The organism is Actinomyces oricola (assembly GCF_004104015.1).
Lineage (GTDB): Bacteria > Actinomycetota > Actinomycetes > Actinomycetales > Actinomycetaceae > Actinomyces > Actinomyces oricola.
On sequence record NZ_RYFV01000007.1, the window covers coordinates 57,220 to 107,057 of the forward strand.

41 protein-coding genes (1 of these 41 running past the window's edge) are annotated in these 49,838 nt (G+C 70.0%); 16 read left to right on the top strand and 25 right to left on the bottom strand.

The window, feature by feature from the left end; translation table 11 throughout:
• The 4 genes from EUC46_RS04480 to EUC46_RS04495 all read right to left on the bottom strand — a co-directional run.
• A protein-coding gene (locus EUC46_RS04480) for a zinc-binding dehydrogenase (protein WP_128773027.1) crosses the window boundary here: on the bottom strand, nucleotides 1-848 show its 5' portion. 187 nt of this gene lie to the left of the window's left edge; the window shows 848 of its 1,035 coding nt (coding positions 1-848); its start codon is at nucleotides 846-848; the stop codon falls past the left edge of the window.
• Between the two features lie 213 nt (nucleotides 849-1,061).
• Nucleotides 1,062-3,539, bottom strand: a complete 2,478-nt coding sequence (locus tag EUC46_RS04485; RefSeq protein ID WP_128772993.1) for an ABC transporter permease — start codon at nucleotides 3,537-3,539, stop codon at nucleotides 1,062-1,064.
• The gene (locus tag EUC46_RS04490) at nucleotides 3,536-4,252 is read right to left on the bottom strand and encodes an ABC transporter ATP-binding protein (protein ID WP_128772994.1); all 717 of its coding nucleotides are present in this window, start codon (nucleotides 4,250-4,252) and stop codon (nucleotides 3,536-3,538) included. The genes EUC46_RS04485 and EUC46_RS04490 overlap by 4 nt, the downstream gene beginning before the upstream one ends.
• Before the next feature lie 49 nt (nucleotides 4,253-4,301).
• A complete protein-coding gene (locus EUC46_RS04495; protein WP_128772995.1) occupies nucleotides 4,302-5,039 on the bottom strand; it encodes a TetR/AcrR family transcriptional regulator in 738 nt (245 codons plus the stop codon).
• Nucleotides 5,040-5,136: 97 nt separating this feature from the next.
• Between EUC46_RS04495 and EUC46_RS12930 the strand changes: the two genes are divergently transcribed.
• Nucleotides 5,137-7,044, top strand: a complete 1,908-nt coding sequence (locus tag EUC46_RS12930; RefSeq protein WP_241655389.1) for an ABC transporter ATP-binding protein — start codon at nucleotides 5,137-5,139, stop codon at nucleotides 7,042-7,044.
• Entirely contained in the window at nucleotides 7,041-8,822 is a 1,782-nt protein-coding gene (locus EUC46_RS12935; RefSeq protein ID WP_241655390.1) for an ABC transporter ATP-binding protein, read from the top strand. Before EUC46_RS12930 ends, EUC46_RS12935 begins: the two co-directional genes overlap by 4 nt.
• 50 nt (nucleotides 8,823-8,872) lie before the next feature.
• Here EUC46_RS12935 and EUC46_RS04505 read toward each other — a convergent pair whose 3' ends face one another.
• The 7 genes from EUC46_RS04505 to EUC46_RS04535 all read right to left on the bottom strand — a co-directional run bounded on the left by EUC46_RS04505 (nucleotide 8,873) and on the right by EUC46_RS04535 (nucleotide 20,392).
• The gene (locus tag EUC46_RS04505; protein ID WP_241655391.1) at nucleotides 8,873-10,930 is read right to left on the bottom strand and encodes an ABC transporter permease; all 2,058 of its coding nucleotides are present in this window, start codon (nucleotides 10,928-10,930) and stop codon (nucleotides 8,873-8,875) included.
• Nucleotides 10,931-10,964: 34 nt separating this feature from the next.
• Nucleotides 10,965-11,813 carry a molybdate ABC transporter substrate-binding protein gene (gene modA / locus EUC46_RS04510; RefSeq protein WP_128772996.1) on the bottom strand — a complete coding sequence of 283 codons (849 nt, stop codon included), beginning with the start codon at nucleotides 11,811-11,813 and terminating at the stop codon, nucleotides 10,965-10,967.
• A gap of 202 nt (nucleotides 11,814-12,015) precedes the next feature.
• Complete coding sequence (gene narI / locus EUC46_RS04515) at nucleotides 12,016-12,810, bottom strand: respiratory nitrate reductase subunit gamma (protein WP_128773029.1); 795 nt, start codon at nucleotides 12,808-12,810, stop codon at nucleotides 12,016-12,018.
• 23 nt (nucleotides 12,811-12,833) lie between these two features.
• Entirely contained in the window at nucleotides 12,834-13,592 is a 759-nt protein-coding gene (gene narJ, locus EUC46_RS04520) for a nitrate reductase molybdenum cofactor assembly chaperone (RefSeq protein WP_128772997.1), read from the bottom strand.
• Nucleotides 13,592-15,196, bottom strand: coding sequence for a nitrate reductase subunit beta (narH, locus tag EUC46_RS04525; protein WP_128772998.1), 1,605 nt, complete (start codon nucleotides 15,194-15,196; stop codon nucleotides 13,592-13,594). Before narH ends, narJ begins: the two co-directional genes overlap by 1 nt.
• The gene (locus EUC46_RS04530; protein ID WP_128772999.1) at nucleotides 15,193-18,975 is read right to left on the bottom strand and encodes a nitrate reductase subunit alpha; all 3,783 of its coding nucleotides are present in this window, start codon (nucleotides 18,973-18,975) and stop codon (nucleotides 15,193-15,195) included. Before EUC46_RS04530 ends, narH begins: the two co-directional genes overlap by 4 nt.
• Nucleotides 18,976-19,063: 88 nt before the next feature.
• Nucleotides 19,064-20,392 carry an MFS transporter gene (locus EUC46_RS04535; protein ID WP_128773000.1) on the bottom strand — a complete coding sequence of 443 codons (1,329 nt, stop codon included), beginning with the start codon at nucleotides 20,390-20,392 and terminating at the stop codon, nucleotides 19,064-19,066.
• A 333-nt stretch (nucleotides 20,393-20,725) separates the two neighbouring features.
• Here EUC46_RS04535 and EUC46_RS04540 point away from each other — a divergent pair, with 333 nt between their 5' ends.
• Entirely contained in the window at nucleotides 20,726-21,259 is a 534-nt protein-coding gene (locus EUC46_RS04540; protein ID WP_128773001.1) for a MogA/MoaB family molybdenum cofactor biosynthesis protein, read from the top strand.
• A 222-nt stretch (nucleotides 21,260-21,481) separates the two neighbouring features.
• On the opposite strand, the gene mobA is transcribed toward EUC46_RS04540, so the two are convergent.
• From mobA to EUC46_RS04555, 3 genes are all read right to left on the bottom strand, one after another.
• Nucleotides 21,482-22,177 (bottom strand): molybdenum cofactor guanylyltransferase, encoded by a 696-nt coding sequence (mobA, locus tag EUC46_RS04545; RefSeq protein ID WP_241655392.1) that lies wholly within the window; start codon nucleotides 22,175-22,177, stop codon nucleotides 21,482-21,484.
• A 118-nt stretch (nucleotides 22,178-22,295) separates the two neighbouring features.
• Nucleotides 22,296-22,793 (bottom strand): cyclic pyranopterin monophosphate synthase MoaC, encoded by a 498-nt coding sequence (gene moaC, locus EUC46_RS04550; protein ID WP_128773003.1) that lies wholly within the window; start codon nucleotides 22,791-22,793, stop codon nucleotides 22,296-22,298.
• 1 nt (nucleotide 22,794) lies between these two features.
• Nucleotides 22,795-24,417: a molybdopterin molybdotransferase MoeA gene (locus EUC46_RS04555; protein WP_128773004.1), complete on the bottom strand. Its 1,623-nt coding sequence runs from the start codon at nucleotides 24,415-24,417 to the stop codon at nucleotides 22,795-22,797.
• 224 nt (nucleotides 24,418-24,641) lie between these two features.
• On the opposite strand from EUC46_RS04555, the gene EUC46_RS04560 reads away from it, so the two are divergent.
• Nucleotides 24,642-25,226, top strand: coding sequence for a molybdenum cofactor biosynthesis protein MoaE (locus tag EUC46_RS04560; protein WP_206645894.1), 585 nt, complete (start codon nucleotides 24,642-24,644; stop codon nucleotides 25,224-25,226).
• A 31-nt stretch (nucleotides 25,227-25,257) separates the two neighbouring features.
• On the opposite strand, the gene EUC46_RS04565 is transcribed toward EUC46_RS04560, so the two are convergent.
• From EUC46_RS04565 to EUC46_RS04595, 7 genes are all read right to left on the bottom strand, one after another.
• A complete protein-coding gene (locus EUC46_RS04565; protein WP_128773005.1) occupies nucleotides 25,258-25,548 on the bottom strand; it encodes a MoaD/ThiS family protein in 291 nt (96 codons plus the stop codon).
• A 64-nt stretch (nucleotides 25,549-25,612) separates the two neighbouring features.
• On the bottom strand, nucleotides 25,613-26,689 hold the full coding sequence (moaA, locus tag EUC46_RS04570) for a GTP 3',8-cyclase MoaA (protein WP_128773006.1): 1,077 nt from the start codon (nucleotides 26,687-26,689) through the stop codon (nucleotides 25,613-25,615).
• 364 nt (nucleotides 26,690-27,053) lie between these two features.
• On the bottom strand, nucleotides 27,054-27,764 hold the full coding sequence (locus EUC46_RS04575) for a helix-turn-helix transcriptional regulator (RefSeq protein ID WP_128773007.1): 711 nt from the start codon (nucleotides 27,762-27,764) through the stop codon (nucleotides 27,054-27,056).
• A 131-nt stretch (nucleotides 27,765-27,895) separates the two neighbouring features.
• Nucleotides 27,896-29,143 (bottom strand): ribosome small subunit-dependent GTPase A, encoded by a 1,248-nt coding sequence (gene rsgA / locus EUC46_RS04580; protein ID WP_128773008.1) that lies wholly within the window; start codon nucleotides 29,141-29,143, stop codon nucleotides 27,896-27,898.
• Complete coding sequence (locus EUC46_RS04585) at nucleotides 29,130-30,614, bottom strand: 3-phosphoshikimate 1-carboxyvinyltransferase (RefSeq protein WP_128773009.1); 1,485 nt, start codon at nucleotides 30,612-30,614, stop codon at nucleotides 29,130-29,132. The genes rsgA and EUC46_RS04585 overlap by 14 nt, the downstream gene beginning before the upstream one ends.
• Nucleotides 30,615-30,707: 93 nt before the next feature.
• Nucleotides 30,708-32,939, bottom strand: a complete 2,232-nt coding sequence (locus EUC46_RS04590) for an NADP-dependent isocitrate dehydrogenase (protein ID WP_128773010.1) — start codon at nucleotides 32,937-32,939, stop codon at nucleotides 30,708-30,710.
• 144 nt (nucleotides 32,940-33,083) lie between these two features.
• Nucleotides 33,084-33,587 carry a DoxX family membrane protein gene (locus EUC46_RS04595; protein WP_128773011.1) on the bottom strand — a complete coding sequence of 168 codons (504 nt, stop codon included), beginning with the start codon at nucleotides 33,585-33,587 and terminating at the stop codon, nucleotides 33,084-33,086.
• A 312-nt stretch (nucleotides 33,588-33,899) separates the two neighbouring features.
• On the opposite strand from EUC46_RS04595, the gene EUC46_RS04600 reads away from it, so the two are divergent.
• From EUC46_RS04600 to EUC46_RS13420, 3 genes are all read left to right on the top strand, one after another.
• A complete protein-coding gene (locus EUC46_RS04600) occupies nucleotides 33,900-34,592 on the top strand; it encodes a sigma-70 family RNA polymerase sigma factor (protein ID WP_241655394.1) in 693 nt (230 codons plus the stop codon).
• Complete coding sequence (gene rsrA / locus EUC46_RS04605; RefSeq protein ID WP_128773012.1) at nucleotides 34,589-34,921, top strand: mycothiol system anti-sigma-R factor; 333 nt, start codon at nucleotides 34,589-34,591, stop codon at nucleotides 34,919-34,921. The genes EUC46_RS04600 and rsrA overlap by 4 nt, the downstream gene beginning before the upstream one ends.
• A gap of 176 nt (nucleotides 34,922-35,097) precedes the next feature.
• Nucleotides 35,098-35,172, top strand: coding sequence for a 50S ribosomal protein bL37 (locus tag EUC46_RS13420; RefSeq protein ID WP_390884266.1), 75 nt, complete (start codon nucleotides 35,098-35,100; stop codon nucleotides 35,170-35,172).
• A gap of 236 nt (nucleotides 35,173-35,408) precedes the next feature.
• On the opposite strand, the gene EUC46_RS04610 is transcribed toward EUC46_RS13420, so the two are convergent.
• Nucleotides 35,409-35,999 carry a GDSL-type esterase/lipase family protein gene (locus EUC46_RS04610; protein ID WP_128773032.1) on the bottom strand — a complete coding sequence of 197 codons (591 nt, stop codon included), beginning with the start codon at nucleotides 35,997-35,999 and terminating at the stop codon, nucleotides 35,409-35,411.
• A gap of 137 nt (nucleotides 36,000-36,136) precedes the next feature.
• A complete protein-coding gene (locus EUC46_RS04615; RefSeq protein ID WP_421701280.1) occupies nucleotides 36,137-39,976 on the bottom strand; it encodes a multifunctional oxoglutarate decarboxylase/oxoglutarate dehydrogenase thiamine pyrophosphate-binding subunit/dihydrolipoyllysine-residue succinyltransferase subunit in 3,840 nt (1,279 codons plus the stop codon).
• Nucleotides 39,977-40,354: 378 nt separating this feature from the next.
• On the opposite strand from EUC46_RS04615, the gene EUC46_RS04620 reads away from it, so the two are divergent.
• The 4 genes from EUC46_RS04620 to EUC46_RS04635 all read left to right on the top strand — a co-directional run bounded on the left by EUC46_RS04620 (nucleotide 40,355) and on the right by EUC46_RS04635 (nucleotide 45,203).
• Nucleotides 40,355-41,677, top strand: a complete 1,323-nt coding sequence (locus EUC46_RS04620; RefSeq protein WP_206645895.1) for a hemolysin family protein — start codon at nucleotides 40,355-40,357, stop codon at nucleotides 41,675-41,677.
• Nucleotides 41,674-42,750 (top strand): hemolysin family protein, encoded by a 1,077-nt coding sequence (locus EUC46_RS04625; protein WP_128773014.1) that lies wholly within the window; start codon nucleotides 41,674-41,676, stop codon nucleotides 42,748-42,750. The genes EUC46_RS04620 and EUC46_RS04625 overlap by 4 nt, the downstream gene beginning before the upstream one ends.
• A gap of 220 nt (nucleotides 42,751-42,970) precedes the next feature.
• A complete protein-coding gene (locus tag EUC46_RS12675) occupies nucleotides 42,971-44,392 on the top strand; it encodes a M23 family metallopeptidase (RefSeq protein WP_241655395.1) in 1,422 nt (473 codons plus the stop codon).
• Between the two features lie 64 nt (nucleotides 44,393-44,456).
• Nucleotides 44,457-45,203 carry a glycerophosphodiester phosphodiesterase family protein gene (locus EUC46_RS04635; protein ID WP_241655396.1) on the top strand — a complete coding sequence of 249 codons (747 nt, stop codon included), beginning with the start codon at nucleotides 44,457-44,459 and terminating at the stop codon, nucleotides 45,201-45,203.
• Between the two features lie 544 nt (nucleotides 45,204-45,747).
• Here EUC46_RS04635 and EUC46_RS13425 read toward each other — a convergent pair.
• On the bottom strand, nucleotides 45,748-46,179 hold the full coding sequence (locus tag EUC46_RS13425) for a DUF488 family protein (protein WP_206645896.1): 432 nt from the start codon (nucleotides 46,177-46,179) through the stop codon (nucleotides 45,748-45,750).
• A 174-nt stretch (nucleotides 46,180-46,353) separates the two neighbouring features.
• Here EUC46_RS13425 and EUC46_RS04650 point away from each other — a divergent pair, with 174 nt between their 5' ends.
• Entirely contained in the window at nucleotides 46,354-46,599 is a 246-nt protein-coding gene (locus tag EUC46_RS04650) for a hypothetical protein (RefSeq protein ID WP_128773015.1), read from the top strand.
• 135 nt (nucleotides 46,600-46,734) lie between these two features.
• The gene (locus tag EUC46_RS04655) at nucleotides 46,735-46,944 is read left to right on the top strand and encodes a hypothetical protein (RefSeq protein ID WP_128773016.1); all 210 of its coding nucleotides are present in this window, start codon (nucleotides 46,735-46,737) and stop codon (nucleotides 46,942-46,944) included.
• A gap of 17 nt (nucleotides 46,945-46,961) precedes the next feature.
• Here the strand turns inward: EUC46_RS04655 and EUC46_RS04660 are convergent, their stop codons facing one another.
• Nucleotides 46,962-47,804 carry an SDR family oxidoreductase gene (locus EUC46_RS04660; protein ID WP_128773017.1) on the bottom strand — a complete coding sequence of 281 codons (843 nt, stop codon included), beginning with the start codon at nucleotides 47,802-47,804 and terminating at the stop codon, nucleotides 46,962-46,964.
• Nucleotides 47,805-47,900: 96 nt separating this feature from the next.
• Between EUC46_RS04660 and EUC46_RS04665 the strand changes: the two genes are divergently transcribed.
• Genes EUC46_RS04665 through EUC46_RS04675 form a run of 3 tightly spaced genes read left to right on the top strand, consistent with a single transcriptional unit; the run spans nucleotide 47,901 to nucleotide 49,689 of the window.
• Nucleotides 47,901-48,569, top strand: a complete 669-nt coding sequence (locus EUC46_RS04665) for a TetR/AcrR family transcriptional regulator (protein WP_164918749.1) — start codon at nucleotides 47,901-47,903, stop codon at nucleotides 48,567-48,569.
• A gap of 12 nt (nucleotides 48,570-48,581) precedes the next feature.
• A complete protein-coding gene (locus EUC46_RS04670) occupies nucleotides 48,582-49,430 on the top strand; it encodes an aldo/keto reductase (protein ID WP_128773019.1) in 849 nt (282 codons plus the stop codon).
• Nucleotide 49,431: 1 nt separating this feature from the next.
• A complete protein-coding gene (locus EUC46_RS04675; RefSeq protein ID WP_128773020.1) occupies nucleotides 49,432-49,689 on the top strand; it encodes an SDR family oxidoreductase in 258 nt (85 codons plus the stop codon).
• Nucleotides 49,690-49,838 lie beyond the last annotated feature (149 nt).

Below are 49,838 nucleotides of genomic sequence, written 5' to 3' on the forward strand. Positions count from 1 at the left end.
ATCTCGGCGAAGAACAGGGACTGGCCCTCCAGGGTCACGCCGTGGGAGACCCCCACATAGCCCACGTGCCCGCCGGGGCGGCAGCTGGCAATGGCCTGATCCATGGAGAGCTGATTGCCCACGGCCTCCACCACGCCGTGGGCGCCGTAGCCGCCGGTGAGCTCCTTGACCTTGGCGGCGCCCTCGTCACCGCGCTCGGGGATAACGACGTCGGCGCCGAACTCCCGGGCCAGGGCCGCCCGGTCGGCGTAGCGGGAGAAGGCGATGACCCTCTCGGCCCCCAGCGCTTTGGCGGCCAGGACCGCGCACAGCCCGACGGCGCCGTCGCCGACCACGGCAATGGTCCTGCCCGGGGCGGCGCCGGCGGCCACGGCCCCGAACCAGCCGGTGCCCAGCACGTCGGAGGCGGCCAGAAGGGAGGCGATGACCTCGGGGTCCTCCGGCTTGCCGCCGGGCACCACGACGAGCGTGCCGTCGGCCTGGGGCACGCGGGTGTACTGGGCCTGGGTATCGGCCATGAAGCCGCCGTTGGCGCAGCGCGACTGGTAGCCCGCCTCACAGATCTCGCAGGTGTTGTCCGAAATGCAGAAGGAACCGACGACGAAGTCTCCGGGCTCAACGCTGGTGACCGCCTCGCCGACCTCGACGACAGTGCCCACATACTCGTGGCCCATGGGGCGGCCTCCGGCGGGGAAGTCGGCGTCAATGCCCCGGTAGGGCCACAAGTCGGAGCCGCAGATGCAGGCGGCCTCCAGACGGAGAACGGCATCGGTGGGGTCTACGACGCGGGGGACCTGGCGGTCTTCGACGCGCACATCCCCGGGTCCGTGCATGACGACGCCGCGCATGGTGGCGGGCGGGGTGAGGGTGGTGCTCACGGGTCTTCCTCTCATCACAATCCGTTGATATGTGGAGCCTACGCGCGCTCCGCGGGGGGCTTCCAGGTACTGGCAGGGCCCCCTGGCGCGTGTTCTCGGCGCGCTGATTCATCCAGGTTCACTCAGATTCACCGGGATTCACCGGGAGGCGTCCCGCCTCGCCGCGGTGCCGCCCCGACGGGCCTACTCCTGGACTCGCAGGGCCGTGACCAGAGGAACCCGCCTAATGTGGAGCACGTGGAGCGCGGCCACCAGCAGGTAGACGCCCAGGGCAATAGCCACTTCCTCCACCAGCATTCTTGCGGGGACCTCGAGGACGAAGTTCACCTCATAATGCATGAACGCCCACTCCAGGACCCACCGCAGCGTGTGGATAATGAGCGCCTGAGAGGCCAGCAGTGAGGCGACCACGGTGAGGGTAATGGTGCGCAGGTACAGGGCGTTAATCTCCCGGTCGCGGTAGCCCAGGATCTTGAGCTGGGAGATGGTGCGTGCCCCGCGCTCAATCGTGGTTTTGGTCAGCAGGTAGATCATAATGAAGAAGACCAGGATGGATACCGCGGCCAAGGACCGGGCGACCGGGGCGAAGGACGCGACCGCCTGCGCCGCCACGGAATCCATATCGCTGCGTGAGATGGCTCTGATCACTGAGCCCTCCGGCAGGGACAGGGGGGCCGGGGAGAAGTAGCCGTTGAAGTCCTGGGGGTCCCGTTCTAGAAGGGCGTTGAGCCCCGAGCGGGACATGTAGGCGCGCGTGTCGGTGTCCTCGCCCCTGACCCCCGCCACCGTCAGAGAGTAGGACTCGGAGCTGTAGGGGTCGGTGAACACGATCGTCTCGCCCGGGCTGATCCCGGTCTTGGTGGCCAATCCTGCTCCAAGCACCACCTGGTCCTGGGGGACGTCCAGGTCCGGGAGGTAGCGGCCGGCCGGATCCACGCCGAGCACCTGCACGTCCATGGGGCCGAACTCCCATTTGCGTTCGGTCTGAAGGAAGGTCGTCGCAATGGGCTCGGCTTGTTCGGCGACGGCCGGCGCAGTGTCGGTGTCCGCGAGCACCACAGGGGTGGACAGGACGTAGACGTGCTCGGCGGGCAGCGCCCGGCCCAGTGACGCTGAGAAGTTCTCCACCACGGGTAGGAGCGCCAGCCCGGCCAGGAGCAGAAAACTGGACAGGGTAATGCCCAGGAACAAGGTGATGAAGGAGGGCAGGCCCCGCAGCAGCAGGCGCAGGCGGAAACGCGTGGTGAAGGGCAGGCCCGCCGGCAGGCGGGAGCCGTGATCGGTGCGGTGCCGCAGACGCGCCAGAATCCCGGCTTGTGGCTTTTCGCGGCGCAGGAACTCCAGGGGCGTGCGGCGCATGGCCCAGGCCAGGCCAATGAGGGTGAGGCCTTCCAGGAGCCCCAGCGGCAGGAGCGTGGTCAGGAGGAAGGCCCGCAGCGAGAAATGACTCTCGAAGGGCGGCAGGGAGTAGGTGTTGTAGTACAGATTGCGCATGGGCGCGCTCAGGAGGGTGTAGCCCAGGGCATTGCCGGCGGCGGCGGAGAGCACCCCCACCACGGTGGGCAGGGTCAGGTAGTGGCGCAGCAGCTCGCTGCGGCGCCAGCCCGACGCCAAGAGCGTTCCAATGACCGCGCTTTCGGCCTCAATGGTGGCCGAGGTGATCACCACGAAGACGAAGGACATAATGACGATGATGACCACCATTAAGGTCTCAACGAAAACCGAGTCGTGCTTGAAGTCGTCGGTGGCGTAGGTGATCCCCTGGTTCTCCTCGGCATCAATGAGCGAGGTCACGGTGGCTCCGGAGGTGATCAGGCGCAGTGCCGTCTCCTTCTCGACGGCCTCGCGCTCGGCGCGGGTCAGGACGCCGTCGCCATTAGTCAGGCCCGCCCCGTCCAGGCCAGTGCCCGGAGCGCTGTCGCCCGCCAGGTCGGCGCCCAGGCGCAGGGAGTAGGTGTTGGTGTTCTCCACCCCCGCCACGCCCGTCAGTCGGTCCCATCCCGGGGGTGAGAGCACGCCCACGGTGAAGGTCAGGGCGTTGACGGTCGGGTCCTGGTTGGTTTTGAACAGCGCCGTGTAGTCGGGCAGGGTAATAATGCCGACGAGCGTGTAACTCACTCCCGCCAACTCGACCTGGTCGGAGAGTTCCAGGCCGCGGCGGTGGCAGAAGGTGGCGTCCAGGGCCACCTCCTGCTGCCCGGTGGGCATGCGCCCGGCATGGAGGGCGGCGAGGTTGAGGTCCTGGCGGGGCAGGTGGAGCCGGGCCGTTATCTCCTTTGTCTCCTCTGTCTCCTCGGCGGCTCCCCGGCCCGCCGCCGCGGCCCCGGTGGTCGCGGGGGCGTCCGAGGAGTCCCCGGGAGCCGCGGGCAGGGTCAGCGGCACGTCCCGGGAGGTGTTCTCGACGACCTGCCAGCCCAGGTCCTCCATGGAATCGACCTGGTCCGCCGACAGGGGCGCGGTCAACGTCAGGCGGGCGTCCTCCACCGCGTAAGCGTCATCGCGGGCGTCCATAATCCGGTCCAGGGACATGGTGGTCGACAGGTATCCGGCACCGACCCCGGTGGTGGCCACCAGCATAATGGCGATGCCCAGGTACTTGCCCGCGCCGGCCCTCAGCTGGCGGGCCAGGCGGTGGGTCAGGGGGGAGGCCACGGCGCTCACCACTCCAGGTCGGCGGCCGCGACCGTGTGGTCGTTGACGCTGCGCTCCACAATGCGTCCGTCGCGCAGGCGTATGGCCTGATGGGCCATGGCTCCAATGGCTTCATTGTGGGTGACGATCACGGTGGTGCAGCCGTAGGTGCGGTTGACGTGCTCCAGCACGCCCAGGACCTCCCGGGAGGTTTCGTAGTCCAGGGCACCGGTGGGCTCATCGCACAGGAGCAGACTGGGTCTTTTGACCAGTGCCCTCCCAATGGCGCAGCGCTGCTGCTGGCCGCCGGAGACCTGGCGGGGGAACTTCTGCCGGTGCTCCCACAGCCCCAGGGCGCGCAGAAGGTCATTGACGTCGAGGGGGTCGGGGGTCAGGTGGGCGCAGACCTCAATGTTCTCGCGCACGGTGAGGTCAGGCAGGAGGTTGTAGAACTGGAAGACGAAACCGAGCTGGCGGCGCCGGTAGTCCACCAGGCGGGCCTCCGGAAGAGCGGTGACCTCGGTGGTTCTCACAGTGATGGTGCCCGAGTCGGCCGCCTCCAGGCCTCCCAGGAGATTGAGGAAGGTGGACTTCCCCGAGCCCGAGGGGCCCAGGAGCGCGCAGATCTCCCCCAGTTCCAGCTCCAGGTTGACCTTGTTGACAACAGTGACGCGGGCCGAGCCCTGACCATAGCTCTTGGTCAGGTCTTTGATGGAAACATGGGGGGTGCCGGAGGACCGCATACGGACTTCTTCCACGGTGGTAAGGAGGGGGCGGTTATGTTAGGTGAGCCTAATCTGTGCTGGCGTCTCCCGCCAGGAGCTGCCGCTGGGCGTTGATTCCGGCGACAATGATGTTGATCTTGCTGTCCAGCCAGTCCGGTACCGACTGGACTGGCCACGCCGGAGGCGTCCCGGGCGCCGCGGGGTTGAAGCCGCTGTGGCCCGGAGAGCCCCCGGCGGGGACCGGGTCCAGGGCGGCCCCCGCCCAGGGGCAGGGCCCGGGGGTCGAGGGTGCGGCGGCGGGGTCGATCCCCTTCCGCCCCTTCCGCGAGGAGGCGCCCTTGAGGGCCTCGGCCATGGTGTGGGAGCCCAGCACCGTGTCGCCGACGAAGTCCAGGGCCAGAAGCGCCGCGGCGCGGTCGAGCCCACCGGACTCCAAGCTCCTGAGGGCGGCGCGGACCGCCGGAGTGAAGGACTGGTGCGCCCAGGGGACGGTCAGGAGGGTCTGGGCCAGGCCCGGATTGTCCTCCAGGAGGGCCCACAGTCTATCCGCGCAGGTGCGCAGGACCTGCGGCCAGGCCCCGGTGAGGTCACCGAGGTCGATCTGGGCGGCCAGACGGTCCAGGCAGGCGCGCAGCAGATCGTCGCGCGAGGAGATGGTCCGATACAGGGCGGGCGTCCCTACGCCCAGGTCCCGGGCAACACGCGCCAGCGTGAACGTGCCCACGCCAATGCGCAGCGCGGCGTCCACCGCATCGTCCCGGGTGAACCCGGGCTTGGGCCCGGAGGGGCGGAAGGCGCGTCTCATGGACCCACGGTAGCGGCTAGGCAGACCACAACCTCTGTAGTAAGGTCAGCCTCACTCAATACTGAATGATGTTCATAGTTGCTGACGAGGTGTGTGTATGGCTGTGCTTGAAGCGAACGCCCCTGATTCGCGCGCTGCCGGGGGACCGGCCGCCCCGAAGGATCCCGGCACCCAGAACGCCGACCACGAGCACGAGGAGAACAAGCGCAAGGCCGCCCAGGGGCAAGCCGCCATTAAGCGCCTCGGGGCCCCCGTGCACCGAAGGATGCTCATTGCCCAGGGGCTGGTCCTGATCTCCGGCGTCTTGTCCATCGCCCCCTATGTGGCCCTGGTCCAGCTCGGCGACCTCCTCCTGGAGGCTCACCGCGCCCACGCGGCGCCCGAGGCCGGGCGGGTCTGGCACATTGTCATGATGCTGGTCGGCGCCTATTCCACCCGACTCATGCTGCACTTCGTGGCCCTGCTCATCACGCACGTGGCCGACCTCGTCCTGCGCGACAAACTGCGCCGCGACATTGTCGCCCGGCTCGCCGGAGCCCCCCTGTCCTGGTTCACCGCCTCAACCTCGGGGCTGGTGCGCAAGGCCGTCCAAGATGACACCACCGCCGTTCACACCGTCATCGCCCATGGGCCCGTCGACCGGCTCAACGCCGTGGTCACCCCTGTGGCCCTGCTCGCCTACGCCTTCTGGGTCGATTGGCGCCTGGGCCTGCTGTCGGTGTCCACCATTGTGCTGTACATGGCGACCTACACGCTGAATCTGCGCGGCATGAACGCGAAAACCGTGGAGATGGACCGCAAGCTCGGCACCGTCTCCTCGACAATGGTCGAGTTCGTCTCCGGCATCTCAGTGGTCAAGGCCTTCGGCCGCACAGGCCGCGCCCACGCCGCCTACCTCGCGGCCGCCGACGATTTCTCCCGCTTCTACTGGAACTGGGCGCGGCCCCTGATCACCATAAGCTCCCTGGCCCTCGTCTGGGTGTCCGTTCCCGTGCTCCTCCTGGTCAACCTCGGCGGCGGGTACCTGCTCATCAGCGCCGGAGTGGTCACCCTGCCCCAGGTCCTGGCCACCACCCTCATCGCCCTGGTCCTGCCGAACACGGTCATGACCGTGGCCCTGGTGGCCTGGGCCTACCAGATGGCCGGGGCCGCGGCCCTGCGCCTGTGCAAGATCGTGGACACCCCCGTCCTGCCCGCCGCGATTCACCCGCGCTCGCCCCAGGGGGCCCGGGTCGAGATCGACTCCGTCAGCTACTCCTATGGCGACATCCTGGCCGTCGACGACGTGACTCTCACCCTGGAGCCCGGCACCGTCACCGCCCTACTCGGCCCCTCGGGCTCAGGTAAATCCACCCTGGCCTCCCTCATCGCCCGCTTCGCCGACCCGGATCGCGGAAGCGTGCGCATAGGCGGAGTGGACCTGCGCAAAATGGACCAGGGCACCCTGTACGGGACCATCTCCTTCGTGCTCCAAGACCCCCAGCTTCTGAGCGCCACAGTCCGCGAGAACATTGCCCTGGGGCGCCCCAACGCAACCCTGGAGGAGATCAGGGCCGCCGCCCGCATCGCCCGCATTGACGACGCCGTCATGGCGCTTCCCCAGGGCTACGACACCGTCATTGGTGCGGGAGCCTCCCTGTCCGGTGGGGAGTCCCAACGCGTGGCCATTGCCCGCGCAGTGCTGCTGGATACCCCCGTGCTCCTCATGGACGAGGCGACCGCCATGGCGGACCCCGAGTCCGAGGATGAGATCCAGCAGGCGCTGTCCGCCCTGGTACGGGGGCGCACAGTCCTCGTCATCGCCCACCGGCCCGCCGCGATTCGCGGCGCGGACCGCATTGTGGTCATGGACCGCGGCCGCCTGGTCGCCTCCGGCACCCACGAGGAGCTGGTGGGCGAACCCCACTACCAGGCCCTGCTGCGTCAGGGCCGCATTAACGACGGCGCTGAGGCACCCGGCACTGGGGCGCCCGGCACTGACCGAGCCGAGGAGGAGCAACGATGAGCACCACCGCCCAGACGACCGCCGGGGGGCGGCGCCTGTCCCTGCTGCGGCGCTATAAGCGCCTCATGGGGCCACCGGCGTGGCGACGGATGCTGACCGGCCTGATTCTGGGGGCCATCGCCGGCGCCTTCACCGGGCTCGCCCTGGTAGTGCTGCTGCCCGCCTCCGTCGCCCTGGCCTCCGGGCAGCCCTGCTGGGGGCTGGACCTGGGGGGCTGGATGGTGGTCCTGGCCGCCTGCACCGTGATCACCACCGTGTGCGACTTCTACGGCCAGCGGGTGGTCATGCTGGGGGCCCTGGGATTCATGCACGACGTCCACCACGCCATTGGCGGCCGAGTGGCCCGGGTGCCACTGCGCTGGTTCACCGCGGAGTCTGCCGGGACCATGTCCCGGGCGGTCACCCAGGAGATGGTCCACCTGGCGGAGTCCGTGGCCCACTTTCAGTTCCGGCTGTTCTCGCAGGTGGCCGGCTGCGCCGTCATCTGGGCCGCCTCCTGGGCCTGGGACTGGCGCCTGGGGCTTCTGCTCACCATAGCCGCCCCACTGCTGGCCCTCTTCCTGCGCTGGTCGCGCAGCCTGGTCAATCACGGCAAGTCGCTCATCGAGCCCGCCGAGCAGGCGCTGGCCGCCCGCGTTGTCGAGTTCGCCCGCTGCCAGGGCGCTCTGCGCTCCTGCCACGCGGGCTCCGACTACCGCCAGCTCACCGACGCCTTTAATGCCAGTGCCCGCGCCTCGCACCGCGCCCTGTGGTGGGAGTCCGCCGGCAACCTCCTGTCCGGGGTGTTCACCCAGATCATTATTGTCGCCATGATCGTCCTGACCGCGGCCCTGTCCCTCTCCGGGGCGCTGGAGCCCCTGCCGGCCATTGCCACCATTGGCATGTGCCTGCGCTTCACCACCATGCTGGAGGACATTGGCGCCCTGTCCCTGGGCATGGAAGAGCGCCGTCAGATGATGAACCACCTCGACACGGTCATGGACGCCGAACTCCTGCCCACCCCCGAGGCCTCCGCCCCCCTGAGCCGGCCGGGCGCCGTCGAGCTCGACGACGTCGTCTTCGGGTACCGCCCGGGGGTGCCGGTGCTGCGCGGCGTGTCCCTGTCAGTGCCCGCGCGGTCCATGTGCGCCATTGTCGGCCCCTCGGGATGCGGCAAGACCACTATTGCCAGGCTCGTCGCCCGCTTCTGGGACGTCGGGGCCGGTGCGGTGCGTGTAAGCGGGGCGGACGTGCGCGAGTTGCGCACCGAGGACCTCATGGACCAGCTCTCCATGGTCTTCCAGGACGTCTACCTCTTCGACGACACCCTGGAGGCCAATATCCGTATTGGGGACGTCAACGCCACCGACGAGCAGGTGCGCCGTGCCGCCGACCTGGCCGGTGTCACCGAGATCGTCAACCGCCTCCCCGAGGGATGGAACACCCGCGTCGGGGAAGGGGGTCGGGCTCTGTCCGGCGGCGAGCGCCAGCGCATCTCCATTGCCCGGGCCCTGCTCAAGCGCGCCCCCATTGTCCTGCTCGACGAAGTCACCAGCGCCCTGGACGCGGAGAACGAGGCCAATATTGTCGCCGCCATGAGGGAGCTGCGGCGCACCTCCACGCTTATCGTCATCGCCCACAAGCTGGAGACCATTGCGGCCGCCGACCAGGTTGTGGTCCTGGGCGCCGAGGGGCGCGTGGCCCAGCGGGGCCGGCACGCCGACCTGGTCGAGATCCCCGGCCCCTACCGCGATTTCTGGGAGTGCCGCAGCCGCGCCCAGGGCTGGGCGCTGGTCTGAGGCCGGGCGCTCACGCCTCGACGACGTCGTGGCCACTGGGCCCGGCCCGCTCAAGGGCGAGCGATCAGGCGCACTTGCGTCGCCTTAATGACGGCGCGCAACTCCCGGCCCGCCCGTACCCCGAGTTCGGCGGCCGCCGCCGGGGTGATGAGCGCCCGCAGGTGCTGGCCGTCCCCGAGGGCCAGCACCACCGACACCAGGCCATTGGCGCTGGTGGTCTCCACCACGCGCGCCTCCAGAGTGTTGCGGGGACTGCCCGGTCCGGCCCGCTCGTAGAGCGCAACCGCGGCCGGGGCCAGCAGCGCGACTGCTTGCGCCCCCGGTGACAGTTCTTGGACAGGGGCCGCCATGAGGCGGGTCCCGTCGCCCAGGACCAGGGCGGGAGCGGCGGGGGAACCGTCCAGGGTCCCATGGAGCATGGTGGTGCCGGTCAGCTCGGCGGTGAAGGGGGAGACCGGGGTGGACAGCACCTGGGCCGCCGGGCCGGACTCCACCACCCTCCCGTCATCCAGGACAGCGACATCATCGGCCAGGGCCGCCACATCGGCCACGTCATGGGTGACGAGCATCACCGTCAGCCCCTCCTGGGCGGCCCGGTGCGCAACCAGGGCCCGCATCCGCTGACGGGCGGTGACGTCCAGGGCGGCCATGGGTTCGTCAAGCACCAGGACGCTCGGGGATGTCGCCAGCGCCCGGGCCAGGGCCACGCGGGCGCCCTGTCCGCCCGAGAGCGCCGAGCCGGGCCGGCGGGCCAGATGGGAGGCGCCCACGGCCTCCAACTCACGGCGGGCGCGCGCCCGCGCCCGCCGGCGCCCCGCCCCCTGGCAGCGGGGCCCGAAAGCAACATTGTCCATGACGGACATGTGGTCGAAGATCCCGGGGCTCTGCGAGAGCAGGGCCACGGAGCGCCGGCCCGCGGGCACGAAGACGCCCGGCCCATCGAGAACCCGCCCGCCCACGCGCACCTGACCGCCCTCGGCGTCCAGGAGCCCGGCCAGGACCGCGCAGACGGTGGACTTCCCCGAGCCGTTAGGGCCGATCAGCGCCAGAGTGCGTCCGGCGGCCACCGTCAACTCCACGGCCACACCGCGCTCCCGGGAGTTGAAGGACAGGTGCACCTCCTGGCCCCGGGCCCCCCCGGTGGCATCGGCGGCCGTGCCCAGCGGCGGGGCCCACGCCGCGCCGTCGGGCTCATGGGCGGGGTGGGCCTGCGCGCCATCGCCCACGGCGGCCGATTCGGGGGCGCCGGCATTGCCGCCGGCCCGGTCGGCGCGGCGCACCAGTGCGCCCCAGTCGACGGTGGTGGCGCCCACCACCAGGAAGGACAGGGCAATGAGCACCACCGCCAGCGCCAGGGAGATGGCGGTGTCATTCTCCCGCTGCAGGTAGATGGCCAGCGGCATGGTGCGGGTGACCCCCTCCCGGGAGCCGGCGAAGGCGATGGTCGCCCCGAACTCGCCCAGGGCGCGCCCCAGGGCCAGCGCGGTGCCCCGCGCCAGCGCCGGTCCCACCAGCGGCAGGGTGATGCGCGTGAGCACTCTCCACGGCCCGGCCCCCAGGGTCCGGGCAATGGTTTCGCAGCGGGTGTCCCGGCTGCGCAGCGCCGCCTCCAAGGTGACCACCAGATAGGGCATGGACACGAAGACCTGGGCGATGACCACAGCGGCGGTCGAGAAGGCGATGGAGATGCCCCAGGCGTCCAAATGCGCCCCGAGAACCCCTTTCTTACCCAGTGTGGACAGCAGGGCAATACCGGCCACGACCGGGGGCATGGTCATGGGTAGGACGGCCAGAATCCGCCCCACGCGCACTCCGGGCCACTGCCGGGCCAGCAGCAGGGCCAAGGGGACGCCCAGAGCCACGCAGATGACGGTGGATACCAGGCAGGTGCGCAGGGACAGTCCCAGGGCCAGGCGGGCGGAGTCGGAGGCCAGGAGCCTCGGCAGCTCGCCCCAGGCGACTCGGGTGCCCAGGCCGGCGATGGGCACGACAATGGCGCAGGCCCCCACAAGAGCCAAGACCACCACGGGCACGGGCAGGGGGGCGTGAGCAACCCGCGAGCGCCTGGAGGCGCCGGCGGGCCGCCGCGAGGCGGGCGCGGTACTCACTCGCAGGTCTACCGCAACTAGCCGTGAGCCGGCATCACTGGCCGGTGGGGGAGGCGGTGGTGCTCGGAGTCGCCCCGGCGCCTGGAGCACCGAAGCCGTGGGTGTCGAGGATGGCCCGGCCCTTGTCACTGAGGATGTAGTCAATGAAGGCTTGGGCGGCGGCGGTGTTCTGCGCACCCGAGGTGATAGCGATCGGGTAGTGGTTGATGACGCCGCCATTGGGGATGGAGATCTCCTCCACGCCGGTGGCTGCGGCGGCGTCGGTGGTGTAGACGATCCCGGCGTCGGCCTCACCGGATTCGACTTTGCCGCGCACGTCGGTGACCTTCTGCTCCTCTGAGACGGGGTTCAGGGTCACGCCCAGGGCGGTGGCGAGCTTTTCAGTGGCCTCGCCGCAGGGGACTTCCGGGGCGCAGATGACCAGGTCGGCGCCATCGAGGGAGGAGTCCAGGCCGGTGATGCCGGCCGGGTTGCCCTTGGGGACAATGAGCGTGAGCGTGTTGGTGGCGAATTCGGTCTGCTCGCCCACCAGGGACTGGTTGGCGGCGTCGGTCATGGTGGAGTTGTTGGCGGTGGCCAGCACATCAGCGGCGTCACCGTTGGCCAGAGCGGTGACAAGGTCCTGGGAGCCCAGGAAGTTGAAGGTGATGGTCAGATCCGGGTTGTCCTCTTTGACGCCCTGAGCGATCTCCTCGAAGGCCCCCTGGAGGGAGGCGGCGGCGAAGACAGTGAGCTCCCCGGAGACCGGCCCAGCGGCCGACGCCGAGGAACCGGCCTCGGCGGTGCTTGAGCCGGATGTGGAGGAGGTGCCTGAGCAGGCAGCCAGGGAGAAGAGCGGGACGAGGGCGATGGCGGCCAGTAATCTCCGCTGTCGCGTGAGCATGATGAGATCTCCTTGTCGGTTCGCAGGCGTTTGCGAGGCCGGGGCGCGGCTTCGGGTCAGCAGGCGCACCGGCCCCCCGGGAGTTTCCGCTGCCCGGCGACGACCCCGCCGTCGGGCAACGGCTCCACCATTGACGATACCGAGCCCACGCGCCGCCTGTGCCCGTATCGCCCCAGTTCGCCGAGGAGAATGAGGAGTGCGCTTAGGCTCCTGCCGATGGCGACACGTCATCGATTCCCAGGTTCCCGGTGCCCTGGGTGCGCACTGGTTCCCAGCCGCGGCGCGGGCGCGCCGTTGCCGTGGCCGACGGCCGGGAGCGGTAGACGACGTAGGGCCGGGTCACGTAGCCCACGGGGGCCGAGACGGCGTGCACCAGGCGGGTGAAGGGCCAGATGGCCAACAGCAGCAGGCCGGCCACAATGTGCAGCTTGAAGGCCAGGGGCACCTGCGTCATGAGCGCGGGATCCGGTCGGAGGGTGAACAGTGAGCGGAACCAGGGGCTAATGGTCACGCGATAGTCGTAGCCGTGGCCCTCGGCGCCCAGGAGCTGGGTGCTCACAGTCGCCCAGGCGCCCAGGGCGATGGGTACCAGCAGTAGGGCGTACATGATCTTGTCGTTGCGCGTGGTGGCCAGGCGCACCGACTTGACCACGATGCGCCGATAGAGCAGGCCCGCCAGCCCCACAATGGTCATGGTCGCCGCCACCAGCCCCAGGGACACCGCCCCCAGGTGGTACATGTGCTCGGTGACCCCCACCGCCTCGGTCCAGGTATTGGGGATGAGCAGGCCGACGACGTGCCCGCCGGCCACCATGAGGATGCCCAGGTGGAACAGGGGCGAGGCCCAGCGCAGGATCCGAGACTCGTTCCACTGCGACGAGCGGCTCGTCCACCCGAACTGGTCGGTGCGCCAGCGCCACACCAGCCCCGCCACCAGCAGCAGGAAGCAGGCGTAGGGCAGGGCCACCCACACGAAGAGCTGTTCGAAGGTGCTCATAACGCTCATAGCGCTCATAACGCTCATAACAGGGCCTCCTGTGCGATTGGGGCGGCAATGGCGGCGGGCCGGCGCCCGGCCGGGGCCGGCGCGGTCTGACCATGAGCGGCGGGCACGGTGGGGAAGGGGAGGACGTCGGTGACGCCGACGAGCTCGGTGGGCGGCCCGGCCGCCACCAGGGCCCGGATGCGCTCGGCCATGGCCGCGTCAATGGCCGGCAGGGTCATGGAGACCACCTGGACCAGATGGGTGTAGGGGGAGGAGGCGTCCACCAGGGCGCTGCGCAGCACTTCAATGCCCTCCCGGTGGCTGGCCAGCAGGGCCTGGGCGACCTCCTCCCCGCTGCGGGCGGACAGCTCCAGGACCACCGGAAGGTAGTCGGGCAGCTCCTCAGCGGCCAACTCCCAGCCCGCGGCCGCCAGGGTCTGCTTGAAAGCCAGCAGGGCGGCACCCCGCTGCCTGGTGTCCCCCACCGCGTAGTAGCTCAGGTACAGGCAGCAGCGCCGCTGCCTGTCGAAGACATCGACGTAGTGCTCGGCCATGGCCCGGGCCCCCCGCCGGCGGGCGACCGAAATGAACTCCTCCAGGGGCCCGGCCACCGGGGCGGGCAGGCCCTCCAGTACCGCGGCGACGGCCCCCAGGCGCTGGTCGAAGCCCCCGTCCTCATCGGGATAGTCCAGGAGCAGGGAGGCGCACATGTGCACCACCGCCCGCTGCTCGGTGCTGAGTTCAACCGGTTGGGGCGGGTCCAGAGGGCGCGGGGTGCGCACGAAGGAGACCATTAGCGCCCTCCGCTTACGCGGCCCGCACCGACCAGGTCGGGGCCCGGGGCCGGCACGGGCTCGCGGCGCACGCTCGGTAGCGGCAGCGCCACCGGGGCGCCCGGCGTGGGCGGGCCGGAGGCCTCGCGGTGGCAGGCGGAGGGCGCTCCCTCGCCCAGGAGAGTGCGCACGTCCTCGCCCATAGCGGCCATCCCGCGGGGGATCTCCGGTTTCGCGGTGGGGATGACGTAGCGGTCGTCGAACTTGGCGATGGCCAGAAGGCGGTACATGCTCTCCACCTGCTCCCCGCTCATGCCCACGGCGCCGGCGATCTCAGGGGAGGGCGGGCGCCCCAGGCGCACCTCGCGCATGTGGCAGCGCATGGCGGCCAGGCGCCGCAGCACCAGCTCGACGGTGTCGGTGTCCCCGGCGGTGAACAGTCCGGCCAGATACTCCAGGGGGATGCGCATCTCTGAGACGGCGGTCAGCAGCACCTTGTGGTCCTCGCCGTCGAGCCCCGCGGCCACGGCCTCATCCACAATGGGGGACAGCGGCGGGATGTACCAGACCATGGGCATGGTGCGGTACTCCGGGTGCAGCGGAAGAGCCACCTCATAGGTGGAGATGAGGTCCCACACCGGGGAGGCCTGGGCGGCCTCGACCCAGGTGGCCGGCACGCCCTCGGCCCGGGCGGCGGAGACGACCCGCGGGTCGTAGGGATCCAGAAGGATCTCGCGTTGGGCCCGGTAGAGGTCTTGGGGGTCCTCAATGGCGGCCGCCTGGGAGACGCGGTCGGCGTCGTAGAGCAGGACCCCCAGGTAGCGCAGTCGCCCCACGCAGGTCTCGGAGCACACCGTGGGCTCGCCCACCTCCAGACGCGGGTAGCACAGGGTGCACTTCTCAGCCTTACCCGTGTGGTGGTTGAAGTAGACCTTCTTGTAGGGGCAGGCCGACACGCACATGCGCCAACCGCGGCAGGCATCCTGGTCCACCAGGACAATGCCGTCCTCAGTGCGCTTATACATGGCACCGCTGGGGCAGGCCGATACGCAGGTGGGGTTGAGGCAGTGCTCGCATATGCGCGGCAGGTAGAACATGAAGGCCTGGTCGATCTCAGTGGTGACCTTGCGGCTCATGGCGGTTAGGACGGGATCGTCCTGCAGGGTCCGCGTGGAGCCGCCCAGGTCGTCATCCCAGTTGGGCCCCCACTCAATGGTGGGCATGTACTCGCCGGTGAGTTGGCTCTTGGCGCGCGCCACCGGCAGGGCGGGGGAGTCCTTGGGGGCGGAGAGAAGACGGTCATACTCGTAGGTCCACGGCTCGTAATAATCCTGGACACCGGGCATATCCGGGTTGGCGAAGATCTGGGCCAGGCGCCGCAGGCGCCCTCCCGAACGAGGGCGCAGCCGCCCGCCGGGGGTGCGCTCCCAGCCGCCCCTCCAACGGTTCTGATCCTCCCAGGTGCGCGGGTAGCCCACGCCGGGTCGGGTCTCGACATTGTTGAACCACATGTACTCGGTGCCCTCGCGGTTCGTCCACGCCTGCTTGCACGTCACCGAGCAGGTGTGGCAGCCAATGCACTTGTCGAGGTTCATTACCATGGCGATTTGGGCCATGACCTTCATGAGAACGTCACCTCCTGGTTGCTGCGGCGGCGAATGAGAGTGACCTCGTCGCGGTTATTGCCGGTGGGCCCCACATAGTTGAAGGCGTAGGACAGCTGCGCGTATCCGCCGGCGAAGTGGGTGGGTTTCAGGACAATGCGGGTCAGGGAGTTATGGGTGCCGCCGCGCCGCCCGCTGCGCTCCGTCAGCGGGGTGTTCATGGTGCGCTCCTGGGCGTGGTGCATGAAGACCATGCCCTCGGGGATGCGGTGGGAGACCACGGCCCTGGCCGCCACAATGCCATTGCGGTTGTAGGCCTCGACCCACTCGTTGTCCTTGACCCCGATCTTGTCGGCGTCGGCGGGGCTCATCCAGATGGTTTGGCCGCCCCGCCCCAGGGTGAGCATGTGCAGATTGTCGTAGTACTGGGAGTGGATGGCCCACTTGTTGTGCGCCGTAATGTAGCGGACCGCCACCTCGGCGGTGCCCTCCTGGGAGGTGCCCACCATCCCGGGGGGAGCCTCCCCGTACAGGGCGTGCAGGTCCAGCGGGGGCCGGTACAGGGGCAGGGCCTCACCCAGGTCCCGCATCCAGTCGTGGTCCAGGTAGTAGTGCATGCGCCCGGTCAGCGTGTGCCACGGCTTGGCGTGCTCCACATTGACCACGAAGGCCGAATAGCGCCTGCCGCCGTGCTCCGACCCCGACCACTCCGGGGTGGTGATGACCGGCTGCGGCTTGACCTGGGTGTCGGCGAAGGTGACCTGCTTACCGGCCTCCTCCTCACTGAGCTCGACCAAGGGGGTGCCGGTGCGCGCCGACAGGGTCGCCCAGCCGGTGGTGGCCAGGCGCCCGTTGGTGGCGCCCGACAGGTGCATGACGGTGTCACCGGCCCTAATGGGAGTGTTGCACAGGGGCCGCCCCCGGGCCGCCCCGGCGCCGGTGCCGTGGGCGCGGGCCAGCCTCTCAATCTCCTTGTCGGGTTTCAGCATGATCCCCTTAGCGGGGATGCCCGCCTTGTCGACCAGCGGGCCGACGGCGTCGAACTTATTGCGGATCTGGGTGTAGTCCCGCTCCACGGGCACCAGTTTGGGCATTGTCACCCCCGGGATCCACCCCTGGGGCAGCCCGGAGACGTCCCCATGGGCCATGGTCATGGCGTCGGGGGTGTCATGGGTCAGCGGGGCGGCCACAATGTCGGTCTGGGTGCCCAGGTACTTCGGCGCCCATTGGGAGACCATGGCCGCGAGCTGCTGGTAGATCTCGAAGTCGCTGCGGGCCTCCCACGGCGGATCAATGGCCGCGTTGAAGGAATGGATGAAGGGGTGCATGTCCGTGGTGGACAGGTCGTACTTCTCGTACCAGGTGGCGGCGGGCAGCACAATGTCGGAGTGCAGCGTGGTGGAGGTGTTGCGGAAGTCCGCGGTCCACATGAGGTCGAGCTTGCCCTTGGGCGCCTCCCGCCGCCAGGTCATGGACGCCGGACGCGCCTCGGGGGGAGCCTCGGCGGCATTGACGTCGTTGTCCGCGCCCACCATGTGGCGCAGGAAGAACTCCGTGCCCTTCGCCGAGCTGCCCAACAGATTAGTGCGCCAGGAGGCCAGGATCCGCGGGAAGTTCTCGGGGGCGTCAGGGTCCTCGCAGGCGAAACGCAGGGTGCCCGCCTCCAGTTCGCGCACCACGTAGTCCGCGGGGTCCGCCCCCGCCTCCTTGGCCTGCTGGCCCAGCAGCAGCGGATTGCGGTTGAAGGTCGGGTAGGACGGCGTCCATCCCCGCTTCATCGCCTCCACCATGGTGTCGGTGGTCGTCTTGCCGGCCATGGTGCCCGGGCCCAGGGGGGAGGCCAGGCGCTCGGCCCTGGTGGTGTCGTAGCGCCACTGGTCGGTGGTGATGTACCAAAAGCCGGTGGAAATCATCTGGCGGGCGGGGCGGTGCCAATCCAGGGCGAAGGCGAACTGGGCCCAGCCGGCAATGGGGCGGACCTTCTCCTGACCCACGTAGTGCGCCCAGCCGCCGCCGTTAATGCCCTGAGTGCCGCACATGGAGGTCAGCGCCAGGATTGTCCGGTAGAGCTGGTCGGCGTGGTAGTAGTGGTTAATGCCCGCCCCCATAATGATCTGGGAGCGCCCCTGGGACTCCAAGGCATTGGTGGCGAAATCGCGGGCCACCCGGATCATGGCCGGGCCGCTCACCCCGGTAATCTCACTGGCCCACCCCGGCGTGCCGGGCACCGTGGCGTCCTGATAGTTCTCCGGCCACTGGCCGGGCAGGCCGGGTCGCGCCACCGCGTACTGGGCCAGGAGCAGGTCGTAGACGGTGGTGACCAGGCGGCCGTCGGCCAGGCGCACGGCGGGGACACCGCGGAGCACCACCCCGGCGCCCACCGAGCCCCCCGCAGGAGTGCTGGAGGCGGGAAGGTCGAATCGCGGCAGGAGGACCTCGGCGGCTTCAACGGCGCCACCGCCCTGCCCCACCTCCTCCATGCTCATGACCGGGTCCACGCCCTCCATGAGCAGATTCCACCGGCCCTCGCCCTCCGGGGTGAAACGATCCGCCAGCGTGCCGCCCGGGTCGACCGGGCCGCGCTCGCGGTCCCACACCAGGGGGCGGAAGTCGTTCCTGGGCAGGCCCTCGGCCACGCCGTCGACCTGTGAGGCGGTCAGGAAGCGGCCCGGCACCAGGCCGTCCCCGGTGGGTGAGGGCTCCAAAGCGATGAGGAAGGGGGAGTCGGTGTGGCGGCGCATGTAGTCCAGGAAGTAGGGCTCGCCTCTAGCCACATGGAACTCGGTGAGGATGACGTGGCCCATGGCCTGGGCCAGGGCCCCGTCGGTGCCGGGGGCGACGCGCAGCCACTGGTCGGCGAACTTGGTGTTGTCGGCGAAGTCGGGGGATACCGCCACCACCTTCTGCCCGTGGTAGCGGGCCTCGGTCATGAAGTGGGCGTCCGGGGTGCGGGTCAGGGGCAGGTTCGAGCCCCACATAATGAGGTATTGGGCGTTGTACCAGTCGCCGGCCTCGGGCACGTCGGTCTGGTCGCCGAAGACCTGCGGGGAGGCCGGGGGCAGATCGGCGTACCAGTCGTAGAAGGAGAGCATGGTGCCGCCAATGAGCTCGTGGAAGCGGGCCCCGGCGCCATAGGAGATCATGGACATGGCCGGGATGACGGAGAATCCGGCGCAGCGGTCCGGGCCCCAGGTGCGAATAGTGTGCACGTAGGCGGCGGCAATGATCTCCATGGCCTCGTCCCAGCCCACGCGCACCATGCCGCCCTTGCCGCGGGCTGACTTATAGGCGCGGCTTGTGGCTTCGTCCCCGGTGACCTGCGCCCAGGCGGCTACGGCGTCGCCGTCGGCGCGCTTCTTGGCGGCGCGGAACGCGTCCAGGAGAACCGAGCGCACATAGGGGTAGCGGATGCGCGTGGGGGAGTAGGTGTACCAGGAGAAGGCGGCGCCGCGCGGGCAGCCGCGGGGCTCGTACTCGGGCATATCCGGCCCCGTGGTGGGGTAATCGGTGATCTGCTTCTCCCAGGTGATAATGCCGTCGGTGACATACACCTCCCAGGCGCACGAGCCGGTGCAGTTCACCCCGTGGGTGGAGTGGACCATTCTGTCGTGGCTCCAGCGGTGCCGGTAGAAGGTGTCGGCCTCGCGCCCGCCGGACAGGAACAGACGACGGGCATCCTGGCTGGGGGTGCCCCGGCGCAGGTAGGAGCCCAGGGCGAACAGTCCCGGCACGTTCTCCACCGGGCCCGCGGAGGCCGGGATGATCGGGCGGTCGGCGGGCTGGGGGCCTGAAGCGGTCATCGATGGTCCTTAGTGGTCCTTCTGGGGTCGGGTGGGTTGTGGGGTATAGGGCTTCTGGGGTCCGCCATAGGGGGCGTTGGCGCGCTCGTCACCCGGGGCGGGCGGCGCCGGGCCGGGCGTAGCGCAGCCAGCAGATAACGGCGCACAGCAGGCAGAAGAGTGCCGAGGCGTAGAAGAAAAGTGAGGCGGGTATGGCTGAGAGGGCCACGCCAACTAGGAATGGTCCTAGGGATGCCACCGCGGCGGTGAAGCCGATGGCTCCGCCGGCCTGGCGCTTGGGCATAATCATGGGCATTTGTTTGAAGGTGGCGGCGTTGCCGACTCCCGCGAAGAAGAACATGGCCAGCAGACCGGCCAGGAAGATCTTGAAGTCGCCCGGTTCATTGGCGGTGGCCAGGCTCCACCCGCAAAAACCCAGGGTTGTAGCCATGCCCAGGGCCGAGACGAAGGTCCAAATGGCGCCACCGAAGCGGTCGCACAACGGGCCCCAGGCGAAGCGCAGTACCGATCCGATCAAGGCCCCCAGGAACGCGTAACTGGCGCCCTTGGGCAGATCCGCTTCGGCGAAGGAGGAGGCCAGGGGGGAGGAGGCCCCGAAATTGTTGTTAATGATCAGGGCGGTCTGAGCGGCGAAGCCCGAGAAAATACCGAAGGTCATAATGTAGAGCACCGTCATCAGCCAGGTATCGGGGTTGGAGAAGATGTCCAACTGCTGACGGACATTGGCCTTGAGCGGCACGTCCTTGAGGTATCGGAAGGACAGGGCGGCGGCGATGAGGCTCCACGGCAGGAAGAAGACCGTGGCGTTGACCACCATGGGCGCGTCCGGGGCGTGGGGCTCGATCCAGGTCAGGCCGAACAGGCTGGTGGACATGAGGAAGGGTGCGGCCAACTGGATAATGCTCATGCCCATGTTGCCGAGCCCGCCTTGAAGCCCCAGGGCGGTGCCGGTCAGGCGCTTGGGGAAGAAGAAGCCCGTGGAGGGCATGTACCCCGAGAAGGTGGCGGCCCCGATCCCGCAGGTGAAGGCCAGGGCCAACAGCACCCCGAAGGAGGTTTCGTGGTTCTGCACCGCGAAGAACCATCCCAGCATTGGCAGGACGAACAGCAGTGAGGACCAGCCGATCATGCGCCTGGTGCCAATGGTGGCGGGCAGGAACATGTAGACCAGGCGCAGCAGCCCGCAGGACAGGCCCGGCATGGAGGTGAGCCAGTACAACTGGCCCTTGGACAGGTCGAATCCGATCTCATTGAGCCTGGGCGCAATGGCGCTGGGCAGGAACCACACGGTGAAGCCGAGCATGAGGGAGTAGGTGGTGATGGCCAGGGTGCGCCAGGCGATCGAGGCCGACCAGGTTTCAGGCTTCTCAGGGTTCCATCCGACCAGGATCCGGCCGGAGGTGTCGAGCGTGGTCATGGTCCTCCTGAGTGTGGTGCTGTGAGGATTTGGCCGATGCCTGTGCGCGGGCGAACGGCTCCTTTGCGCGCCCTCCCGCTGCCCCCATGATGGGGCACGCGCCGCGCCTCTCCTACCGGGCCCTAGATTCCCTTGGTATGGCGGGGATTCCCGACCCTGGTTTGTTACGGGTCGAGACGTATTATGCAAGTGTGGTGTGACATTAACAACACGTTGGCCTGTGCTCGGGTGGAAGCGCCCCCGGTGGGGCGGCTGCCGGGCCCTGTCCTCAGGGTTCTCAGGGTTCTCAGGGTTCTTCGCCGGGAGCGCGCCGTCCGCCGGTACTGTGAGGCCATGAGTGAGCCGCCAATCGTCCAAAAGGGGCTCCAGCCCCTGGCCGAGCCCGTCAAGGGCGCTGTTATTACCGTCTCGGACCGCTGCGCAAGTGGTGAGCGCGAGGATCTTTCCGGGCCGCTGGCCCAGCGCCTGCTGGGCCAGCACGACGTCGTTGTGGCCGGCGTGCAACTGGTGCCCGACGGCGTCGAGTCGGTGCGCGCAGCCATTGAGCAGGCCCTGGTCGAGGGCGCCCGCGTCATTGTGACCACCGGGGGCACTGGCGTGACCCCGCACGACCTCACCCCGGAGGGCACCGCCCCTCTGCTGGAGAGCCGGCTAGAGGGTATAGAGGCGCAGATCCGCGCTCATGGCCTGACCAAGACCCCACTGGCCGGCCTGTCCCGGGGACTGGTGGGCGTGACCGGCCGCGGGGCTCATGACGCCCTGGTCGTCAACGCTCCCGGCTCACGCGGCGGCGTCAAGGACACTGTGGCCGTCATTGGCCCATTGGTGCCCCACGTCCTGGAACAACTCGGCGGCGGCGACCACTGACCCGGCTGACTCGGCGCCCCCACCACGGGCCGACGCCGAGGTCACCGCCCGCCGCCGCGCCCCGGCTGCGGGTCCGCCGCAGGCGGTGCGGCTGGGCGGGGTGATAACGCCACCCCGATCCGCCCCGGCCGCGAGTCCGCGAATCGCTCCCGGTCGGCGCCGCTTAAGGGCGCCAGGCGCAGCGGGCCGCCCCCGCCATCGACCCGGACCGGGCCCCTGCCCTCAGGGGCGCCAGGCGCGTATGGACTCCCAGGTGTCCAGATCCTGCACCGCCGCGGCCCGTGAGCCGAGGTCTACCGCCTGCACCTCCAGCCCCGCCAGCGCCCGGCGCACCGCCACGTCCCGCAGCACCCGGCCACCAGGGGCGACGGCGCGATTCAGCGCCCCGGTCCGGTAGATCCCCAGCAGGTACTGGCGGTGAGATTCGTCCTGCGCGCAGGCGCCTTCCAGCTCCGAAACGGACAATATGCGGGCCAGCAGGCTGGGCAGGGCCTGCCAGCACTGCGGGGCGTCGCAGGTCAGCACCGCCGTCAGGGCGGCCGGCCGGCCGCCGGCGGCCGCAGCCAGGCGTGCCAACTCGACCAGCCCGGCCCCAATTCCGGCCACCGGTCCGCCCAGAGGAGGGTCCTCCAAGGCCCGCCCCGCCCACGCGGGCAGGCGGACCTGGGCAGGAGCCACCACCACGGTGCGCCCCGGGCCTATCCTGCTGCCGCGCAGGCTGCGCACCCCGGCCAGCACATGGTCGATCATCCGGGCCCCGGCCACGACCACATCCGGCTTGGAGACTCCACCGAGGCGCCGCCCCGTGCCCCCGGCCAGCACAAGAACATCCAGCGGCTCCTGGCCGGGGCGCCCGAACTGCGGGCCGTCGGCCGACTCCGCGTTAGCGGGGGCCCGCCGGGCCCCGACCGGCCCCACCGCCCGACAGTGCCTCCCCTCCTCCGCCGGCTCCGGCGGGTTCTCCGCGGGCGATGGGCCCTCCGGCGGGTCCCCGGCGGGTTGCGGGGCCCCGGCCGGCCCGGCCCCTCCTGGCGGCTCAGTGGTCATGGCCGCCGCGCACCCAATCGCCCGAACGCCCCCCGGACTTGGCGGTGACCTGGGCGTGGGCCAGCGCCACGTCGCGGTCCACGCCCTTCACCATGTCCACGACGGCCAGGCCCGCCACAGTCGCGGCCGTCAACGCCTCCATCTCCACACCGGTGCGGTCGACGGTGCGCACCGTGGCCTCAATGCGCACACCGCCCTCAACGACCTCCAGGTCCACGCGGCAACCGTGCACCCCAATGACATGGGCCAAGGGCAGCAGTTCAGGAACCCTCTTGGCGGCGGCTATCCCGGCGATTCGGGCCACGGCCAGCACATCGCCCTTGGGGATGGTGCCCTCGCGCAGGGCGGTCACCACCTGCGGGGAGCAGGTCACCAGCGCCTGGGCGCCCGCGGTGCGCACAGTTGGGGTCTTGGCGCTCACGTCCACCATGCGGGCGGCGCCGGCGTCGTCGAGGTGCGTCAGGCGAACCGGGACGGGGGCAGCCATGTCAGGACTCCTTGCGGGCCGGCGGAACGGAGTCCCCCGCGGCGCCGGGGCCCGGCGGTGCCGGGGCGCCCCCTGCACCAGGGCGGAGACTGGGCCGACGGCCCGCGGCGGCCCGCGGCGCTGGGGGCGACGGTTGTGAGACGGGCTCCTCAAGAGGGAGGGCGGCGCCCGGGGCGGCGGGATGCGACAGGGCGACGAGGGCGACCTCGTCGCCGACCTCCACGCGCTCAATGCGGGCGTCGACCACTGCCAGCGCCTGGGCTCCCGGCAGGGAGGCCACCAGGTGGGAGCCCGAGCCCAGGCGGTGGGAAGGAGCGACCCACAACTCCCCGGAGGCATCCTGCGCGCCCGCACCCGGGCCAGGATCCTGCGGGGCGGGGACCAGGCGCACCGGAATGTGCTGGCGGCGACCCGGTGAGGTCCGCCAGGGCACGGCGGCCCGGGCCCGTACTGGCAGCGCCGTGCCCACGCGCCCGGGCCGGGTGCGGCCGACGGCGGTGCCGTCGTGGCCGGACAGGCGGGCCAGCGCGGGGGCGACAATAGTGGTGAAGGAAACCAGGACACTGACCGGGTTACCGGGAAGGGCGATGAGTGGGACCCGCCGCCCCGCCCGGTCGCGGACCCAGCCGTGCCCCTGGGGCTTACCCGGCTGCATGGCGACCTTGGCGAAGTCCAGTCGGAGGTCCGCCCCGGCCTCCTCTTCTTCCGATTCTTCCGGCCCGCCGGCGTGGGGCGCCTCCCGGCCGCCCCCACCGCCGGGGGCGGCCGGGCCCGTGGGGGCGGCCGGGCCATCCTGCCTCCGCGGGGCGGCGCCCAGCATTTTGAGCGGATCGAAGGCCCCGGCCGAGACTCCGCCACTGGTCACCACCAGGTCCGCGTGGCACGCCGCGGCAGTGAGAACCCGGGTGAGCTCGGCGGTGGTGTCGCCGCTGCGGGTCACGCTCACGGGCTCAGCGCCGTGCTCACGGGACAGGCCCGCCAGGAGCAGCCCATTGGAGTCCGGGATGGTGCCTGCTGCCGGCTCGGAGCCGGCATCAATCAGCTCGGCCCCGGTGGACACCACGGCCACCCTCACCCGGGGGATGGCCCGCACCGTGCCTCGACCCACCGAGGCCAGGGCCGAGACGGCGGCCGCGCCGAGCACGGTGCCGGCCCCCAGCACCGGGTCGCCGATGGCCACGTCCTCCGCCCGGCGCCTTACGTTGAGGCCCACGGTCGGAGCCGCCAAGATGCGGATCCGGGCGGGCAGGGGGCGGGGGCCGGGGGCCTGGTCGGTGTCCTCGACCTTGACCACCGCATCGGCGCCCGGGGGCAGCATGGCGCCGGTCATAATCCGTTGGGCGGTTCCGGGGGCCAACGGTGCGGGCTCGGCCCCCGCTGGGACGTCGCCGGCCACGGGCAGAGCCACCGGCGCCTGCGGGCAGGCGGAGGCGGCGTCCTGGGCGCGCAGGGCGTAGCCGTCCATGGCCGAGTTCGTCCACGGGGGCACCGGCACCGCGGCGGTCACGTCCTCGGCCAGAACCAGGCCGTGGGCGCGGGCCAGGGGCACCTCGACCGGTTTCAGGGGCGTGAGCGCGGCCAAGACCTGGGCGACGTAGTCCTCCAACGGAAGCATGAGGGGCATAAGGCGTTCTCCTGGGCCGGCGGCGGGCGAGGGGCGCACAGCGGCCGGGGCTGTGCATGGATCCCATCATGCCTCCACTCGGGTAGCCAGTCTCACAGTTCGGGCGGCGCCGCGGCGGTGTAGCGTCATTGGCCCGGCACCCGGCGGCTGTCCCGGCGCTCTCCGGCGCCCGGCCACGGGCCGACGACGCCCAGTCACCAATCCGCCTGATAGGAGACGCGCCCATGAGCAGCCGCCCCGCCGAGCAGGCCAGCGCCCGGGCAGGCGTGCAGGCCGGTGCCCTACGGGCCGAGCGGCGGGCGCCCGGGTGGGGTAGCACGTCCGCGCAGGGCACCCCGGTTAGCGCCCCGACCCGGATTGTGCGCGCCGGGATCTGCCAGGACCCCGTGAGTGTTCATGAGCTGGCCGCCCTGGTTCGGGACCGGGCCGCGGGCGCCGTCGTCACCTTCGAGGGCGCGGTACGCGACCACGACGGCGGGCGGGGCGTGACCGGGATCGGCTACACCGCCCACCCCAGTGCCAGTGAGGTCCTTTCACAAATCGCCACCGAGGTGGCTGCCCGCCGCGGGCTGCGGGCCCTGGGGGTTGTCCACCGGGTCGGGGACCTTCAGGTGGGGGATACGGCGCTGGCGGTGGCGGTCAGCGCCGACCACCGGGCTGAGGCGTTTGCGGCCGCCGGCGACCTGGTCGAGGAGGTTAAGAAGCGCCTGCCGGTGTGGAAGCGCCAGTTCTTCGCCGACGGCTCCGCCCAGTGGACCCACGCCCGCACCGGGGCCGACACCCCCGCCCGCACTGACGCGGCGGAATAAGAACCGGGACAGGAATGGCGGCTGCGGTCGCTCACCCGCCGGCGAAGGGCGGCAGGATGTCGACGGCGTCGCCGTCCTTGAGGGGCGTCAACGAGTCCGCCGGTGTGGACAGGGCATTGACCAGGAAACTGGAGATGCCGACTATGCGGGCCATCTCCAGGCTTCGTCCGGCCAGTTGCTCGCGCAGGGCCGCCAGGGTAGTACCCGCCGGCAGCTCAAGGCGCTCACCGGCGGTATCGGCGGCCTCCGCCGCTGCCGCGAAGTAGCGCACCTCGACGGCGATGGGCGACTCAATGGACTCACTAGTGGTTGAGGGGCTCATGGGGCTCCTGTTCTAATGTTCTGAGAGGCGGGCGGTGGGCGGGGGTGGCGCGGACCGGGCCCGCTCAGCCGCCAATAGCGGACATGGTGCGGCCGGGCCTGGCGAAGCCCGTGTCCCGGGCAGTCGGGTTGTCGGTGCCGTGGGCCCGGGGCTTGTTCCAGGTGGCGCGCGCCCAGATGGCGGCAATCTCCTCATCGGTGGCGCCCGCGCGCAGGGGTGTGCGCAGGTCGGTCTCGGTGGAGGAGAACAGGCAGGTCATGAGGCGGCCATCGGCGGTAATGCGGCTGCGGTCGCAGTCGGCGCAGAAGGGGGCGCTCACTGAGGCAATGATCCCCACGCTCCCACCGGGGTGCTTCTGCCCGGCAGCCACCCGCCACAGGGTCGCCGGCCGGCGGTCCGGGCGCCCCACGGCTGAGAGCGCAAAACCGGCGCCCCGCAGGATGCGGAGAATCTCTGCGGCGCTGACGACGTCGTCAGCCCGCCAGGCCCGGTCCGGCCCCAGCGGCATGTGTTCAATGAAACGCAGCTGCCAGCCGCGGCGCAGGCACTCGGTCAAAAGTGCCGGCGCCTGCTCGCCCAGGTTCTCGGGAAGGGCCACGGCATTGACCTTAATGGGGGACAGGCCCGCCTCCTGGGCCGCCCGGGCACCGGCCAGGACGTCATGGAGACGGTCGCGGCGGGTAATGCGCGCATAAGTGGCGCGATCCAGGGAGTCCACGGAGACATTGACTCGATCCAGGCCCGCCCCCCGCAGGGCGGCGGCCCGCTTGTCCAGGCCCAGGCCGTTGGTGGTGACGCCAATATCCGGCTTGGCCCCGGTGGCGCGGGTGCGCAGGGCCGCAATGCCGGTAATGATGTCCTCTAAGTCGCGGCGCAGCAGCGGCTCACCACCGGTGAGGCGGATTCTCTCAATGCCCAGCTGCTCGACGCCAATGCGCGCCAGACGCACGATCTCCTCGACGCTCAACAGCTTGGGGGAGGCCAGCCAGTCCAGGCCCTGGGCCGGCATGCAGTAGGTGCAGCGCAGGTTGCAGCGGTCGGTCACCGACAGGCGCAGGTCCTTGGCGGTGCGGCCATGGCGGTCAATGAGGGCGGTGGGCGGCAGGACGCCGGCCGGCGCGGTGCGGTGCACGGGTTCCATCAGATGTCTTGCCGGCCCGGGAAGGGCCGGCTGTGCGCCGCCGATGCGCTCGCCCGGCGCTTGTGGCGGGCGGCAGTGCCGGCCGGCCGTGTCCTTGGGCTCCTCGATCCGCGCCAAGGTGCGTGTGGGGACATCGTCGCGCAATCTGGGCCCTCATTCGTGGAGGCGGGTGTTGGCCGGGTGCAATGGCTGCGAAGGACCATGGCGTCCGCCGGGTCGCGGGCCGGCCCATGGCCACACTATGACAATTATGACGATTATGACGGTACGTTCTGTATGAAAGGAATGCGGACGAGGACCGCGGACGCTGCATGACGTCCCTCCACAACCGGTCTCCTGGCCGAAGCGGGCCCCGAGCAGGCCTCTAGCCGGGCAGGAGAATGCGGCAACCCGGGGTCAGTGCCGCCGTTGAGGCCGCCTCGCGGGTGTCCTGATTGTCGCCGGCCGAGGGACGGATCACGGTAATGCCCTCATGCTTGGACACCGCCCGCAGGAATCCCTCGTGCATGAGGCACACCAGGGGGTCGGGGCCCCTGCCGTCCATGATCATGGGGCACGAGCGCAGCACAATCTCATTGTCGAGCAGTTCCGGGCTGAAACCCATGAGGGCTAGAGACGGCAGAAGGGCCTCGGCGACGCCCCCGGTGGTGGAGTTCTTGGCCATGGCCGCCGGCGGCGTCATCTCCGCCCAGCGCCGCCCGATCTCCAGGGCGGTGCTCCGGGCCTGCTCGCCGTCACCGAGGGTGGCGGCAATGGCGTCCAGGAGAGTCAGGTAGGAGGCCAGGACCAGGGTGGGGTCCGGCGCGGTCGGGGAATAGAGGAGCGCGGGCCGACCGCGTTTGCCGGTGGGGCGGGGTGCGGAGCGTACGAAACCAGCGTCGACCAGGGAGTCGAGGTGCTCACGCACGGTGTTGTGATGGAGGTTGAGGGCCTTGGACACCTCGGTGGCAGTCAGGGGCTCAGCGGCCGCCTCGACCGTCTCTAGGACCCGGCGGCGAGCGGCGGACAGGTTGGTCCTGGCTGACAGATCACTCCAGGTGGGGCGGGGCAGATTCGCCCTGGCGACATCGGACATGCGTGCAGCCTATCGGTGTAGATGTCATCAGTGGGGGATTCTGGGATGATGTGCTACACAGTGCGACCGCCCGCCCGCCTCCCGCTTCGCCGCTGCGCGGACGCCGGCCGGCCACTGATCCGGGGCGCGGCTCAGCGGTTGAGTGTGGGATCCTCGGCCTCCAGGGCGGGCGCCAGGAGCCGGCGAAAAGACTCCACTCGGGCGCGCCGGTCCTGGGCCCCACTGTCAGTCCGGGGCCCGGGCGGGGCGCCCGGCGGGCCGGGCGCCTTCCCGGCCGGGCCCGACCCGGCCGGCGGCCCCGGGGCGCCCAGAGGATCCGACTCGGCGGCCCACTGGTCCAGGGCGCAGTCAATGACCCCCTCTTCGTGCGTACAGCCGCGTGGGCAGTACTGGGCAACGTCGCTCAGATCCGGGAAGCCGCGCAGCACGTCGGCGCTGGAGACGTGGGCGACCCCGAAGGAGCGCACCCCGGGGGTGTCAATGACCCAGCCGCCGTCGGGCAACTCCAGGGCCTGGAGACTGGTGGAGGTGTGGCGGCCCCGGCCGGTGACCTCATTGACCCTCCCGGTGGCGCGCCGCGCCCCCGGGACCAGGGCGTTAATGAGGGTGGACTTGCCGACCCCCGAATGGCCGACGAGTACGGAGGTGCGGCCGGCCAGGGCCTGACGCACCTTCTCAACACCAGTGTCCGACCGGGCCCGGGCCCGGTCGGGGGCGTCGCCCGGCCCCGGGGTGCTGCCCGCGGTGCAGCGGGCGGTACCGGCGCCCTCCCCGGATGACTCCGGCTCGAGGTCCGGTTCGAGGCGGGTGGCCAGGGAGCGCACCCCCAAGGGCTCGTAGAGGCTGAGCAGGGGCCCGGTGTCGGCCAAGTCGGACTTGGTGAGGACCAGCAGCGGTTCCATGCCGGCGTCGTAGGCGGCCACCAGGTAGCGGTCGATCATGCGGGGCCGCGGCCGGGGCTCTGCCACGGAGGTGACAATGACGAGCAGGTCGGCGTTGGCCACCACGGGCTTCTCCGTGCCGGCACCGTCCCCGTCTTCGGCGCTGCGGCGCAGCAGGGTGCGGCGTTCGTGGACGCGGACCATGCGCGCCAGGGTGCCTTTGCGCCCGCTCACGTCCCCCACGACGCCGACCCTGTCCCCCACGACCACTTTCCCCCTCCCCAGTTCCCGGGCCTTCATGGCGGTGACCTCACCGCTGCCGTCCTCAGTCAGGGAGGGGTCCTCCAGGCGGATGCGGTAGTGGCCGCGGTCAATGCGGGTAACGACTCCGGTGACGGCGTCGGCGTGCTTGGGGCGCTGCTTGGTGCGTGGGCGCGAGCCCCTGCCGGGGCGCACCCGCACGCGCGGGTCGTCGGTGCCGGTGTCACGACGCGCCATGAACACCCCCGGGGGCCGGCGCGGCGGCGCGCCCCACGGTGGGGTCGCAGCTCTGGGCCGGTCCCTCCACCACGTCCTGCCACATGCGGGTGAAACCGGGCAGGGTCTTGGAGGTGCAGGCCACGTCGGTGACCTTCACGCCGGCCACGCTCAGGCCGATCAGTGCCGCGAAAGCCGCCATGCGGTGGTCGGCGTAGGTGTTGAGGGTCGCTGGGTGCAGGGGGGCGGGGGTGATCTGAAGACCGTCCGGGAGCTCCCGCGCCGACCCGCCCAGGCGGTTGATCTCGGTCACCAGGGCCGCCAGCCGGTTGGTTTCGTGGCCGCGCAGATGGGCGATGCCGGTCAGGCGCGAGGCATGCCCCTGAGCGCCGGCCAGGGCGGCCAGGGCCGCCAGGACGGGAACGAGTTCTCCAGTAGCCGACAAGTCCGCCTCAATACCCCGCAGCCGCCCGGTGCCCTGGGCCTGGAGGGACAGTGAGCCGTCCGGCTCCCGTACCTCCTGGACCTCCCCGCCCAGGAGGGGCAGAAGGCGGCGCCAGGCGTCGCCGGCCTGGGTGGTGCGCTCGGGCCAGTGCCCCACCCGCACCCGTCCCCCGGCGATGAGGGCGGCAGCCAGGAAGGTGCCGGCGTTGGACAGGTCCGGTTCAATGGCGACCTCACCGCCACGCGGTCGGCCGGGATGAACGCGCCAGGTCCGCCCCCCGGCTGGGGCGCCCGTGGCGGGGGTCTCCACGCGCACGCCCCGGTCGCGCAGCGCCCGCACCGTCATGGTCACGTGCGGCAAGGAGGGCACTGGGCCGGTCGCGGTGACCTCCAGGCCCCCGGGCAGGAGGGGGCCGAGGAGCAGGAGGGCGGAGAGGAACTGGGAGGAGCTGGAGGCGTCCACTGCCACCCGGTGCGGCTCGTCGGGGCGTGCGCGGGTCGTGCCCCCCGGGGCGGTGCTTGTGGGGGCGGCGCATGGGGGGGCGTGAAAAAGTGGCGGTGCGTTCTCGCCGGGGCCGACCGTGACCGGCAGGTGCCCGGGCTCACCGAGGCAGGTGACGTGCGCCCCCAGGGCCGACAGGGCGTCCAGAAGGGGGGCCAGGGGGCGGGTGCGGGCGGCCTGGTCGCCATCAAAGGTCACCGGGGCGTCGGCGAGGAGGGCCAGGGGCGGGAGGAAGCGCATAACAGTGCCCGCCAGACCGCAGTCGATCCGGCCGCCTCCGGTCAGGGGCGTGGGGGCGGGCTGAATGCGCAGGCGGGTGCCTGCCGGGTCCAGTGCGGTGGCGTCCGCGCCCAACTGGCGCAGGGCGGTGATCATGAGGTCGGTGTCGCGTGAGCGCAGGACACCGGTGAGTGTGGTTGGGGTGCCCGCCACCGCGGCCAGGAGCAGGGCCCGGGCGGTCAGGGATTTTGACCCCGGCAGCTCCACGACGGCGTCAAGGGGCCCGGGGGCGGGTGGGGCGGACCAGGGCCGGGAGGCGGGCGGCATGCCCTGAGCCTAACGGGCCCGATGTCGGGGCTCAGGGCGCGCAACTCGCGTGGCGCGGGCGCTCATTGAGCGGCCCCACCCCGAAGGGGCGGTTCAGAGCGCGTCAATAATCGCGTTGAGCGTCCCGCTCGGCCGCATAACCGCGTCGGCCTTGACAGCATTGGGCCGGTAGTAGCCGCCAATATCCGTCGCAGTGCCCTGGACCGCCAGCAGCTCGGCCTGGATGGTGTCATTGGCGGCCGCCAATCGCTCGGCCACCGGCGCGAAGAACCCCGCCAAACCGGCATCGGCCGACTGCGCCGCCAAGGCCCGTGCCCAGTACAGCGCCAGCCAGGCGTGCGAACCGCGGTTGTCCACCGCGCCCAGGCGACGAGCAGGGGAGCGGTTCTCCTCCAATACGGCGGCGGTGGCGGCATCGAGGGCATCGGCCAGGACAGTGGCCCGAGTGTTCCCACTGACCCGGGCCACATGCCGCAGAGCCTCGGCCAGGGCCAGAAACTCCCCCAGGGAGTCCCAGCGCAGATAGTTCTCCTCCAGCAGTTGGCGCACGTGCTTGGGGGCCGAGCCGCCGGCGCCGGTCTCATACAGGCCGCCCCCGTTCATGAGCGGCACCACCGAGAGCATCTTGGCGCTGGTACCCACCTCGAGAATGGGGAAAAGATCGGTGTTGTAATCCCGCAGGACATTGCCGGTCACTGAGATGGTGTCTTCACCGGCCCGGGCCCGCTCCAGGGACAGGCGGGTGGCGGACACCGGGTCCAGGACGCGGATGTCCAGGCCCGTGGTGTTCTCCCGAGCCAGGTAGCGCTCTACCAGGGAGATCATGACGGCGTCGTGGCCGCGGGTGGGATCCAGCCAGAAGACCGCCGGCGCCCCAGTGGCTCGCGCCCGGGTGACCGCCAGGTGCACCCAGTCACGGATGGGGGCGTCCTGGGTGGTGCAGGCCCGCCAAATGTCCCCGGCCCGGACCTGATGGGACAATAGGACGGCGCCCGGCTCAGCTCCCGCACCCGAAACCACGGCCACCTCCACGGTGCCGGCGGCGGGAATGAGGAAGGTCTTGTCGTGGCTGCCGTACTCCTCCGCCTTACGGGCCATGAGGCCCACATTGGGTACCGAGCCCATGGTGCGCGGGTCCAGGGCCCCATGGATCTTGCAGTCCTCGATGACGGCCTCATAGACACCGGCGTAGGAGGAGTCGGGGATGACGGCCAGGGTGTCATCGGTGCGGCCGTCGGGCCCCCATAGTTTGCCGCCGCCGCGGATCATCGCCGGCATGGAGGCGTCGATAATGACGTCGCTGGGCACATGCAGATTGGTGATGCCGCGCGAGGAGTCCACCATGGACAGGCGCGGCCCGTCGGCCAGGTCCGCCTCAATGGCGGTACGAACCTGCTCGCCCTCGGGCAGGGCGTCCAGGCCCGCCAGGATGGAGGCCAGCCCGTCCTCAGCGCGCAGGCCCGCGGCCTCCAGCACCGGCCCGAAGCGCTCAAAGGTTGTGGGCAGGGCGGCGCGGACGGCGTGCCCGAAGATGAGGGGGTCCGAGACCTTCATCATGGTGGCCTTGAGGTGGATCGACAGCAGGACGTCCTCAGCCTTGGCGGCGGCGACCTGTTCGGCCAGGAAGGCATCCAGGGCGGCGGCGCTCATAAAGGTGGCGTCCACAATCTCCCCGGCGGTCACCGGCAGATGCTCGCGCAGGACCACTGTCCGGCCGTCGTCGTCCCGCCGCAGGCGAATCTGGAGGACGCCGGCCCGCGGCACCACCGCGCTGCGCTCATTGTGGCGGAAGTCCCCACTGTCCATCGTGGCCACGCGGGTGCGCGACGTCGGGCTCCATGCGCCCATGGAGTGCGGGTGGGAACGGGCGTAGGCCTTGACGACTTCAGGGGCGCGGCGGTCGGAGTTGCCCTCGCGCAGGACCGGGTTGACGGCGCTGCCCTTGACGGCGTCGTACCTGGTGCGGGCTTCGCGCTCAGCGTCGGTGGCCGGGGAATCCGGGTAGTCGGGCAGGTCCGCGCCCTGAGACTGGAGTTCGGCGATAGCCGCCTTGAGCTGGGGCAGGGAGGCGGAGATATTCGGCAACTTGACAATAGTGGCCGACGGCGACTGGGTGAGCTCGCCCAGACCGGCCAGGTCATCGCGGGCCAGGCCGAAGGCCGCCAGGATGCGGCCGGCCAGGGAAATATCCGCCGTGCCCACGCTTACGCCCGCAGCGCGCGTAAAACCCTGGACGATGGGCAGGAAGGAGCGGGTCGCCAGCATGGGCGCCTCATCGGTCCAGGTGTAGACGACCTCGGGCTGGACGGTGGTCTGCTCGGTCACGGACGGTCTCCCTCATGCTCGACTCAAGGGCCCCGGGGATGGGACGACGCGAGACTATCGCGCGCCTGTGACAAGAGCATGTGGCGCCTCAGCCCGCCAGGCCGTGACCGCCCGGGAGGGTGCCGCCGGCCCTCGTGCGGCGCCTCAGTCCGCCAGGCCGTGACGCTCCAGAACGGCGGCCTGGGCGGCGGCGATCGCCGCGCGCTGCTGCTTGCGGGCCCGCAGGCGCCAGGCCAGGGACGGGCGGCCCTCACGGTCCACGGCCGCCAGCAGCAGGCCGGCGCCCACCGCCCCGCCGCGCGCCAGCCCCGAGACGGCCTCGCGGCGCTCAGTCTTTCCGCGCGCGGCCCACACCGGATAGTTGACCACGGTCAGGGGCAGGTTGAGGGCGGCGAGCACAACGGCGCAGGTGCGCGGGGCCCGCCCCGTCGCCAGGCCCAGGCCCGCCGCAACACTCATGGCCCCGGTCAATCGGGTGAGCAGGACGGCGTCCGAGGCCAGCACCGGCGGCAGGCCGGCCCGCTCCAGCAAAGGGGCCACCTTCTCGAACTTCTCCACATGCCGCCGAGGGCGCACGATGGCGTCGACGCCGTCAACGACGAAGCTGGAGGCGAGCATGGGGCGGGCGACGGCGCGAAGGAGGTCCATGCCCCTATCCTCGCGCAGCTTCGCCACTCGGGCCAGGATTCCCGCCGACGATTCCCCGGGGCCGGGCGAGTTCGCCCCGGGGCACCATCCTGGCCCCGGAACCCCTGGGCCGCGGCCCAGAGGCATTGAGACATTAGGACGCCGTATTCGGCGGCCACCATTTGTGCCGGGCCGCTGGAGCGCAGCCGACACGCGGTGGGAACAAGCCGGGGGCCGTCGTCGTTGGCCGAGGTGATGACACCCAGCGCTACCTCTTTCGCTATCGCCGTGGCCGTGCCGGCGGGGCCCGACCGAGGGCTAGGCTCGTTGTTGATGATGGACACCGATCATGTTGACCCCGCCGTTGACGACACCCCTTCCGGGCACCATGACCACCATGACATTGACGACATTGACCCCGAGAGCCTCGACCGCGCTCCGGCTGACGAGGATGAGGCGGCGCGCGCCGCGCGCTTCGAGGCCGATGCCCTGCCCTACCTCGACCAGCTCTACGGCGCCGCCCTGCGCATGACGCGCAACCGCTCCGACGCCGAGGACCTCGTCCAGGAGGTTTACGCCAAGGCCTTCGCCTCCTTCCACCAGTACCGTCCGGGCACCAACCTCAAGGCCTGGCTGTACCGCATCCTGACCAACACCTTCATTAACCTCTACCGCAAGAAGCAGCGCGAGCCCCTTCAATCCGACGCCGACACTGTCGAGGACTGGCAGCTCCACCGCGCAGCCTCCCACGACTCGGTGGGGCTGCCCTCAGCCGAGGCGCTGGCCCTGGACCTACTGCCCGACCAGGAGATCAAGGCGGCCTTCAACGAGTTGAGCGAGGACCGGCGCCTGGCGGTCTACCTCGCCGACGTCGAGGGTTTCTCCTACAAGGAGATTGCCGAGATCATGGACACCCCCATAGGAACGGTCATGTCCCGACTCCACCGCGGCCGCCGCCAACTGCGCGGCCTTCTGGCCGACCACGCCCGCCAACTCGGCTACGCCGGCCCTAAGGAGGGGAGATGACGGTCAAGAAGGACCCGAACTGCTCCTGCGCCGAGGCCCGCGCCCACCTTGAGGCGTTCCTGGACCACGAGTGCGAGGACGACCTGTACGCGCGTCTGGCGCAGCACGTCGCCACCTGCGACCACTGTTCCAAGATTGCCGACGCTGAGACCCACCTGCGCCAGATCCTGCGCTCGCGCTGCGCCGAACAGGCCCCGCCCGAGCTGCGGGCCCGGGTGCTGGGGCGGCTGTCGGTCATGCGGGCCTCCTCCACCGTCACCGCCGTGACCGTCTCAGGGCGCACCACCACTACGGTGCGCACCGCCACGGTGCGCTACAGCCGCAACTGAGCCCGGGATCGGGGCCGTGATCCGTGATCAAGGCTGCGTCGGGCGCGGCGACGGCGGTGTGCTGACAACCACCATGAAGGCGCGCGGCGCCTGGTGGCCCTGGAGCGGACGCGTGTGCGAAGATGGCACCTGTTCCGTGCCCCCTCGTGGGGCGAGTCGAGACACGAGGAGGCAATATGAGCAAACGCGGTCGTAAGCGTCGTGCGCGTGCCAAGAACAAGGCGAACCACGGCAAGCGCCCCAACGCCTGAGACACGGCACCGAGCGACTTCAGAACTGAGAGCGGCGGGCGACCACCATGCGGTGGTCGCCCGCCGTCGCCCGCATCGGTCACCGTGGCCATTGGCGCCGTCGGGCCCCGACCCGGACGGCCGGGCCGGCGACTGAGCCCGGGAGCGGCCGCAACTGGGCCCGGGGGAGTGGGCCGGGCGGCCCGGGACCCAGTTCTCGTTGATCCACTTCTCTTCCACCCGGAGCCCAGTCCCCTTCAGCTCGGGGCGGATACCCCCAGCCACTCGTACCAGCCTCGGTGCATGACCAGCCACGCCAGCAGCCCGTAGCCCGCCTGTGCCGGATGGCGGCCGCCGGCTGCGGAGACGTCAGTGTTCCACTGCTCATGGTTGCGCAGGGGTTCGAAGGCCTCCACATAGGGCACGCCTCGGCGGTGGCACACCTCGGCCGCGGCGCGCGACAGGGCGGCCGTGCCCTCCGCATCTGCGCTCGGCAGTGGGGGCGGGCCCAGGACGAAGCACTCGCGGCGCTCCCCCAATGCCTTGTCCAGGATATTGGCGATCGCCAGGCGCGAGCGCGCCGCCGAGACTCCGACGACAACGTCGGCCACCCCCAGCCCGATCACCAGGCGGTTCTTGCCATTGCTCGTTGAGCGCAGGGCCACCTCAGACAGCCAGCGCTCAGCGAGCTGGGCGGTGGTCTCCCCGGGCACGGCCAAGGCGGACCACAAGATCCCCAACTCATGGGGGGTGCGGGCCATGACCCGGCCTGTCCACCCCAGGGCCCGCGGGTCCCCGTAACCGGCGACAAGCTCATCCCCAATGAAGTGCAGCCTGTCCCTGTCCACGTCCACCCGGACCTCCTTGTGCTCTGACCTTCTACGATTCCGACGCTACCGCGCCCGGATATGACGCGACGGGATGCACTCCCAGTGTTTTCTCAGATTCCTTGAAGCTCACACTGTTATTGCCCCTATTGCCCCGTTCAAGCGCGGGAGAAAGCCCTCTGAATCACGGCGGCCTGCTGGTGCCGGTGGGCGCCGGCAGTGCCGACGGCGGGGGCCGCCGCCTCCGGCCGGGCCACCAGGTGAGGCAGGGCGCCACCGGTGAGCTCCGCCGGCAGGTGCAGGGCCAGGTAGGGCCACATGCCCTGATTGGCGGGCTCGTCCTGGACCCACACCAACTCGGCCCCGGTAAAGGGCGCCAGTGCCTCTGCCAGGGCCCGGCCGTCCAGGGGGTAGAGCTGCTCCAGGCGAACAATGGCCGTGGCGGTTTCCCCGCGCCTGGTGCGCTCCGCCAGCAGATCGTAGTAGACCCGCCCCGAGCACAGCAGTACTCGGTCCGCACCGGCGGCCAGAACCGCCGAATCCGCCTCGCCGAGCACCGGCTCGAAGGACCCGGAGGTGAACTCCTCCACCGGCGAGGCGGCCGCTTTGAGCCGCAGCAGCTGCTTGGGGGTGAAGACGATCAGTGGACGGCGCGGGCGGACATAGGCCTGCTCGCGCAGCAAATGGAAATAGTTGGCCGGCGTCGAGGGCTGGGCCACCCGCATATTGTCCTGGGCGCACATTTGCATATAGCGCTCGATCCTGGCCGAGGAGTGGTCCGGGCCCTGCCCCTCCATGCCGTGGGGCAGGAGCATGACCAGTCCGGAGCGCTGCCCCCACTTCTGGGAGGCGCTGGTGACATACTCGTCAATAATGGGCTGGGCTCCATTGGCGAAATCCCCGAACTGCGCCTCCCACATGGTCAGGCCCTCGGGCCGTTCGACCGCGTAACCGTACTCGAAGGCCAGGGCCGCGTATTCACTGAGCAACGAGTCGTAGATTTCCAAGGAGGGCTGGTCGGGGGTGAGGAAGTCCAGTGGCGTCCACTCCGCCCCCGAGTCGTGGTCGTGCAAGACGGCGTGGCGCTGGGCGAAGGTGGCCCGGCGCGTGTCCTCGCCGGCCAGTCGCACCGGCACGCCCTCCATGAGCAGTGAACCCAGCGCAATGAGCTCGCCGAAAGCCCAGTCGATACCGCCCTCCCGGCTGGCCCGCTGCCGCTTGGCCAGCATGGTCCTGAGCTTGGGGTGGACGTTGAACGCCCGGGGCCAGGTCACCTGGGAGTCGCCAATGCGCTCAACGACACCGCGTGGGACCGCCGAGGTCCAGCCCAGCATCATGCCGGCGCCCGCCGCCTGGGAGGAGGGCAGATCCAGGCTGGAGCGGGGCACGCCCACCTTGGTGGGGTCCGCCAAGGACGCCATCCAGGGAGCGTCCCCATCGTGGTCCGCGGCCGGCCGAGGGCCCGGAGCCGGCTGCCCGCGGGTCTCGGCGAAGATCCGCTCCAGCTCGCCCTGGTAGGCGGCGGCAATCTCCTTGGCATCGGCGCTGGTAATGTCCCCGCGGCCCACTAGGTCGGCGGTGTACACCTCACGCGTGGAGGGCAGGGAGTCAATGAGCCGGTACATGACCGGCTGAGTCATGGAGGGGTCGTCGCCCTCGTTGTGCCCGCGGCGTCGGTAACAGACGAGGTCGATAATGACGTCCTTGTGGAATGCCGCCCGATACTCGTAGGCCTGGTGGGCGGCGCGCGCCACCATCTCCGGGTCGTCGGCGTTAATGTGAAAAATCGGCACCTGCAGGCCCTTGGCCAGGTCGGTGGCATAGGTGGTTGAGCGGGCCGAGGCCGCCCCGGTGGTGAAACCGATCTGGTTATTGACAATAATGTGGATGGTGCCGCCGGTGCGGTAGCCGGGCAGCTGACTCATATTGAGGGTTTCATAGACCACCCCCTGCCCGGCGAAGGCGGCGTCCCCGTGGACGAGCACCGGCATGACCGTATAGCCCTTCTCCCCCAGGCCAATGCGGTCCTGCTTGGCGCGCACAATGCCCTCCACCACGCCGTCAACCGTCTCTAAATGGGAGGGGTTGGCGGCCAGCGACACGCGCGTGGTCACCGAGTCGGTGCCGGTGTAAACGCCCTCGGTGCCCAAATGGTATTTCACATCCCCGGTGCCGGCGCCCTCAATGACGCCATTGCCGTCGAATTCATCGAAAACCTGCCCGTAGGATTTCCCGGCGATATTGGTCAGCACATTGAGGCGCCCGCGGTGCGCCATGCCGATCACGACCTCGTCCAGGCCGTCGTGGGCGCAGGCGTCCAAGAGGCGGTCCAATAGAACAATGAGGGACTCCCCGCCCTCCAGGCTGAAGCGCTTCTGGCCCACGTACTTGGTTTGCAGGAAGGTTTCAAAGGCCTCAGCCTGCTCCAGCATGGTCAGGATGCGGCGACGCTCGTGGGCCTGGATCGGGGTCCACTCGCGCTCCAGGCGTTCCTGCCACCACAGGCGTTGGGCCGGGTCCTGGATGTGCATGTACTCAATGCCGATCGTGCGGCAATAGGCTTGGCGCAAGCGCTCCAGGATGGTGCGCAGTGTGGCGCGCTCGGCGCCCCCGAGGCCGCCGGTGGGGAAGACCCGGTCCAGATCCCACAGGCTCAGGCCGTAGCTGGTCAGGTCCAGGTCGGGGTGGCGGCGCAGGCGGTAGGTCAAGGGGTCGGTGTCAGCCGCCAGGTGGCCGCGCTGGCGGAAGGCGTGGATGAGTTCGGCTACGCGGGCCGGCTTGTCCGTCTCCAACTCGGGGTTGTAGGTGGCGTCGCGCGCCCAGCGCACCGGCTCGTGGGGGATGCGCAGCGATTCGAAGGCGCGCTCCCAGAAGCCGTCCAGCCCCAGGAGCTTGCGTTCGATCAGGCGCAGGAACTCCCCGCTGGTAGCCCCCTGGATGACGCGGTGGTCGTAGGTGGAGGTCAAGGTGACCACCTTGCCAATGCCCTGGCGGGCCAGGGTTTCCTCACTGGCCCCGGCAAAGGCCGCCGGGTAGGCCATGGAGCCCACTCCAACAATGACGCCCTGGCCGGGCATGAGGCGCGGCACCGAGTGCAAGGTGCCGATCATGCCCGGGTTGGTCAGGGTCGCCGTGGTGCCTCGGAAGTCCTCGACCTCCAGACGGCCCTGGCGGGTCTTGCGCACCAGCTCCTCGTAGGCGGACACGAATCCGGCCAGGTCCCGCAGGTCCGCGAGCTTAATCGAGGGCACCAGCAGGCGGCGCTCCCCCGAGGAGGTGGGCACGTCCACGGCCAGGCCCAGGGCGACGTGCGCCGGCTCATGCAGGACCGGGTGCCCCTCGGCGTTCAGGCGATAGGACACGTTCATGGCGGGCATGGCGGCTAGTGCCTCGACCACCGCCCAGCCAATGAGGTGGGTGAAGGAGACTTTGCCGCCGTGGGTGTGAGCCAGGTGCTCATTAATAATGGTGCGGTTCTCAATGAGCACTTTCGCGGGGATGGATCGTGCGGAAGTCGCCGTCGGTATGGACAGGGACTCCTCCATGTTCTTGGCGGTGCGGGCGGCCGCACCCCGCAGGCGGGTGTCGTTGTTAGGGCAGGAGTCGCCCTCCAGGGGGTGCGCCTGGTGGTGGGCCACGCGTTGGGCGTAGGGGGAGGTCGGCGGGGTGGCATCCGCTGGAGGTGCCGGCGGCAGGTCGGAGCGGGTGACGTCCTGCACCATGGTGGCTCGGCGGCGCGGGGCGGGCCCCTCGGAGGCGGTGGCGGCAATGGTTGCGCGACCGGTGCGCGGGGCGGTCGAGGGGGGCGGGGAGTTCTCTGGGTCCTCGGTCCCAATCGCGGCGCTCCAGGGGGCGGCGGCGCGCGGTGGCGGGGCGGGCGCACGGCCGGTGGCGGGGCGGGGCGCGCCCTTGGTGGAGCGGCTTTCAAAGAGCTCCCGCCACGGGGGTGACACGGAGGTGGGGTCGGCGGCCCAGGCCTGCCGCATTTCCTCCACCATCCACTCGTTGGCCCCGAATCCTGCGGTGTCGTGGTCCTGCTCCGGCACGGCGCCTCTTTCCTCACTCAAAGGCTGTGGACTCCGGCCGGGCCCAGACCCCGACCCGTTCGGGGCGATGGGGCCCACCGGGCCTGCTGTGTCCCACGACATCCTACGGGCGCGGGTGTTAAAACGATAGTTGAACATGGGACTAAAGGCGCAGTTCCAGGTGTGCCGCGTGTCGGGGTCGGCTCTGGGGCCCCTGGCGCCGCAGGGCGGTGATAGCGTGCGAAGCACTATGCGCCGACATCCCCGGCGGGCCCTCAGGCGACGTGCCCGCTCCCTTGCTGACCGTGTTCTCCCTGGCCCCGGGTCGGGCATCCCCGGAGGTGGGGCTGCGTGACCGACTGGCTCATGATCGCCCTGGGCGTGGTGCTCACCGCGGGCACCGCCCTCTTCGTCGCCGGGGAGTTCTCCCTGGTGGCCCTGGACCCCGCCACCGTCGAGACCCGCGCCGCCGGCGGGGAGCGGCGCGCCGAGACCGTCCTCAAGGCCCTGGGGCGCCTGTCCCTCCTCCTGTCCGGAGCCCAGGTCGGCATTACCCTGACCACCATCCTGCTGGGCTACACCATGCAGGACGCCCTCGCCACCCTCCTGGGGTCATTCATGAGCACCTGGATGGCGCAGTCCGTGGCAACCGGCGCCGCCGTCGTCATCGCTCTAGTGGTTGTCAACGCCTTCTCCATGGTGGTTGGCGAGCTCATCCCCAAGAACGCCACCTTGGCCGACCCTATGCGCGCCGCCGGCTACGTGGCCCCCTTCCTCATGGCCTTCACCGCCGTCCTCAAGCCCGTCATCGTGGTCCTCAACAACACCGCCAACCTTGTGCTGCACCGCATGGGCATTGAGCCCGCCGAGGAGATTAGCGGCACCCGCAGCGCCAGTGAGCTGGCGGCCCTGGTGCGGCACAGCGCGCAGGAGGGCACCCTCGACCGCTCGACGGCGACGCTCCTGACCCGCTCCATTGGGGTGGGGGAGTTAACGGCCGTCGACGTCATGACCGACCGCGGCCGCCTCCACACCCTGCCTGAGGAGGCCAACGCCGCGGATGTGGTCGCCCTGGCCCACGCCACCGGCCACTCGCGTTTCCCCCTCCTGGGCGAGGATTCCGACGACGTGCTGGGCATTGTCCACCTGCGCCGCGCTATCGCGGTCCCCTTTGAGAAACGCCCGGAGGTTCCAGCCTCGTCCTCCTCCCTCATGACGCCCGCGCCGCGCGTGCCCGAGACCATGCCCCTGGCCGCCCTTCTGGTGGAGTTGCGCGGCCAGGGGTCCCAAATGGCTCTCGTGGTCGATGAGTACGGGGGCACCGCCGGGGTGGTGACCCTGGAGGACGCCATTGAGGAGATCGTGGGCGACGTCGCTGACGAGCACGACCGCCGCCGCGCCGGCGCCCACATGGACTCCGACGGCGACTGGATCGTGCCCGGGTGGATGCGCCCCGACGAGCTGGCCGCCCGTGCCGGCGTCCATGTGCCCGACGACGGCCCCTACGAGACCCTCGCCGGCCTGGTCATGACCGAGCTCGGCCGCATTCCCGCCGTCGGCGACCGCGTGCGCACCCCCCGCGCCTGGCTCGCCGTTGAGGCCATGGACGGGCGGCGGGTTACCCGCCTGCGGGTGGGCGCCCTTGAATCCGAGGACCAGGAGGGGCGGCAATGAGCACTCCCGTCGCCCTGCTGGTCGCTGTCATGCTGCTCGCAGGCAACGCCTTCTTCGTGGCCGCTGAGTTCGCCGTCACTTCCTCGCGCCGCGCCGCCCTGGAGCCCCTGGCCGAGGCCGGGGACCGGCGCGCCGCCACCGCCCTGTGGGCTCTCCAACACGTCTCCCGCATGCTGGCCACCGCCCAGCTGGGCGTGACTCTGTGCTCCACGGGTCTGGGCGTTGTCGCCGAACCGGCCATCGCCCATGCCCTGACCGGCCCGCTGGAGAGCGTGGGTGTTGGGCATGCCGGCGCCCACACCATTGCCGTCCTCGTCGCTCTGGTGATCGTGGTCTACATCCATGTGGTGGCCGGTGAGATGGTGCCCAAGAACATTGCCATCTCCACGCCCGAGAACGCCGTGCGCTGGCTCGCCCCGTCCTTGGTCTTCATTTCACGATTGCTGGGCCCGGTCATTACCGCCCTCAACGCTCTCGCCAATGGCGCCCTGCACCTCATGGGCGTTGAAACCCGGGACGAGGTCTCGGCGACCTACACGGTCGAGGAGGTCGCCTCCATTGTGGAGCGCTCCACCGCCGAGGGCGTCTTGGAGGACGACTCGGGCCTGCTGAGCGGGGCCATTGAATTCTCCGAGGAGACCGCCGGCAGCGTCATGGTGCCCTTGAACGGCCTGGTCACCCTGCCCGCCGACTGCACTCCCGAGGACGTCGAACACGCGGTCGCCTCGACCGGCTATTCTCGTTTCCCCCTGACCGCCCCCGGCTCTAAGGCTCACGCTCCCACTATTACCGGTTACCTCCACCTCAAGGACGTCCTTTACGCCGACGCCGAGAACCATGCCCTGCCCGTGCCCTCCTGGCGGGCTCGCGCCCTGGTGCCCGTGCGGGCCCGCGACGAGGTTGAGGACGTGCTGGCCGCCATGCAGCGCACCGGCGCCCACCTGGGACGCGTCCAGGACGAGTCGGGGACGGTACTCGGGGTGGTCTTCCTGGAGGACATCCTTGAGGAGCTGGTCGGCGAGGTCAATGACGCCATGCAGCGCGAGGAGTTCCAGCGGCGCAGACGCGACTGACCCGAAGCGGCGGACGAGGCGGGGGCGGATCCGCGCCGGCACCTCGCACTCGCCGGCGGGGCCGGCGCCAGGCGCCCTGGCAGGAGTGTGACCAGAATCCTGGCGTGTACCCGCCCGCCTCGTTATCGTTCCAGCTATGGCGGCAGGGTGCGCGGCACCCGCCGCCCGGCAGCGGCCAGGACCGGCCCGCTGCGGACCGCGACACTGGGAGACCATCGGCGTGACCACGCAGCCCATGACCCGACGTCAACGACGCGAGCTCGAGCGAGCCGCGGAGATGGCGAACGCGCCAGCCCCGGCTTTCGCGGGGGGCGCTCAGGCGGCTCCAGACGCCTCTCCGGTTGCACCGCCCACAACCGTCGAGCATGCGTCCAGGGAGCTGGGGCGCCGCTGGATCGCCCTACGCGCCGCCGCCTCCGAGACCGCCGAGCACGAGCAGGCTGTCAAGTACCAGCAGGAGCGCGTGCGCACGCCCGAGGAGACCGGCGGGCCCTCCGAGACTGACGGGCCGGGGAGGGGCGGCCACCATTGGATCGCCCTCCACTCGGCCCCCGGGGCTGTTGAGCACGGGCGCGCCCGCCCGCCCGCCGAGCCCCGCGTTGGCCGAGCCGCCTCACCCACGTCGCGGGCCGCCTCGCGGGCGCGCCGCCTCCACCAGGCGGCGCCCCCGGAGCGCCGTCTCCACCAGGACACCTCCCAGGAGCATCACCTCCAGCGAACAGCATTTCAGGAATTTCAGGAGGAGTACTCCGCCGGTCACAGTCATGGGGCTGAAAGTCGTGGAGCTGAGGAGGCCGCGCCCCAGGAGCGCAGTGGCCTTCCGGAGATGGATCCGCCGCCTCCGGCCAGGCCCCGGCACACTGCCCAGGGCACGGTCGGGCGCCTGGGCGTACTCGCCGTCCTGGGGGCCGTGACCATTGTCGCCCCCGTCTTCACGCACGTTCCCTCGGCCACCACCGCCTCGGCCGCACTGAGCAGTGGGGACACCACAGTAAGCAATTCCTCATTGACGGAGTCCGTGCTCGGCTCGGACGCCGACGTCGACCCCGGTACGGACCCCGGCCTGTCCAACGTCCCCGACGCCGCCACACTCGCCCGCATTCGCGAGGCCTACACCAATGCGGCGGTCACCTGCGCCGCCCAGCCCGCCGGCGCCAGCGGTGACACAACCGCCTTCACCACGGCTCCCGAGCTCTACATACCGATGATCACCGGTACCTACGCGCTCTCCTCGCCGTACGGCTATCGCATCCACCCCACCCTGGGCACTCTCAAGCTCCACGCCGGTCAGGACATGTCCGCCACTGCGGGGACCCCCATCTACGCCGCCGCCGCGGGCACAGTGGTCACCGCCGGTATGATCGACGGCACGGGGACGGTCACCATTGAGCACACCATTGATGGGCAGACCTGGTACACCAGTTACCTGCACATGTATGAGGACGGCATCTACGTCAAACAGGGCGACGTGGTCGCAGCCGGCCAACTCATCGCATCCGTCGGCTCCTCAGGCCGCTCCACCGGCCCGCACCTCCACTTCGAGGTGCGCACGGCCAACGACGGGGCCGATGAGACCACAGTGGACCCTCAGGCTTGGCTGGTTGAGCACAAGGCCGCTGAACTCACCACGGACTGCACCTGAGCGCTACCGTGGGTCTGGTGGCCCTGCTTGAATCCCACCACACCCACCACACCGGGAGGCACCTGTGAGCCGAGTGCGCCGTTGCGCTGTGATCGCCCACCGCGGCGGGGCTGCTGAGGTCCCTGAAAACACCTGGACCGCCGTTGAGCATGTCGCCGAGCTGGGACTGGCCTGGATGGAGACGGACCTGCGGGTCACTGTGGACGGCGTACCCGTCCTGTCCCACGACCCCGACCTCGTCCGCCTGGTGGGGGTCGACAAGGCCATTGGAGAGATGACGTGGGAGGAGTTGGCCGAGCATGACGCCGGGGACGGTCGCCCCCACGTGCGCCTCGACGACGCCCTGGCCGCCCACCCCGACCTGCGCCTCAATGTCGATCTCAAGGAGTCCGCCGTCGTCCAGCCGGCACTCCAGGTGGTCCGCGACGCCGGGGCCCTGGGGCGTGTCCGCTTCGCCTCCTTCTCCGCAAGGCGCCTGGCCGTGCTGCGCCGCCAGGAGCCCCGGGCCACGACCTCCCTGGGGGTGGGCGACATTGCCGGCCTACTACTGCGCGCCGAGGCCTCCCTGGCCCTGCCGCACACCCGGTGGGGCTGGGCCAAGGGGCGCACCGACGCCGTCCAAGTGCCCGAACGCTTCCACGGCGTGCCCGTGGTGACGCCGCGCTTCGTTGCCGCCGCCCACAGCTCCGGGCTGGAGGTCCATGTGTGGACCGTCGACGAGCCCGCACAAATGCGACGCCTGGCCGCCTTGAACGTGGACGCCATTATGACTGATGTGCCAACCACCGCCGTGGCGGTGCTGGGCGGCTAGACGGCCTGTCCGATGAGCGGTGTGTGGGGTGGGGCGGTTTTCAACAGTGAGCGGTTCTGGCGAACCGCCCGGCGAAGGGGAAAAGCGAACGCGTTGAGCGCTGGCTTCCACATCATTACCGCCTGAACCCACACCATGTGAGGCCAAGGCCTCCTGAGCTGGTTGTTGCTTGTGGCCCTGGCGTCCTGAGGTCTCATTGGCCCGGTTCTTGGTGGTGTTGCACATTCTTCTTGCGTCGGCCTGTGAGGGATCGTTGGTATTTCAACGATTCCTCGTTGCAGGGGGTCGGTTCGGCAAGGATGAATGTGCAATGGCGTCCCCGTTCGCACATTCATCCCGTTCCTGGGCGCCCGGATTCCGGGCAGATCCGCAGGATTCCGCGCTTCACCGCTCCTTGGGGGAGGAAAGAATGTGCAACGCTCACACCCGGGCGCGCGCCAGGGGGATCCCAGACGGCGTGAGCCCGGAGAGCCGGGCGGCGTCAGAGTCGACAGGAACGTCCCCTCTCTCGGGCTCGTCATCCCCCAAGGGTCGCGCCTGGAGATCAAGCCGCACGAGGACTGGATCCCGAAGCAGGCTGAGACGATCCGCCTGTGGCAGCAGCGGCAGGACACGCTCCCGCTACCGGAGCTCGCACGCCGCTCGGCGTCGCCCTTGAAGCCACCTCCCCTGAAGGCGTGGTACCAGTACAAATGCGAGGATCCGCGGCAACAAGACCAGCGAGATAAGCAAGGGCACTGTCAGCCGACGGAGTGCTCAGGACACTGTCCCGGAAACGGGCGTGCGCACGGTGCGCGGCCAGTGTCCCGGGCTCGGCGTAGCCGGCACGGTTGTTCTTGGGGTTGCCGAGTTCTGGCCGGTGCTCGTACACCAGGCCGGATGCCTCCAGGCGCTCACGCAGGCGGTTCTTGGAGAAGTCGCACACGGGACACCGGGCTGAGGCGCACATCGACCAGGCGCGAGGCTCCGACGCCATCCGTGCAGTGGGGGAGCCGGGGCTCGCACCATCTGATACGCGCCCAGGCCGGGTCGGATCGGCGGCTCTCCCCGGTCCACAGGATGGACAGCGGGGCACTCCGCTTGCGAGACACCTCACCCGCGGGGCGCCCACGGTCCCGCATAGTAGGATTCGCCGCCAAGGAGGACCAGGATGAGCACGGACCCGTGCTTCCCCTTCACCCCTGACAAGTGGTGGCCCGACCTGTTCGAGCCCCTGAGCCGGGCCGAGCACGAGGGGCACATCGACAGTCTGGCGGTCAGCTGGCACGAGGGCCGGGTGCCCAACCGCGCCGACGTCGAGGACCACCTCGCTGTAGCCAGGGGTGAGCTCACTGTCCTGCAGGTGGCTCTGCGGAGCGCCGACCGCGTTTCAGCGCCCGGCGCCGTTCGTGCCTGAGCAGCCCGGCTGGAGCGAGTAAGCGAGTACTGCTACCCCGAGACGGCCGTCGAGCATCCCGGTGATGTTGTCCAGGGGGCGCTGCGCAATATCCCCTGGCAGCGGCTCGACCGCGGTGACCCGGGCGCCTACACCATGCGCTGGTCTGCCGTGCCGCCGGCCCAGTGGAACGAGGCCTGCGGCGACGCCATGCCGCTCCCGGGCTCGGCCCGCCCCCGCCCGGCCGCGCTGGAGCCCGTAATGGCGCGCATTATTCAGCCCGGCAACGAGAACTCCGGTGAATGGGGCGACGGCGTCCTCAGCGCCTCCACCCCTGGCCGGGGCGCACGTCGACCGCCCACCTGACAGAGTCCAGCGTCGTTTCAGTGGTCATTTCCGGCAAGTGTGGGATTGTGTAGGCGGTACCGTCCACCGGCGATTGCCGCGATGACGCCACCGTCGATGAGCAGGTCGGCGCCAGTGAGGAAGGTGGCGCCCATCATGAACGCGGCCGCCTGGCCGATCTCGTCGGGTGTACCGACCCGCTTGGCGGGAGAGGCCTCGATCATGGCCCGGTAGCCCGCGGCGCCGGGCCCGCTCATCTCGTCGCGTGCGAGTGGAGTCATGATGATGCCGGGGCTGATCGAGTTGACGCGAGCGCCGCGATCGCCCCAGGTCAGCGCGGCCGCCTGGACGCGCAGGATATTGGCGCGTTTGGCCATGCTGTAGGCATGGCCCGAGTCGGTGATGGATGCCAGCGCCGGCAACCCCGCCAGCTCGCGAGCCGGTGTCCGGGCGAGTGCGCGGCTGGTGGCCTCATCGAGTGGCGGCAGCATGTACCCCGCCTGGCTGGCGATGACAATGCCCGCGCCTCCGGGCGCGACGAGGCGTCCGAACTCCTCCAGCACGAGGGCGGTTCCGACGACATCGACCGCAACGATGGCCTGCGCACTCGCCTGCACCGGCGAGACCCCGGCCGCATGGATGACATGCGTCACAGCGCCCAAAGATGCGGCATGCTCGACCAGCGCGGCCACCGAGTCTGCGTCGGAGACGTCGACCTGTGCGGGGCGCGCGTCGAAGCCGTCGTCGAGGAATGCCTCGACGACGGCACGGGCGGCGTCCTCGCGCAGGTCCGCAACCAGCAGTGTGTGTCCGGATGCCACGCGGCGGGCGATGGCGCGTCCGATCGAGCCTGCCCCAATCAGTACGACGACGTTCCCCATTGATGTTCCTCCATTATTTGACCGATGGTCGCTTACTGTGTCACGATGGTAACCGACCGTTGGTTGGATGCCGAGCGAGATGGAGGAAGGTCCGACGTGTCGAGGGAGGATCAACTGGGCGGAGCAGGTTTCCAGCGGGCCCGTACGGCGGCCCAGCGCACGCTGCGCCGCGAGCACATTCTCGGAGTCGCCCGGGAACTGCTGGCCGAGCGCCGGGTGCCCGAGCTCGGGCTCAATGAGCTCGCCCGGAGGGTAGGCCTGGCCAAGGCGAGCCTGCTCGGCTACTTCGGCTCGCGGGAGGCAGTGCTGTTGGAACTGACCCGCCGGGAGTACACGGACTGGGTGGACGAGCTCGAGTCCGCCAAGGGGCCGCACACTCCGGCACAGTTCGCCCGCCGGCTGGCCGAAACGGCCATCTCCCACCCCCTCCTGGGCGAGCTCCTGTCCAACTTGATGACCAGCCTGGAACACAACGTCAGCACCGAAGAGATCATTGCGTTCAAGGGTGCGATGTACGACCAGATCGAGCGGCTGCAGCGACTCCTAGATACGGTCATCGGCCCACTCCCACCCGAGCGACAACTCGTCCTGGTGCCCGGCATCCACGCGCTGATCATCGAATTCCACTCGCTGGCCCATCCCTCTAAGGCGCTGCAAAGCGCAGCCGCGCTCGACCCGCGCATCCACTGCGGTCTACCCGACCACACGGGCAGCCTCGCCGCTGCCCTGACTCTCTATCTCACCGGCGCTCGCGCCACCGACTGAAAGGCAACTCTCATGCAGTACATCACTCTCAACAACGGCGTCCGCATGCCGATCCTGGGCTTCGGCGTCTACCAAGTTCCCGCAGCCGAGACCGAGGCCGCCGTATCGGCTGCGCTGGAGGCCGGGTATCGCCTGATCGACACCGCCGCCGCGTATCAGAACGAGGAGGCTGTCGGGCGCGCGATCGCGGCCTCCGGAATCCCCCGCGACGAGCTGTTCGTCACCACCAAGCTGTGGATCGCCGACGCCGGCGAGACCCGCGCTCGCACCGCCTTCGAGCGCTCCCTCGCCAAGCTCGGTCTCGACTACCTCGACCTGTACCTGATCCACCAGCCCTTCGGGGACTACTACGGCTCCTGGCGGGCCATGGAGAGGATCAACGCCGAGGGCCTGAGCCGCGCCATCGGGGTCTCCAACTTCTACCCGGACCGCCTGGCCGACCTCATTGCCCACAACGAGATCGTTCCGGCCGTCAACCAGGTCGAGACCCACCCCTTCAACGCGCGCTTCACGGACCAGGAGTACATGGCCGGCAAAGGCGTTGCCATCGAGTCGTGGGGTCCGTTCGCGGAGGGCAAGCACGGCATCTTCACCCACCCGACGCTGACCGCCATCGGTGAGCGGTACGGCAAGTCCGCCGCCCAGGTGGTGCTGCGCTGGCTCGTACAGCGCGACGTGGTCGCTATCCCCAAGTCAGTGCGCCCGGAGCGCATGGCTGAGAACTTCGACGTCTTCGACTTCGAACTGGACGATGCCGACATGGCCGCGATCGCGACCCTCGACACCGGGGAGTCCTCGTTCGTCGATCATCACTCGCCCGAGACCGTCGAATGGCTGGCCACGTTGAAGTTCGAGAACTGACATGACCGTCCTCGTCATCGGCGCTACCGGCACCATTGGCCGCGAGGTCGTCGGCCAGCTCCTAGCCTCCGGGCGTGAAGCCCGCGCTCTCACGCGCGACATCGCCCGTGCTCGTCACGTGCTGGGCGACGGCGTTGAACTCGTCGAGGGAGACCTCGCCAGCACTTCGGTGCTCGCGGACGCCCTGAACGGCATCGAGGGGGTCATCCTCACCCACGGCGGCGACTCAGACCCCGAGGGCATCTATGGCCGGCTTTAAACAAGATCGTTGTCGGGCCGTATTGTTGGTAGGTGTTCGAAGTCGTAGTCGAAGGTGCGGCTGGTGATGTAGTCGGTGAACGCGGTGTAGGTCTGCTCGGGGGTGTCGTGTTGGATGTTGGCGATGCTTCCTTTGGCCGTGTTCCAGAC

Excerpts from the sequence above, each read along its gene's own strand:
- EUC46_RS04555 (WP_128773004.1), bottom strand. The coding sequence starts at position 24,417 with ATGCCCCTCATGCTTCCGTTGGAGGACTACGTCGCCCAGGTCTTGGCC.
- EUC46_RS12935 (WP_241655390.1), top strand. The coding sequence starts at position 7,041 with ATGAGCACCACCGCCCAGACGACCGCCGGGGGGCGGCGCCTGTCCCTG.
- EUC46_RS04560 (WP_206645894.1), top strand. The coding sequence starts at position 24,642 with ATGAGCAGCCGCCCCGCCGAGCAGGCCAGCGCCCGGGCAGGCGTGCAG.
- EUC46_RS04655 (WP_128773016.1), top strand. The coding sequence starts at position 46,735 with ATGCGCTGGTCTGCCGTGCCGCCGGCCCAGTGGAACGAGGCCTGCGGC.
- EUC46_RS04565 (WP_128773005.1), bottom strand. The coding sequence starts at position 25,548 with ATGAGCCCCTCAACCACTAGTGAGTCCATTGAGTCGCCCATCGCCGTC.
- EUC46_RS04625 (WP_128773014.1), top strand. The coding sequence starts at position 41,674 with ATGAGCACTCCCGTCGCCCTGCTGGTCGCTGTCATGCTGCTCGCAGGC.
- narJ (WP_128772997.1), bottom strand. The coding sequence starts at position 13,592 with ATGGTCTCCTTCGTGCGCACCCCGCGCCCTCTGGACCCGCCCCAACCG.
- moaC (WP_128773003.1), bottom strand. The coding sequence starts at position 22,793 with ATGGCTGCCCCCGTCCCGGTTCGCCTGACGCACCTCGACGACGCCGGC.
- EUC46_RS04600 (WP_241655394.1), top strand. The coding sequence starts at position 33,900 with ATGATGGACACCGATCATGTTGACCCCGCCGTTGACGACACCCCTTCC.
- rsrA (WP_128773012.1), top strand. The coding sequence starts at position 34,589 with ATGACGGTCAAGAAGGACCCGAACTGCTCCTGCGCCGAGGCCCGCGCC.
- modA (WP_128772996.1), bottom strand. The coding sequence starts at position 11,813 with ATGCTCACGCGACAGCGGAGATTACTGGCCGCCATCGCCCTCGTCCCG.
- EUC46_RS12930 (WP_241655389.1), top strand. The coding sequence starts at position 5,137 with ATGGCTGTGCTTGAAGCGAACGCCCCTGATTCGCGCGCTGCCGGGGGA.
- EUC46_RS04575 (WP_128773007.1), bottom strand. The coding sequence starts at position 27,764 with ATGTCCGATGTCGCCAGGGCGAATCTGCCCCGCCCCACCTGGAGTGAT.
- EUC46_RS13425 (WP_206645896.1), bottom strand. The coding sequence starts at position 46,179 with ATGGCGTCGGAGCCTCGCGCCTGGTCGATGTGCGCCTCAGCCCGGTGT.
- EUC46_RS04615 (WP_421701280.1), bottom strand. The coding sequence starts at position 39,976 with ATGGTGGAGGAAATGCGGCAGGCCTGGGCCGCCGACCCCACCTCCGTG.
- EUC46_RS04490 (WP_128772994.1), bottom strand. The coding sequence starts at position 4,252 with ATGCGGTCCTCCGGCACCCCCCATGTTTCCATCAAAGACCTGACCAAG.
- EUC46_RS04675 (WP_128773020.1), top strand. The coding sequence starts at position 49,432 with ATGACCGTCCTCGTCATCGGCGCTACCGGCACCATTGGCCGCGAGGTC.
- rsgA (WP_128773008.1), bottom strand. The coding sequence starts at position 29,143 with ATGGCGCGTCGTGACACCGGCACCGACGACCCGCGCGTGCGGGTGCGC.
- EUC46_RS04535 (WP_128773000.1), bottom strand. The coding sequence starts at position 20,392 with ATGACCACGCTCGACACCTCCGGCCGGATCCTGGTCGGATGGAACCCT.
- EUC46_RS04650 (WP_128773015.1), top strand. The coding sequence starts at position 46,354 with ATGAGCACGGACCCGTGCTTCCCCTTCACCCCTGACAAGTGGTGGCCC.
- narH (WP_128772998.1), bottom strand. The coding sequence starts at position 15,196 with ATGAAGGTCATGGCCCAAATCGCCATGGTAATGAACCTCGACAAGTGC.
- EUC46_RS04585 (WP_128773009.1), bottom strand. The coding sequence starts at position 30,614 with ATGCCGCCCGCCTCCCGGCCCTGGTCCGCCCCACCCGCCCCCGGGCCC.
- EUC46_RS04670 (WP_128773019.1), top strand. The coding sequence starts at position 48,582 with ATGCAGTACATCACTCTCAACAACGGCGTCCGCATGCCGATCCTGGGC.
- EUC46_RS04495 (WP_128772995.1), bottom strand. The coding sequence starts at position 5,039 with ATGAGACGCGCCTTCCGCCCCTCCGGGCCCAAGCCCGGGTTCACCCGG.
- EUC46_RS04595 (WP_128773011.1), bottom strand. The coding sequence starts at position 33,587 with ATGGACCTCCTTCGCGCCGTCGCCCGCCCCATGCTCGCCTCCAGCTTC.
- narI (WP_128773029.1), bottom strand. The coding sequence starts at position 12,810 with ATGAGCACCTTCGAACAGCTCTTCGTGTGGGTGGCCCTGCCCTACGCC.
- EUC46_RS04530 (WP_128772999.1), bottom strand. The coding sequence starts at position 18,975 with ATGACCGCTTCAGGCCCCCAGCCCGCCGACCGCCCGATCATCCCGGCC.
- EUC46_RS04660 (WP_128773017.1), bottom strand. The coding sequence starts at position 47,804 with ATGGGGAACGTCGTCGTACTGATTGGGGCAGGCTCGATCGGACGCGCC.
- moaA (WP_128773006.1), bottom strand. The coding sequence starts at position 26,689 with ATGGAACCCGTGCACCGCACCGCGCCGGCCGGCGTCCTGCCGCCCACC.
- EUC46_RS04540 (WP_128773001.1), top strand. The coding sequence starts at position 20,726 with ATGAGTGAGCCGCCAATCGTCCAAAAGGGGCTCCAGCCCCTGGCCGAG.